Genomic DNA, 54,655 nt, shown 5'->3' on the forward strand with positions numbered 1-54,655 from the left:
CGCGTGAAGGCCCCCTTCCCTCGGCTCAGCCGAGGGAAGGGGGCCTTCACGCGCTTTGGGTCAGCTCCCGATGGGGGTCGCGGGCACGCAGGGGACCGGTTTCGCGTTCGCCGGGTCCAAGGCGTTGAGGACGTGCCCGGCGGCGTTGCGGTCGGCGGCGACCCCGGCGTGCTCGGCGAGGTCGAGCACGCAGCTGTCCTGGAGCACGATGTTCTTCACGTTCGGGCCGGTGCCCATCCCGCTCGTGTACGGGACGACGGCCTCGTCGTAGCGGGTCATGATGTTCGTGTAGGTCACGCCCGGCTGGAAGACGCCGTTGCCCGAGCGCAGGTTCGTGAGGAACTCCGAGCCGCGCAGGAACTGGCGGCACGAGCCGCAGAGCGGGTCGAGGATGCCGTTGAACCCGGGCGCGAGTCCCAAAGCGGCGGCCAGCGCGTACAGATGCGAAGCGCCGAGGAGGGTCGTGCCGTTCCAGAGCGGGGTCAGGCTGACGTACTTGTCCACTTTGGACGCTCCGCCGAGGAACTTCACATAGTAAGAAGGCATCAGCGTGCCCTCGGAATGCCCGAGGATGTCCACCTTGGCCGCGCCGGTCGCGCCGCGCACCTTGTCGATGAACGCCGAAAGCTCCTTCGCGCTCTGCTCCATCGGCAGCAGCCCGCCGGGCTGGTAGATCGGCAGCGGTTTCCCGGGGACCCCGTAGGTGAGGGAGAAGACGCAGTAGCCCTGGTTCTTGAGCAGCGGGGCGAACGTCTGCCAGTTCACCGTCTGGTTGGCGCCGAGGCCGTGGGTGAGCACCACCGGATTCGGATGGGCGTCGCTCGGACGGCAGTCGAAGTCGTTCGCGCCGGTTGGCGGGCCGCCGGGGTTCGCCGCTTGCGCGGGCAGTGCCGCGGCCAGCGTCCACGGGACGGGGAGTTCCTCGTCGGCGTTCGCCGGTGAAGCGCAGATCAGGGCAAGGGCCGCGGCCAGGAAGGTGGCGGCGAGGGACTTCGTCGTCCGCATGTCGGCGTCCTATCTACTCCCGAGTAGGTGTGAAGTGAACCACATCGTCGGGAAATCGGCGAACCGGTCGCGAGAGGGTTTTCCGCATGTGTGTCGGGCGCCCTTGCCGGTTTGGCTACGCTCCCGGGCATGAGCGCCACGAAGTGGGAGTACGCGACCGTCCCCCTGTTGATCCACGCCACCAAGCAGATCCTCGACCAGTGGGGCGAGGACGGCTGGGAGCTCGTCACCGTGCTCCCGAACCCGACCGGCGAGCAGCACGTCGCCTACCTCAAACGAGCGAAGAACTGAGGGCCTGAAGCCATGACCTGGAGCGATCGACTCGCCGAGCTCGGTATCGAACTGCCTGCCGTCGCCGCCCCGCTGGCGGCCTATGTGCCCGCCGTCCGCACCGGTTCGCACGTCTACACGGCCGGGCAGTTGCCCTTCGTGAAGGGTGAGCTCGAAGCGACCGGCAAGGTCGGCGCCGAGGTCAGCCCCGAAGAGGCGAAGCAGTACGCGCGGACGTCGATCCTCAACGCCCTCGCCGCGGTCGACTCGGTCGCCGGTATCGACAACATCGTGCGGGTGGTCAAGGTCGTCGGGTTCGTGGCGTCCGCGGAGGGCTTCACCGGCCAGCCCGCGGTTATCAACGGCGCGTCCGAGCTGCTGGGCGAGATCTTCGGCGAGGCGGGTATCCACGCCCGTTCGGCCGTCGGGGTCGCCGAACTGCCGATCGGGGCGCCGGTCGAGATCGAACTGATCGTGGAGGTGAAGTGATGGACCCGGATATCGAACGGTCCTCGCACGAGCTCCTGCTCCGGCTGGCCGGACGGCTGCCGGACCAGCTCTTGTGGCGGTTCCGTGACTGGCTGGGCGAAGGCGCGATGGGCACCCTCGCGCGGACCCTGCCCAGGTCTTTGCTTAAGCACAGGATCGACCTGGATCAAACGGAGTATCGCCTGCTAGTCGCCGGACTCATCCCTCACGGAGCCGACTGGCATCAGGTGAGTTCCACCCTGGGGGTAGACGACGTCACCGAGACCAGGTACACATTCACGCAGAGTGCGCCCGAATGGGTGAACTCCGTCGACTCTGTGTCCGTATTGATCCACGCGACGTTGCGGGGACGGCCGGATGTGGGTGAAGTGCGGCAAAGCTGGCGACACCTCGGTGTGGTCGGCGAGGGTGGGGCGAAACGAGTCCTCCTGGTCACGGCGACGAACGGTCTGCCGAGGCTGACCGGCGAACTGCAGCGCGTCCTGCGCGTGCTGGGTGACGAGGAGCCCGGCGTCGAGGTTCTCCCGCCGAGCATCGACCTCACCGGCTATCACCGCACCGCGCTCGCCAACTCCGAGCTGGTCTGCGTGGGCGCGGTGGACACCGGAAGTCGGCTGGTCGCCGCTTAACGCTCGCTCCACCAGGCGAGCCGGGAGGGAGCAGAGCAATGGTGGAGGTCCACGACGGCCCGCCCATGGACGGGTTCTCGGTGCCCCTGCGCCTGCACAACCTGTTACTGGCCCTGGCGGGTCGGATCGACGACAGTGCTTTGACCGAAGCGCGTGAGCTGATCGCGCGTGCGCACATCGACGAAGCGGTGGAGCTCACCACCGGCACCCTGATCGCGGGGAAGATCCCGGTGAGTTCCTCCGAACAGCGTGAACTCGCGCTCGTCCTCGAGATGAGCCGGTCGGACGCCACCCTGGCGAACGACCTGCTGGTCGTCGAGGAGGACGAGCCGGTGCTCACCCACCGGTTCACCGGTGAGAACCAGCCCGAATTCGGCCTCGCCGAGGCGCTCGACCGCACCCTTCAGGTGCTGCCGGACGTCCGGTCGGTGCACGCGGTGTGGCGGAACACGCCGGCGGGCAGCGTGCCCGGCGCGCTGCCGCAGCGGGTGGTCCTGGTCGAGATCGGTCCCGAGGGCAACCCGCCCGCGGTCGCGTTCCGCGTGGACACCGCGCTTCGCCGCGCCGGTATCCGTTCGGTCGTCGAGGTCGCGGGCCCCGGCGTCGCGCGGTCCGCGTACCACCAGGCCGCGTCTTCGGCCGCGAGTCCTGTCTGGGTCACCGGGAGTACCCACTCCAGTGACTTTCGGTCCGAGCCGGTGACTCCGCCGCCCGCTCCCGCCCCGGCTCCCGAGCCGGTCAAGGAGCAGCCGAGCAGGCACGGGCTGCGGCCGGTGAGCGGCGGGAGCCACGAACCGGCCGAGCCGATCGCGCCGGTGGTGCCGATCGTGCAGCAGGCGCCCGCGGCGACGACGTCGTCCTCGTCTTCGTCGGAGTCGGCACCGCCGCGCAAGTCCCGGGCGGAGACCCGCGCCGAGCGCACGGCCGACCTGACGCCTGCCGAGGTGGCGCAGCTGCGCCAGGCGCTCAAGGAGGACCCCGAAAAGGGCCGCGAGATCGCCACCGGCAAGCCGAGCATGCACGAGGTCGTCGAGCTGCCCGCTCTCGACCTCGACGACCCCAGCCTGAGCGAGCGCGACCGGGCGCTCCTGCGCGAGCTGCACGCCGAGCTCGCCGAACGGGAGCGCGCCGAAGCCGCGAAGATCCGGCTGAACGGCGCTTCGCGCAGCAGCGGCTGGTCTTCCTAACCGAACGCCACGCGTTTCGTCCTCTGAATGCGGTAGTTGCACGCGCAACGATCGCAACCAGAGGACGAAACGCCGTCTCCCCAAGGGCGCTCAGCGCCCGACGGAGATTTCGTCGAGCGCCCTCTTTGGGCCGGAGGCCCCCGGAAACTCGATGAAAGGGCGCCATCCGCACGCGACTCCGGGTGCCTGCTGCCGGCGCCCTTTCGGCGTGTTTGCGGCAGCGCTCGACAGACAGGCACAGTGTTAGGTTGCGGGTGTGGCTGAAGAACTGACATTCGACATCCCGGTGGGGGCCGGGGTGGGCACCCGCGCCAACGCCGACGGCGAGCCCGTCACGCCCAAGGACGCGGCGACCGTGATCCTCCTCCGCGACGGCGCCGAAGGCGTCGAGGTCTTCCTGCAGCACCGCGTGAAGGGCATGCCGTTCGCGGGCGGCATGACGGTCTTCCCCGGTGGCGGCGTGGATTCGCGCGATGTCGACACCTCCGTGAGCTGGGCGGGCCCGGAGCCCGCCTGGTGGGCGGAACGCTTCGGCTGCGACGAAGCGCTGGCCCGCGCCCTGGTGTGCGCGGCCGTGCGGGAGACGTTCGAGGAGTCGGGCGTGCTGCTCGCGAGCACCGGGGACACGGTCGTCACCGACACGACGCCGTACCACGACGCCCGCGCGAAGCTGGTCTCCCGCGAACTCTCGCTCGCCGCGTTCCTCGAAGCGAACGGCCTGACGCTGCGTGCGGATCTCTTGCGCCCGTGGGCGAACTGGGTCACGCCGCCGCAGGAACCGCGCCGCTACGACACCTGTTTCTTCGTCGCCGTGCTTCCCGAGGGACAGCAGGCGGACGGTGCCACCTCCGAGGCCGTCAGCTCCGGCTGGCAGCGGCCCGAAGAGGCCATCGCCGATGCCAAGGAGGGCCGCCGCATGCTCATGCCACCGACCTGGATCACGCTCGCGGAACTCGGCGAGTTCGACTCGTCGGCCGCGGCGCGCGCCGCCGAGCGCGAGATCTCGAAGATCATGCCGACGCTGGTGCGCGACGGCGACAAGGTCCGCGTCATCCTGGACCCGGCGTGAGCGCCCCCGCGTACGGCGTGCTGCGCCGGATCACGCCGACGGCTTCCGTGCTGCTGGAGAACAATCCTTCGTCGATGACGTTGGAGGGCACCAATTCCTGGGTGCTGCGCGGTCCCGGCGCGGCCGGTTCCGTTGTCGTCGACCCCGGTCACGAGGACATCGAGCATCTGACGCTTCTGGCGGAAACCGGCGACGTCGAGCTGATCGTGCTCACCCACCATCACCCCGACCACGCCGAGGGCGCGCCCTGGTTCGCCGAGCGCGTCGGTGCCCCGGTGCGGGCCTTCGACGAGAAGCTCTGCATCGGCGGGAAGTCCCTTGTGGACGGTGAGGTGATCGAGGCGGGCGGTGTCCGGCTGTCGGTGCTGCACACGCCCGGGCACACCGGCGACTCGATCTGCCTGGTGTCCGACGGCCAGATCCTGACCGGCGACACCATCCTCGGCCGCGGCACCACCGTGCTGCACGACCTCGGCGACTACCTGCGCTCGCTGCGGAAGCTCATCGGGCTGCCCGGCGGCACCGTCGGCCTGCCGGGACACGGCCCGGAACTGCCCGATCTGGCCGCGACCGCGCGCGAATACCTGGCACATCGGGAAGAACGGCTCGACCAGGTGCGTTCGGCACTGGAGACGCTCGGCGCGGACGCCACCCCGCGCCAGGTGGTCGAGGTCGTCTACGCGGACGTCGACAAGGCTTTGTGGGCGCCCGCCGAATGGAGCGTGCGGGCGCAGTTGGACTACCTGAGGTCGGAGGACGGCGAATGAGTGACGTCGAGGTCGAGTTCTACTGGCGCCCCGGATGCGGGTTCTGCGCCGCACTGGAGCGGCCGCTGTCGAAGAGCGGCTTCAAGGTGAAGCGGGTCAACATCTGGGAAGACCCGGACGCCGCCGCTCGCGTGCGTTCGGTGGCGAACGGGAACGAGGTCGTGCCGACGGTCTTCGTGGGTTCGAAGGCGATGGTGAACCCTTCGTTCGGTGAGATCGAGGCCGCCGTGAAGGCCGCTTCCGCCTGACTCCTCGTGAGTGGCGAGGACGGTTCTAACCGTCCTTGCCACTCACGAGACCGGTGTCAGCGCGGGAGCATCGGCATCACGTAGTACGTCAGCTCCACATCGCCCGGCTCCACCGCCCGGATGACGCACGCCCGCATCCCGGGCTGGATGCCGAGCCGCACCCGTTCCCCGGTGAAACCCCGCAGCGCGTCCAGCAGGTAGCGCGCCTGGAACGAGGGCGACGTCCGGCCGCCGGACACCTCCGCCTTCAGCGTTTCCTCGGCCTCCCCGGTGTCCTGCTTGGCGCCGGCCAGCCGCAGATGTGAGTCGCCGACCTCCAGTGTCAGCACCCGGCGATCGTCCGCGTAGACGCCCACGCGGCGCACGGCGGCGGCCAGTGCGTCGGCGGCGACCTCGACCGTTGTGTCCACAGTGGACGACTCGATCAGCTTCTCCGACAGGAAGCCCGCGTCGAGCACGGCGGTGGTGACGGCGACCCCGGCCCAGCTCAGCCCGAACCGGGTCCCGTCGCCGTGCAGGCCGACGGTGCCGCGCGCCTGCTTCGCCGTCTCGGCGAGCAGGCCCGCCGGGACCAGTGCGTCGATCGGCTCGCCTTCGGAGCGCAGCGGCAGGGTCGCCACCGCCATCCGGTAGCGGTCGGACGCCGTCAGCCGCAGCTCGCGGCTGAAGCTCTGCACACGGACTCCGGTGAACATCGGCAGCGCGTCGTCCTTCGCCGCCGTGCCCGCGACCGTGCGCAACGCGGTCGCGAGCGCGTGACCGTCCACTTCGGACACCTTCGGCGGCATGTCCGGGAGATTCAGCTCGCGGCTCAGCAACGGCAGCGCGTAGCGCCCGCCCTCCACCCGCACGGCCAGCCGCGACCCCTCGACGACCAGGCGCACCAAGTCGTCTTCGAGCATGCGCAGCGTCTCCGCGAGCGGCCCGGCGGGGACGAGGACCTCACCATCGGTGTGGACCATGGCTTCGGCTGTCAGGCGAACCGCCCGTTCGCCGTCGTCGCCGCCGACGGTCAGCCCGTCCTTTCCTGCGCGCAGGAGCAGGCCGGAACGGGCCGGCAGCAGCCGGGCGGCGGCGGAAACGGCGGACGAAAGGGGACGGGTGGCGGCGGTCAGGTCCATGCCCGCAAGCTAGCGGGCGGCACCGACAAGTTCTGGCGCTTCGGCGACGGCTCCGGCGGCCTGGGGGCGGAAGGTGCCCCGCAGCAGCCACACCACCGCGGCGAGCGCGAACCCGACCCCGCCGGCGGCGAGGAACGCCGCTTCGTGCCCGGCGTGCTCGACGAGGTAGCCGCTGATCGACTGCCCGAACGCGAGGCCGAGGGTCACCGCGGTGAGCACCCAGCCGAACGCCTCGGCCGCCGTGCCCTTCGGCGCGGCGATCTCGATGGCCGCCGAGTGCGTCGTCGACTGCGGGGTGATGAGCGCGCCCGCGGCGAGCATGGCGAGCGCGAGGCCCCAGAGCGATCCCGGCAGCGCGAGCAGCGCCACCAGCGCGCCGAATCCGGCCAGCAGCACCGGCAGCCGCAAGCCCATCTGGCGCGGCCACGGGCGCAGGCTGTACGCCACCCCGAACGCGACGGAGCTGACCGACCACGCCGAGAGCAGCAGACCGCCGATGGAGGTGTTCCCCGCCTCGGTCGCGGCCGCCGGGACGGCGACCTCGACGAATCCGATCACCGCGCCGAAGCCCAGCGCGGCGATCGCGAGCGTGCGCATCCCTGGGCTGGCCAGCGCGCCGAGCAATTTCCCGCCGGTCGACGGCGACGGCCCCCACGCGCGCACGGTCGGGCTCAGCGCGAACAGCGTCGCGCCCGCGATCATGGTCAGCGAGCCGGTCACGATGCCGGTGCCCGCCCACGGCGCGGCGATCAGCAGCCCCGCGAACCCGGGACCGAGGATGAAGAAGACCTCCATGCTGATCGCCTCGTAGGAGAACGCGGCGTTCCGGGTCGGCCCGGCGGGCAGCAACCGTGTCCACAGCGCTCGCGACGCCGAACCCACCATCGGCTCCGTGATCCCGGTGCCGAAGGCCAGCGGGACCAGCACGAGCGTCGGGGCGTGCGCCTCGATCGCGAACACCAGCCCGGTCATCGCCAGCGCGAAGAGCACCGTGGTGGTCAGCAGTGGCCGGGTCGGCCCGAACCGGTCGATGAGCCTTCCCTGCACGACCGCGCCGACGGAGACGCCAACCAGCGACCCGGCCGACACCAGTCCGGCCGCGGCGAAGGAGCCCGTCTCGCGCTGGACGTAGAGCAGCGCGGAGATGCCGATCATCGCGATCGGCAGGCGGGCGAGCAGCGACGCGATCACCGCCCCGCGGGATCCGGGCGCGGTCAGCGCGGCCCGGTAGTCGGCGAGGGAGGTGCGGTGGCTCTCGGCGGAAGCGGACACAGACTGGGACACGCGTACCAGTATGAACACTTTGGTACGCGAGTACCAGATCCGCGGCGGTAAGTTTGGTCACCACCGGATCCGGGTACTACGGACCTTGAATCGCCCGGGTTCATCACGATCAGGTAACAGTCAGTCGATTCTGGGTCATTCGGGGCAACAAATCGACGCAGATGGCGTCCTTGAGAGTGAAAGAACTTGAGTTCACGGCCGATGGCCGTGGATGGTTGTACGACAAACACACAGCTTCCAGCTCCCTCCGGCGTACGGGTCGGGGCCTTGTTCCGGAGGGCGGGGAGCGCGGATCGTCGGGGGATGGTCCGCGCACAGCGAAGAGCCGGTGCGCCACGTCGGGGGTGGCGCCCGGCTCTTCGTTGTGTCGAGCACTGTGTTTCAGCACGAGTACGTGAAGGCCCCCTTCACTGCGCTAGACGCGGTGAAGGGGGCCTTCACGTACTTGAAATCAACGGGCGCGGCGGGCCAGGCGCTCCGGGTCCAGGATCAGGACGCTCTTGCCCTCGAGCCGCAGCCAGCCGCGGTGCGCGAAGTCGGCGAGAGCCTTGTTGACGGTCTCGCGCGAGGCACCGACGTACTGGGCGATCTCCTCCTGCGTCAGGTCGTGCGTGACCCGCAGCAGACCGGCCTCCTGGCTGCCGAAACGCTGCGCGAGCTGCAGCAGCGCCCGCGCCACCCGGCCGGGGACGTCGGTGAAGATCAGCTCGGCGACCATGTTGTTCGTCCGGCGCAGCCTGCGGGCGACCACACGGAGCAGCTGCTCGGCGATCTCCGGGCGGGTGGAGATCCACTGCCGCAGCGCCGGGCGGTCCATCGTCACCGCGCGGACCTCGGTCACGGTCGTCGCGCTGGACGTCCGGGGGCCGGGGTCGAAAATGGACAGCTCGCCGAACATGTCGGACGGGCCGAAGATGCCCAGCAGGTTCTCGCGGCCGTCGGGTGACTTGCGGCCGATCTTCACCTTGCCGGACTGGATGATGTAAAGCTTGTCGCCGGGTTCACCCTCGTTGAAGATGACATGCCCGCGAGGGAACTCCACGGATTCCAAGGTCTGTGCCAGCGCCTCGGCGGCTGCCGGCTCAACACCCTGGAAAATGCCCGCTCGGGCCAGGGTTTCGTCCACCTCGGGTGCCTCCTCATCGAGATACGACGTCGATCCTCGTTCTGCCGAAGACCGTGTCGTCGATCACTTTTCGCGTCAGTCTAGGTCGTGCGCGCGAGATCGCTCGTCGGCACGCCGAACGCGCGCGCGGGCCGGGAACGATCTCGCTCGAACGTGGAGCCTAACTCCGCACGCGTCGCGCGCGAAGCCTGGCCGCCTTCCCGCCCAGCCTGCGCAGCCGGAAAAGCTCGAGCGCGCGCCCGATGCCGTGCCCGTAAAGGGCCCTGACCTCGTTGGGCTGAGCCTGCTCGAGGAACTCCTCGACCTCGTTCTCCTGCACCGCGACGTGCTTGAGCCTGGTCTCCACGCGTTCCATGAACAGCGCGAAGAACATGATCACCAGTGGCACGAGGATGACGAACCAGACGGTCATGAGCCCTGCCCGGGAAATTCGGAAAAGTTGTGCATTACTCCAGATCCTCGCTCATGGCGTCCTCGATCGAAGCGCCGAGGTGGTGCTCTGGCGTGTCGGCCGTCGACCGGCGGGTGCTCCCACTGGCTCGTCCGATGGCGCCCGTAGGCTATCGGGGTGCCTCCTGCCCTCACCAATGCCCCCCGTGCGGGGGGCAAGGGTGAAAGCCGGCTCGCGTTGGTGAGACGCGCCAGGCGGATGAAGCGTTGCCTCGACGACGAGTTCCCCGACGCGCACTGTGAGCTCGACTTCACCACTCCGCTCGAACTGCTGGTCGCGGTCGTGCTCTCGGCACAGACCACCGACGTCCGCGTGAATCAGGTCACGCCCGCGCTCTTCGCGCGCTACCGGACCGCGGCGGACTACGCCGGCGCCGACCGCGCCGAACTCGAGGAGTACCTCCGCCCGACGGGCTTCTTCCGCGCCAAGGCGAACTCGGTGCTCGGGCTGGGTGCCGCGCTGGTGGAGCGTTACGACGGCGAAGTGCCCGGCAAGCTGGAGGACCTCGTCACGCTGCCGGGGGTCGGCCGCAAGACGGCCAACGTCGTGCTCGGGGACGCCTTCGGGGTCCCCGGGATCACCGTCGACACCCATTTCGGCCGCCTGGTCCGCCGCTGGGGCTGGACCGAGGAGGAGGACCCGGTCAAGGTCGAGCACGCCGTCGGCGAACTGATCCCGCGCAAGGAGTGGACGCTCCTCTCGCATCGGACGATCTTCCACGGCCGTCGCGTCTGCCACGCCCGCAAACCGGCCTGTGGCGCCTGCCCGCTGGCCAAGATGTGCCCCTCCTACGGAACCGGCCCGACGGGCTTCGAGGAGGCCGCGAAGCTGGTCAAGGGCGAAGAGCGCGAGCACATCCTGGATCTGGCGGCCCGCCGGTGACCAGGGTCACCAAACTGGCGCTCGGGGCCGCCGTGCTGGTGGTGGCCCTGATCGTCGCGTTGCTCACGACGCGCGACGGCCAAGCGCCGGCCAAGACGTCGGGGGATCTCACGGCCGCGCGTGCGAAGGCCGCGCTCGCCCCGTGCCCGCCGCCCGGGCCGGGTGAAGTGGCGAAGCTGCGCGGAGTCGACGTCGAGTGCCTCGGCGACGGCTCCAGGGTCGACCTCGCCAAGGTGCTCTCGGGCGGCCCCGTGCTGGTCAACCTGTGGGCGTCGTGGTGCGAGCCGTGCCGTGCGGAGCTTCCGTTGCTCCAGCGGTACGCCGCGTCGCCGGGCGCCGCGCGTGTGCTCCTCGTCCAGGTCGCGAGCTCCGGGGCCGACGGGCTGGCGATGCTGGCCGAACTGGGGGTCCGGCTGCCGTCCGTGTTCGACGGTGACGGACAGTCGGGGCCGGTGCGGACGGCACTGAAGGTCCCTTCCTCCCTGCCCGCGACGTACCTGGTCACGGCGGGCGGTGACGTCCGGCTCATCGAGAACCCACGCGTCTTCCTGAACACTGACCAGGTGCGCGCCGCTGTGGAAGGGACACCATGACCGGCCCCCTCGTGGACCCAGAGGCCGTTCCCGCCTGGTTGCAGCCGCTGGTCAAGATCAGCGGCGAGGTCGACGCGCGCACCTTCAGCCGGTTCAGCGTCCCGCCGGACGCGAGCTACCGGTCCGCGTCCGTCCTGATGCTCTTCGGCGAGGGTCCGCAGGGGCCCGACGTGCTGCTCCAGCGCCGCGCGGACACGCTCGGCTCGCACGCCGGCCAGGTCAGCTTCCCCGGCGGGGGCGCCGAGCCGGAGGACGGCGGACCGGTCGGCACCGCGTTGCGCGAGGCGGAGGAGGAGACCGGTGTCGAACCCGCCGGTGTGCTGCCGGTGGCGGTCTTCCCGGAGCTGTTCGTGCCGGTGTCCGCCTTCGCCGTGACACCGGTGCTCGCCTACTGGCGGACGCCGTCGCCGGTGCACGCCGTCGACCCCGGCGAGACGGCGGCGGTGGCCAGGGTGCCGGTCGCCGAGCTCACCGACCCGGCCAACCGGTTCCAGGTCACGCGCAAGGGCTACGACTGGAAGGGCCCCGCGTTCGACGTCGGGGGGATGTTCGTCTGGGGGTTCACGGGCGGGCTGCTGGCGATGACGCTGGCGCTCGGCGGCTGGGAACGGGACTGGGACCACGGCGACGTCCGTGACCTTGACGTAGCGTTGGCCGAACATCAGGCGCGGGTCGACGGGCGGCAAGTGCCGGAGAAGGAGTAGGCGCCGGTGAACTGGGTCGACATACTGGTGATCCTGCTCGCGCTGCTGGCGGGCGTGTCCGGCGCGTTCCAGGGGGTGATCATCGCCCTCCCCTCGCTGGTCGGGGTGGTGCTCGGCGCGCTCGCGGGGATCAAGATCGCGCCGCTGATCGTGGAACTCTTCCAGCATCCGGCGGCGAAGGTCGCCTTCGCGGTGGCGACCGTGGTGTTCCTGGTCGCGCTCGGCGAGACACTCGGTGTCTGGGCAGGCCGCAAGCTGAGGCAGAAGATCAACCCGGACAAGCTTTCCGGCGTCGACAAGACGCTGGGCGCGGTGGTGCAGGCCGCCGTGGTGTTCGTGGTCGCGTGGCTGATCGCGACCCCGCTCACCGCCGTCTCGGGCGTGCCGGGGCTGGCGAAGTCGATCAACAGCTCGGTCGTGCTCGGCGGCGTCAACGACGTCATGCCCGAAGCGGCGCAAGGCTTCCCGAGCGAACTGCGCAAACTGCTGGACGCCTCCGGCTTCCCGTCCATTGTGGACCCGTTCCAGAAGCCGAACGTCGAGGACACCAGCCCGCCGGACACCGCGCTGCAGGCGAGCGCGATCGTCAAACAGGTGCACCGCAGTGTGGTGAAGATCCGGGGCAACGCGACCTCGTGCTCGCGGGCGCTGGAGGGCAGCGGATTCGTCGTCGCGCCGCAGCGGGTGATGACGAACGCGCACGTGGTCGCGGGCACCGACGAGGTCGCCATCGAGTCGACCTCGGGCAAGTTCCCGGCCAGGGTCGTCTACTTCGATCCCGAGGCCGACGTGGCCGTGCTCGCGGTGCCTCGGCTGCAGGCGCCGGTGCTCCCGTTCACGCCGCGGGTGGCGCGGGCCGGCGACAACGCGATCGTGCTCGGCTACCCGCTCGACGGCCCGTACACGGCGACGCCGGCCAGAGTGCGCGGGCGGATCAACCTGCGCGGACCGGACATCTACGAGTCCAACACCGTGCAGCGTGACGTGTTCACCGTGCGCGGGCAGGTCCGCAGCGGGAACTCGGGCGGGCCGATGATCAACCCCGACGGCGAGGTCATCGGGGTCGTGTTCGGCGCGGCCGTCGAGGACCCGGAGACCGGCTTCACGCTGACTTCGGAGCAGGTGCGGCCGGTGGTGGAGACGGCTCCGGCGCTGAGCGCGAACACGTCGACCGGGCCCTGCGCCAACTAGCCTCGTGAGTGGCAAGGACGGTTAGAACCGTCCCTGCCACTCACGAGGACGAGAGGCCTTCGCGCCACGAAGCGACCGTCTCTTCCACGTCCAGCGGCCGTGCCCGCAGCACCGGTCCGCCCGCCGGGCGCCGGTGCTCGGCGCGGATCCGTTCGTTCAGGTCCTCGACGATCTCCCGCACCCGCGCCTCCCGGCGCACCTTCGCCAGAGTGTCCGGCAGGTCGTCGAGCTCCTTCGCGATCGCCAGCGAAGGCGGCAGCAGCGCCGAAACGTCGTGCCCCTCGGTGCGGACCTTGTTCACCACCCAGGCCAGCGCGGTGTCCTTGCCGTCGGTCTTCGGCAGCGGTTTCCCCGCGCCGGGAAGGTCGTCGAACTCGCCCTTCGCCTCGGCGGCGCTGACCTGCCTGTCCACCCAGGACTCGAACGACACGCCCGTCGGTTTGCGCTCGGTCATGCTTCCAAGATACGGAAGAAGTCCAGCAGCTCGGCCGACGTGCGGTCCGGGGCCTCAAGATGCGGGAAGTGCCCGATGCCGGGCCAGCGTTCGAGACGGGCGTCGGGGGCCCAGCGACGGGACGCCGCCGCGGTGTCGGGCAGCACGCACCGGTCCTCTTCGCCGTGCAGTTGCAGCACGCGGGGAGCGAAGCGGCCTCGCAACGCTTCGCTGAACCGGCGTCCTTCGCCGCGGAACTGCGCGCGGAACGCCCATCGGTAGTACTCGAGCGCGCTGTGCGGCACTCCCGGTACGAGCATCGCCTGCCGGAACGCCCGCACGGTCTCGGCGAACTCGGCCGTCTCCGTCCACTGTGGACCGGACCAGGCGCGGAACAGCTCCTCGACGGCGAGCGCGTCGTCCTTGACCAGCCATTTTTCCGGCGCCATCGGCACCTGGAAGCGGAACAGATGTCCCGAAGCCCGCAGCTGTCCCGGCCGCCGGGCGGCCCGCCGCAACGCCAGCGGATGCGCGCCGCCCAGCACGCTGACCGAGGAGACCAGCCGCGGGTGCAGCGCGCCGACCGTCCACGCGAGCATGCCGCCCCAGGCATGTCCGACGAGATGGGCCTTGCGCGCGCCGAGCGACTTGATCAGGCCGCCGACGTCGCCGGCGAGGGTCCACGCGTCGTAGCCGCGCGGGGGTTTGTCGGAGTCGCCGTAGCCGCGCAGATCCACCGCGACCGCGCGGAAACCGGCGCCGGCGAGCGCGGTCAGCTGGTGGTGCCAGGTCCACCAGAACTCGGCGAACCCGTGCAGCAGCACGACCAGTGGCCCGTCGCCGAGTTCGGCGACATGCAGCCGGATGCCGTTCGCCGAGACGTCACGATGGGTCCACGGGCCGTCGATCCGGACGATCGACGGATCCGGTGTCGCCTGCACCGACTCGAAGATCGTCAGCCGCGGTCCGCGGGCGCGTCGTCATGACGCGGCTTGAACGCGGCGGCGGTGTCCTTGAAGCTGTTGATCGTGCGCTCGGGCGCCTTGATCTTCTTCACCTTGCGGTAGCCGAGGAAGCCCGCGACCGCCGTCGTGGCGAGCATCAGCCCGAACACGATCGCGAACGCCGCCCAGCGCATCAGCCACTCCGACAGCAGCTCGCCGAGGAAGAAAAAGAAGAAGAACGAGCTGTACAGCCCGACGACCAGCGCGACCAGGAAGAAGATGGCGCCCTTGAGGCCCTTCTTCGCCTCCGCGACGACCTCGGATTTGGCCAGCTCGACCTCGGCGCGGATCAGCGTCGAGACATGCTGTGTGGCATCGCCGACGAGTTTCCCGAGGGACTGCTCGCTCGCTACCACGTCGTCATCGCTCGACAGGGGGAGGTAGGGCACGGCCCCCACGCCGTCGGGGCCGGTACGTTCGTGCTTGGGGCTGCTCACACCGGTCATCGTGCCACGTGCCCCGATCACGGGCGCGGCGGACCGGCGAGTGTCGCATTCTCAATCTTCGCGCGCGTGCACACGGCTGCGGTGCAGCAGCATCGCGGCGGCCGAAAGCGAGGCGATGGCCGAGGCGATCAGCACCGCCGCCTTCGCCAGTTCGACGGCTTCCCCGTCGAGCGCGAGATCGGCGATCAGCAGGCTCACGGTGAACCCGACGCCGCCGAGCATCGACAGCGCGCCGATGTCCCGCCAGCCCATGCCCCGCGGTTTCTCGGCGAGCTTGAACTTCACCGCGAGCAGGCTGGCGCCGAAGATCCCGATCAGCTTCCCGCCGACCAGGCCGATCAGCACGGCCAGCGGCAACGCCGTGGTGAACACCGCGCCGAGCGATTCGCCGTCCACCTTGATCCCCGCCGCGAACAGCGCGAACACCGGCACCGCGACCGCGGCCGACCACGGCTGCAACCGGTGTTCGAGCCGGATCGCGGGCGCGTGCTCCTCGCCCTCGTCGGCGCGGACGCGGGTGAGCAGGCCGAGCGCGACGCCGGCGATGGTGGCGTGGATACCCGCCGAATGCACCGCGACCCAGGTGATCAAGGCCAGCGGCACGTAGATCCAAGCGCTGCGGACGCGGCGGTGCTGGAGGTACGCGTACAGCGCGAGAGCGACGACGGCGACGCCCGCGGCGACGAGGTCGAACTTCGCGGTGAACAGGATGGCGATGAGCAGGATCGCGCCGAGGTCGTCGACCACCGCGAGCGAGAGCAGGAAGACCCTGGCGCTGCTCGGCAGGTTCGACGCGGTCAGGGCGAGCACACCCAAGGCGAACGCGATGTCCGTGGCGACCGGGATGGCCCACGCGCGTTCGATCCCCGGCGCGCCCCAGCCGATGGACAGCGCGACCAGCGCGGGCACGATCATGCCGCCGACCGCGGCGACCACCGGCAGGATCGCCTGTTTGAACCGGGAGAGTTCCCCGACCACGAGTTCGCGTTTGAGTTCGAGCCCGGCGACGAAGAAGAACAACGCGAGCAGGCCGTCTTTCGCCCAGTCGCCGATCGTCAGATTCAGATGCAGGAATTCGGGGCCGAGCCGGAAATCGCGGATGGCGCGGTAAATGTCGTCGATGGGCGAATTCGCCCACAGAAGGGCGATCGCGGTGGCGCCGAGCAGGATTATCCCGCCGGTGGTCTCCGTGCGGAGATACCGGGCGAACTCGGCGACGACGGCTTTCGCGGGGCGGTTCGAGCCGGACAAGGCGACCTCCGGTTTCGGCAACGACGAATACTGTTGCCGACCAGGCTTCCCGGCGCACCTTGACCTTATTTTAACGCCTGGAGCTGCGGAAATCTCGCGTTCATGACGGTGACCACAAGATCCATGCGGACGTCGGTGTCCCGTCCACATGGTGGGCTTCTAGCATGTCAACTGAAAACCGACAACGATGTCTTCGATAAGGACGGCATGGTGAGTACCTCTACCGAGGTCCAGCAAGACACGAGGTTCTTCGGGCACCCACGAGGGCTGGCGAACCTCTTCGGCGTCGAGATGTGGGAGCGTTTCTCGTACTACGGGATGCTCGGAATCCTCCCCATCTACCTCTACTACGAAGTCAGTCAGGGCGGCCTCGCGCTGCCGAAGGCCTCCGCGCTCGGCATCGTCGGCGCGTACGGCGGCATGGTCTACCTGTCGGCGGTGATCGGCGCCTGGGTCGCGGACCGCGTGCTCGGCTCCGAACGGACGCTGTTCTACAGCGCGATCCTGATCATGATCGGGCACATCAGCCTCGCCGTGCTGCCGGGGCTGGCGGGTATCGGCGTCGGTCTCGTCTGCGTGGCCGTCGGCAGTGGCGGGCTGAAGTCCAACGCCACGGCCATCGTCGGGACGCTGTACGCGCCGGGTGACGAACGCCGCGACGGCGGTTTCACCATCTTCTACATGGGCGTGAACATCGGCGGTTTCGTCGGGCCGCTGCTCACCGGGCTCGCGCAGAGCGAGATCGGCTTCCACGTCGGCTTCGGGCTCGCCGCCTTCGGGATGGCGCTCGGCCTGATCCAGTACACGATCGGCCGGAAGAACCTCGGCGAGAAGGCGAGCGAGGTCCCCAACCCGCTGCCCGCGTCGCAGCGGCCGCTGGTCTTCGGCGGCACCGCGGTGGGTGTCGCGGCGATCGTGCTGCTCGTGGTGTTCGGCGTGATCAACCCGGCCAACCTCGTCGACGTCGTCGTCTGGGCCGTCGCGGTCATCTCGGTGATCTACTTCGTGGTGATCCTCGGCAGCAAGAAGATCACCTCCGACGAACGCAGCCGGGTGTACTCGTTCATCCCGATGTTCATCGCGAGCGCCGCGTTCTTCTCGCTGTACCAGCAGCAGTTCACCGTGGTCGCGGCCTACACCGACGAGCGGCTGAACCGGACGATCTTCGGCTGGGAGATGCCGGTCGCGTGGGTCAACTCGATCAACCCGGTGTTCATCATCCTGTTCGCGCCGGTGATCGCCGCGATCTGGACGAAACTCGGCTCGCGGCAGCCGTCCTCGCCGATCAAGTTCGTGCTCGGCACGGTCACCATGGGCGTGGCGTTCCTGCTGTTCCTCCCGATGGTCGGCAGCGGCAAGAACGCGAGCCCGCTGCTCGCGCTGGCAGGCATCCTGTTCGTGTTCACCATGGCGGAACTGATGCTCTCGCCGGTCGGCCTCTCGCTGTCGACCAAGCTCGCGCCGGAGGCGTTCCGGACGCAGATGGTGGCGCTGAACTTCCTGTCGATCTCGCTCGGTACGGCGATGTCCGGGAAGCTCGCCGAGTACTACACGGTCGAAGACGAAGCGCCGTACTTCAGCATCGTCGGCGGTGTGGCCATCGTGGTCGGCGTGGCGCTCCTGGTGGCGACGCCGATGATCCGCAAGCTGATGAAGGGCGTTCACTGACGTTCTTCTTCCCGCGCTGACGAGCGACCCTCGGAGGTGCTGAAAGGGCCCTTCACCGCATAGGAAGCGGTGAAGGGCCCTTTCGCCGCATTCGACGTGGTTCATGATCCGACGCTTCGCGTGACCAGACGGACGACACGCGTGATCAGGCGGACGACACGCGTGATCAGACGGACGACACGCGTGGCGTCCGTTGAATCACGGGTGCCGTCCCTCTGATCACGAGAAACGGCACCTAGCCGACGGTGGTGCCGAACAGCACGCCGACGTAGTAGGTCACCAGCATCGTCAGCGCGCCGACGCCGACGTTCCGCGCGATCGCGCGGCCGGCCCGGGCGTCGCCGAGTTTCGCGCTGATGAACCCGGTCAGCGCCAGCCCGACCACCACGGCCGCCGCGCACGCCCAGACGCGCGCCGAGGTCGACGTCCACACGATCGACAGCAACGGCAGCAAAGCGCCGACGGTGAACGCCACCAGCGAGGCCCACGCCGCCTGCCACGGACTGGTCAGATTGTCCGGATCGATGCCGAGTTCGGCCTCGGCGTGCGCCTGCAGCGCGTCCTTCGCGGTCAATTCGCGGGCGACCTCGGCGGCGAGTTCCGGCGAAAGGCCTTTGTCCTCGTAGATCTCCGCGAGTTCCCGTTCTTCGGCTTCCGGCATCTCTTTCAGTTCACGCTTTTCCAGCCGCAACTGTGCGCGTTCGGTGTCGCGCTGCGTGCTCACGGAGACGTATTCGCCGCCCGCCATCGAAAGCGCGCCCGCGACGAGCCCCGCGATTCCCGCGGTGGCGATCGTGGTGGAGTCGGTGGTCGCGCCCGCGACACCGACCACGATGCCCGCCACCGACACGATCCCGTCGTTCGCGCCGAGTACCCCGGCGCGCAACCAGTTCAGTTTGCCGCCCAGATCCGCGTGCGGTTCGTGGGGATGTCCGGTCGATACCGTCTCGGTCACCGTTTCAGTGAAACACGGAAAACGGCGCGATGCGAGCGGAAAGCGTTTCGGTCAATTGAGGCAATCCTTATTCATTATTGCCTTACCTAAGTCGTCGGATAGATTGCCGGACATGGCCGAGGTGGTGATCCTGATCGGGTTGCAGGCGTCCGGGAAGTCGACGTTCTTCCGGCGGACGTTCGCGGGAACGCACGTCCACCTCAGCAAGGACCACTTCCCGAACGCCAAGCGACGGCAAGAACGCCAGCTGCGGATGCTCACCGAGGCGCTCGAAGAAGGCCGTTCGGTGGTCGTGGACAACACCAACCCGTCGCCGGAGGAGTGGACGCCGCTGATCGAGGTCGCGAGACGGCACGGCGCGCGTGTCTCCGGGTACTGGTTCCCGCCGGATCTCGAAGGCTCCCAAGAGCGCAACGCGCGGCGGAGCGCCAAAACCCGGGTGCCCGACGTCGGTCTGTATGCGACTCTCAAGCGGCTACGGCGCCCGAGCGCCGAAGATGGTTTCGACGAGCTGTACACCGTCGGTTTCGACGGCGAAGGCGGTTTCGTCGTGGAGCGGGGGTGAACCATGGACGCGAGTGATTTCGAGGCGCGGCAACGGGAACGCGAGTGGTTCCACGGGCTGACCGTGCCGCCGGGGGCGTGGACGGTGCTCCGCGTCGACGGCCGGGGTTTCTCCAAGTTCACCGAAGCACGCTTCGAGAAACCGTTCGATCCCCGGTTCGCCGACTGCATGGCCGAGGCGGCGAGCGCGTTGATGGCGGAGTTCGCTTCGCCTTACGTCTACACGGAAAGCGACGAGATCTCCCTTGTGCTCCCGCCCGCCGCCGACCTGTTCGGCCGGGGCGTGGAGAAGCTCGTGTCGATCTCCGCCGGGGTCGCGTCGGCCGCGTTCACCCACGCGGCCGGGGTGCCTGCGCACTTCGACGGCCGGGTCTGGCTCGGCACGACGACGGACGACGTCGTCGACCACCTCTCCTGGCGTCAGGCGGACGCGGCCCGCTGTGCGCTCAACGGCTGGTGCTACTGGATCCTGCGCAAGGCGGGGAAATCGGCGAGTGAGGCCGGAGCGGCTCTCGAAGGCGCTGGCGTCTCCGAGAAGAACGAACTGCTCTTCGCGCACGGCGTCAATTTCGCCGAAGTCCCCGCCTGGCAGCGCCGCGGCGTCGGGCTGTACTGGGAGTCCTACGAGCGCACCGGTTTCGACCCGGTACGAGAGGTCGAGGTCTCCGCGACCCGCCGCCGCGTTCGCGTCGACCGCGAGTTGCCGATGAAGGGCGAATACCGCGCCTTCCTAAACGAGCTGCTTCAGCCGATCGGTTCGGGCAGCCGCCGCACCGAATAGGCGAGTTCGATCGTCTCGCCGGTCGCCGGGTCACCCAGTTCCACGCGCCAGGAGCCGGCGAACTGGTCGACGCCGTGCACCATCGGGATGGTGCCGGAGATCAGCACGGTGCCCGGGGCGTAGAGGTCACGCTCGCGCAGCACGTCCAGCCAGTACGACGGCGGCAGCAGTTCCGCGAGTTTCCCTTGCTGAATCAGGGTTTCCCCGGCCCAGGCGGAAAGCGTGAGGTCGTCGAGCCGGTCCTGCACGTCGACGAGCCGCCAAGCCTTGGCGGCGAGGACGTCGGGGCCGGCGTTCTTGCTCCACGCGACGCCGTGCGCTTCGAGCGCGCGGTCGGTGTGGTCGCAGGCGGCGGTCAGGAGGACGTCCTCGGGCTCGGGGCCGGTGATGACGATGGCCCATTCCGCCTCGCCGGAGGTCCGCTCGTGCTGCACCGGGACCTCGTCGGTCTGGCTCGCCAGGTACGGCGCGACCGGGTAGAGCGCCGGGATCACCGAAGGCGCGGGGACGCCGAGTTCGGCCAGTTCGGCCACGTGGGCGGCGACGTCCTCCTGGCTGCGACCGGCGTATCCGGCGTTCAGCAGCGTGTGGACCTCGGTCCGCCGCTCCTGGCCGTCGGGAAGGGTGAAACGCAGCTCAGGCATCTGTCCTCCGAGATTGGGGGTTGCGCATACAGCTTGTATACAAGGAGTATATCCGCAATTCAACCCCTCCCGGCGGGGTTGCGGACCTCCTACGGACGGATGTGGACATGACCTCACCAGCCGGTGACCGGCGTTCGTTGCACAAGGCCTTCGCGGCCAGCCTCTCGGGGACAGCGCTCGAGTGGTACGACTTCGCGGCCTACTCGGTGGCGGCCGCGACGATCTTCGGGCATCTCTTCTTCCCCTCCGAAGACCAGCTCGCGAGCACGATGGCGGCGTTCTCCACCTACGCCGTCGGCTACCTCGCGCGGCCGCTCGGCGGGTTCCTCTTCGGCCGCCTCGGCGACGTGCTCGGCCGCAAGCGCATCCTGGTCATGACGCTCGTGCTCACGGGCGTGGCGACGTTCCTCATCGGTGTCCTGCCGACCTACGAGACCATCGGCGGTTTCGCGGCGGTACTGCTCGTGGCGCTGCGGTTCGCGCAGGGTGTCGGCATCGGCGGCGAATGGGGTGGCGCCGTCCTGCTGTCGAGTGAGTTCGGCGATCCCGGCAAACGGGGCTTCTGGGCCTCGGCCGCGCAGATCGGCCCGCCCGCGGGCAACCTGCTCGCCAACGGTGTCCTCGCCGTGCTGGCCGCGCTGCTCACCGAAGACCAGTTCAACAGCTGGGGCTGGAGGATCGCGTTCCTGCTGTCCGGCGCGCTCGTCGGATTCGGTCTCTGGATCAGGCTCAAGCTGGAGGAGACGCCGGTCTTCAAGCAGATCCAGGAGCGTGGCGAACGCTCGTCGGCGCCGATCTCCGAGGTCTTCCGCACCGAACGCCGCGCGCTCGTCGCGGCCGTCCTGATCCGTGTCTGCCCGGACGTGCTCTACGCGCTGTTCACCGTCTTCGTCCTCACCTACGTCACCACGCACACCGGCCTTTCGCGTGGTGCCGGGCTGGCCGCGGTGATGATCGGTTCCGCGTTCCAGCTGATCCTGATGCCGCTGTTCGGCGCGCTTTCGGACCGGGTCTCCCGGCGCAGGATGTACCTGTTCGCGACGATCGCCGCCGGGATCTGGCCGTTCGTGTTCTTCCCGATGGTCAGCGGCGGCTCGTTCGCGATGCTGGCGATCGGCATCGTGCTCGCGCTGGTCATCCACGCCGCGCTCTACGGCCCGCAGGCCGCGCTCGTCACCGAGCAGTTCTCGCCGCGCCTGCGCTACACCGGCAGCTCGCTGGCGTACACGCTCGCCGGCGTGATCGGCGGGGCGCCCGCGCCGCTGCTGTTCACCGCGCTGCTGGCCGGTTTCGACACCTGGCTGGCGATCGGGGGCTACTTGCTCGTGACCGCGGTGGTGACCATCATCGGTGTCGTGCTCGCCCGTGACCCGGACCGCGAGGAGGCGGCTGCCATGGATCCCGTGCGATGACCTGGACTTCGATGTCCACTGTGGAGGGTCTGCCGCTGATCGGCGGACAGGGCCGGTTCCGCACGCTCGCGACGGCGGAAGGCGGTCTGGCGTACGAGATCCACTATCCGGCGGGCGTCGCTTCTCCCGTGCACCGCCACGATCACGACAGCATCGTGTACCTGGTTTCGGGTTCGCTGCGCGGCACCCTCGACGGCCGGGAAGTGACACTCGAAGCGGGCGGCACGATCGTCCATCCGCGTGGCGTCCCGCACAGCGTCGAGGCCATTGTGGACAGTCAGTGGGTCGAGTTCAAAACGCCGCTGCCCTCGCGGCCGCCGATCGCGGAATGAAGAAACCGGGGCGGACACTGATATCCAGCGTCCGCCCCGGTCGGGAGGAAAGTCTCAGGCGTCCAGCTCGGCCAGCGCCAGCTTCGCCTTCTCCAGCTCGGCTTCGAGCTGGGCCACCTTCGCGGCCTGCAGCTCGCGGGCGGCGTTGATGACCTCGTCGATCGGGCCCGACAGGTCCGCGTGCAGCTCCTTGGCGGCGCGGGACACGGCGGCGGCCGGGATCTCCAGGCCCTTCGTGACCCACTTGCTGCCGTTCTTGAGCTCGGCCTGCCACTCGCCGTCGGCGGTGCCGGTGACCGTGAGGGTCAGCTCGACGGTGCGGGTCTTCTTCGCCGTCGTGGCGACCTTCGGACGGCCACGCTTGGGCTTGGGGGACTCCACCGCGTTTTCGTCGGTGGGGGTCTCCGGGGTTTCCGGAGTCTCGGTCTTCGCCTCGGCCGGGGCTTCGGCCGTCTCCGCCTGCGGCGTCGAGTCGACGGGCGCTTCGGTAGCCGCTTCTTCGGACACGGCGTCAGTGCGTGTCAAGGCATCCACGGTCATCGTCGGTGTCGTCTCCTTGCCCGGGTATGGGGTGGTACCCGGCACATCCTAGAACAGGCGTTCGAGTAGAGCGAACCGGGGTGTGGTAGGCGTGTCGGATGCGATGAACGGGCCGTTCCTCGCGAGGAACGGCCCGTTCATGGCGCTTGAGGTGGGATTACTCCTCGGACTTGCCGGACTTCAGGCCCGAAGAGATCAGGTCCATCACCGACGAGTCGGCCAGCGTGGTCACGTCGCCGACCTGGCGGTTCTCGGCGACGTCGCGCAGCAGGCGGCGCATGATCTTGCCGGACCGCGTCTTCGGCAGCTCCTGCACGACCAGGATCTGCCGCGGCTTCGCGATCGGCCCGATCTCCTTGGCGACGTGGTTGCGCAGTTCCTGGACGGCCGCGTCCCCGCCGTCGACCGCGTTGCCGCGCAGGATGACGAACGCGACGATGCCCTGCCCGGTGGTCGGGTCGGTCGCGCCGACGACGGCGGCCTCGGCGACCGTCGGGTGCGAGACCAGCGCCGACTCGACCTCGGTGGTCGAGATGCGGTGCCCGGACACGTTCATCACGTCGTCGACCCGGCCAAGCAGCCAGACGTCGCCGTCGGCGTCGTACTTCGCGCCGTCTCCGGCGAAGTAGAAGCCCTGGTCGGCGAAGCGGGACCAGTAGGTCTCACGGAAACGCTGCTCGTCGCCCCAGATGCCGCGCAGCATGCCCGGCCACGGCTTGTCGAGCACCAGGTATCCGCCGCCGCCCTTGCCGACCTCGACGCCCTGGTCGTCGACGACCTTCGCCGAGATGCCCGGCAGCGCCCTCTGCGCCGAGCCCGGCTTCGTGGCGGTGACGCCCGGCAGCGGCGAGATCATGATCGCGCCGGTTTCGGTCTGCCACCAGGTGTCGACGATCGGCGCCGAGTTCGCGCCGACGTTCTCGCGATACCAGATCCACGCCTCGGGGTTGATCGGCTCGCCGACACTGCCGAGCACGCGCAGCGACGAGAGGTCGTACTTCTGCGGGATCTCGTTGCCCCACTTCATGAACGTGCGGATCAGCGTGGGCGCGGTGTAGTAGATGGAGACCTTGTGCTGCTGCACGATCTCCCAGTGGCGGCCCTCGTGCGGGGTGTTCGGCGTGCCTTCGTAGACGACCTGCGTCGTCCGGTTCGCCAGCGGCCCGTACACGATGTACGTGTGGCCGGTGATCCAGCCGATGTCGGCGGTGCACCAGTAGACGTCTTCGCCGGCCTTGTGGTCGAAGACGTTGTGGTGCGTGTACGCGGCCTGGGTCAGGTAACCGCCGGAGGTGTGCAGGATGCCCTTCGGCTTCCCGGTGGTGCCGGAGGTGTAGAGGATGAAGAGCGGGTGCTCGGAGTCGAACGCCTGCGGCGCGTGCTCCGCGGACTGGCCGTCGACCAGTTCGTGCCACCAGATGTCGCGGCCTTCGGTGATCGGCACCTCTTCGCCGGTGCGGCGGACGACGATGACCTTCTCGACCGATTCGGCGCCTTCGAGCGCTTCGTCGACGTTGGCCTTCATCGGGGCGGCCTTGCCGCGGCGGTACTGGCCGTCGGTGGTGATGACGACCCGCGCCGCCTGGTCGTCCACCCGAGAACGCAGGGCTGTCGGGGAAAAACCACCGAAGACGACACTGTGCAGGACACCGATGCGGGCACACGCGAGCATCGCGACGATCGCTTCGGGCACCATCGGCATCTGGATGGCGACGCGGTCGCCCGCCTCGAGGCCGAGGGACTCGAGGGCGTTGGCCGCGCGGGAAACCTCGTCCTTCAGCTGTGCGTAGGTGATGTCACGGCTGTCGCCGGGCTCGCCGACCCAGTGGATGGCGACCTGGTCGCCGTGCCCCGAATCGACATGGCGGTCCACGCAGTTGTACGCGACGTTGAGCTTGCCGCCCACGAACCACTTCGCGAACGGCGCATTGGTCCAGTCCAGTACCTGCGACCACTTCGTTTCCCAGTGCAGGCGCTCGGCCTGCTTGGCCCAGAACGCTTCCCGGTCGGCGTCGGCTTCGGCGTAGAAGTCGGCGGTGGCATTCGCTTGCGCGCTGAAAGCCTCACTCGGGGGGAAGGTCCTGCTCTCCGTGAGCAAATTGTCCAGCGCCGGCGACTGCTCGGTCATGGTGCGATGCCTCCTGTGATTCGCGTGTCTTCACGCCCGTTGGCACGCTATCGACGTTACGACGCGAAGTAAAAGGTTGCATCGTGGTTGCGCGCGGCATTCACACGCTTGAGGACAAGGCGGTGCGGACCGCCGGCCATTCTGGTCCGGTCAGCGAGTAGACGACGGTGTCGCGGATGGTTCCGTCCGGCCGGACGCGATGCGCGCGCAGCACTCCTTCCCGTTGCGCGCCGAGACGTTCGATCGCCTTCTGCGACTTGAGGTTGCGGATGTCGGTCTCCCACGAGACGCGGTTCGCGCCGAGGTCGTCGAAAGCGTGGCGCAGCAACAGGAGTTTCGACTCGCGGTTGAGTCCGGTCCGCTGCCATTCGGAACCGATCCAGGTGTAGCCGACGGAAACGATCCTGTGGCGCGCGTTCATCGCGTAGAACGACGTCGTGCCCGCGACCTCGCCGGTGCGCGCGTCGATCTGCGCCCAGGCGCGGCGGCCGGGGTCGGCGAGGATGTCTTCGACCATGGCTTCGGCCGCGGCGAGATCCCGCGGCTGCCGGAGGCTGAGCCACGTCCAGATCGCCGGGTCGGAGCCCGCCGCGAACAGGCCCTTGGCGTGGTCGCGGGTGAGGGGTTCGAGGCGGACGCGCTCGCCGGTCAAGGTCGCATGGTCGTTCCAGTCGGTCACGATCATGACGTTACGACCGGCAATGGCCTTACTGGATAGCCAGTTTCGAAGCATTCGAGAAGGCCACTACGGCGTTGCCTATGCTCGCGGGAACGATCGACGAAGGCGAGGCACCATGGCCGAAGAGCGGGAAGAGCTCACCTGGGAGTTGTTCGGGACGGCCAGCAGGGATCTGGCGCAGGCCGTCGCCGACGACGGCTTCGAGCCGGACCTGATCCTGTCGATCGCGCGCGGCGGGCTGTTCGTCGCGGGAGCGCTCGGCTACGCGCTGGACGTCAAGAACCTGCACGTGATGAACGTCGAGTTCTACACCGGCGTCGACCAGCGGCTCGACCTGCCGGTGATGCTGCCGCCGGTGCCGAACGTCGTCGACCTGACGAAGAAGAAGGTGCTCGTCGCCGACGACGTCGCGGACACCGGCGCGACCCTGAAGCTGGTCCGCGACTTCTGCGCCGACCACGTCGCCGAGGTGCGCTGCGCGGTGGTCTACGAGAAGCCGCGCTCCGAGGTCAAATGCGAGTACGTCTGGAAGCACACGGACCGGTGGATCAACTTCCCGTGGTCGGTGCAGGCGCCCGTGGTGCGGCGCGTGGGCCAGGTGCTGGACGCGTGACGGATCCGCTGAAGCCGCTGCTGGATCTCGAAGGGGTCGCCGAGGCCGCGAAATCGGCGCAGGACGCGGTGTTCGCCGTCCACCGGCTGCCCGCCAACCTGCGCGGCGGCGCGGCGACGGCCGCCGAAGCCTCCGTGCGGTCGGCGCGGGCGTCGGCCGGGATCGAGGGCGCCGCGCCCGAACTGCCGGAATCCGGTGAGGTGACCGACCCGGTGCTGGCGGGCGCGCTGCGGGTCGCGGAAGCGCTGGAGGGCATCCTCCCGACGTGGCGGCGTGCGCCGTTGCAGGCGTTGGCGCGCTTGCACGTTCTCGCCGCGTCGGATCTGGTGACGGATCACGACGCGCTGGGGCGGCCGCGGTCGTCCGGCGACGTCGGGCCGCGGCTGGAGATGCTGGCGCAACTGGTCACCGGCGCGACGTCGGTGCCTGGTCCGGTGCTGACCGCCGTCGTGCACGGGGAACTGTTGGCGCTCAAGCCTTTCGGCTCCGCGGACGGGGTCGTCGCGCGGGCGGCGGCGCGGCTTTCGGCGGTGGCGACCGGGCTGGACCCGAAGGCGTTGACGGTGCCGGAGGTCGCGTACTTCCGGCGGGTGCCGAAGTACCTCGAAGCGGCTTCGTCGTTCGCGGACGGAACTCCGGACGGCGTCCGCGCCTGGCTGCTCTTCTCGTGCGAAGCGTTCGAGGCGGGCGCTCGTGAGGCGAAGTCGATCTCCGACGCCGCCGGCTGATCTTCTGGCCTCGTGAGTGGCAAGGACGGTTCTAACCGTCCTTGCCACTCACGAGGCCCAAAGCATGTGGTGACCGCCCATGGGATCTCGCCCAGGTGTAGTGCGTGACCACATGGCTTAAGCGGGCCGGGCGACCTAACGTCGTCGGCCATGAGTGGTGCGTATCACAGCGATCTGGCGGGTAAGTCCGCGCTGGTCACGGGCGCGGCCGGCGGGATCGGCCTGGCCTGCGCCGAAGCGTTGTCGCAGGCCGGGGCCAAGGTCCACCTCGTCGACATCGACGACGCCGTCGAGAAGGCGGCGGCCGGCGTCGACGGCATCGCGCACGTCGTCGACCTCACCGACGCCCAGGCCGTCGAGACCCTCCCGGCCGAGATCGACATCCTCGTCAACAACGCCGGTTTCCAGCACATCGCGCCGATCCACGAGTTCCCGCCGGAGACGTTCACCCGCGTCCAGTCGCTGATGGTCACCGCGCCGTTCCTGCTCATCCGCCGCGCGCTGCCGAGCATGTACGAACGCGGCTGGGGGCGCGTGATCAACATGTCCAGCGTCCACGGCCTCCGCGCGAGCCCGTTCAAATCCGCGTACGTCACCGCGAAGCACGCGCTCGAAGGGCTCTCCAAGGTCACCGCGCTCGAAGGCGCGGAGCACGGCGTGACCAGCAACTGCGTCAACCCGGGCTACGTCCGGACGCCGCTGGTCACCGGCCAGCTCCAGGCGCAGGCCGAGGAACACGGGCTCGAACGCGACGCCGTCATCGAGCAGGTCCTGCTGCGGCGTTCGGCGATCAAACGGCTCATCGAACCGGCGGACGTCGCCGCGTGCGTGCTCTGGCTGTCCGGCGACCACGCCGCCCATGTCACCGGTACCTCGATCCCCCTCGACGGCGGCTGGACCGCCGCGTGAACCCCCAAGAAAGGACATCCCCGGTGACCACGCAGAACCGCGGCTCGATCGCGAAGGTCGTCAGCGCCAGCCTGATCGGCACGACGATCGAGTGGTACGACTTCTTCCTCTACACCTCCGCCGCGGCGCTGGTGTTCGGCAAATTGTTCTTCCCCTCCAACGATCCGCTGACCGGCACGCTGCTCGCGTTCCTCACCTACGCCGTCGGCTTCCTCGCGCGGCCGGTCGGCGGGCTGGTGTTCGGCCATTTCGGCGACCGCGTCGGCCGCAAGAAGCTGCTGGTGCTGAGCCTGCTGCTGATGGGCGGTTCGACCTGCGCGATGGGCATCCTCCCGACGTACGCCTCCGTCGGTGTCCTGGCGCCGATCCTGCTGACGCTGCTGCGGCTCGTGCAGGGTTTCGCGCTCGGCGGCGAATGGGGCGGCGCGGTGCTGATCGTCTCCGAACACGGCGACGACAAGCGGCGCGGTTTCTGGGCGTCCTGGCCGCAATGCGGTGCTCCCGGCGGCAACCTGCTGGCGACGGCGGTCTTGGCGATCCTCGCCGCGACGCAGTCCGACGAGGCCTTCCTCGGCTGGGGCTGGCGGATCCCGTTCCTGCTTTCCGGCGTCCTCGTGGTGATCGGGCTCTGGATCCGGCTCGCGGTCAGTGAATCGCCGGTGTTCCTCGCGGCGCAGAAGAACAACACGACCACGCACGCGCCGGTCGTCGAGGTGTTCCGCAAGAGCTGGCGCGCGGTGCTGATCACGATCGGTTCCCGCATGGCGGAGAACGTCTCGTACTACGTGATCACCGCGTTCATCCTCGTCTACGTCACCACCGGGCTGAGCCTGCCGAAATCCGCCGGGCTCAACGCGGTGCTCATCGGTTCGGCCGTGCACTTCGTGACGATTCCATTGTGGGGCAAGCTTTCCGACCGGATCGGCCGCCGCCCGGTCTATCTGTTCGGCGCGATCGGCATGGCGGTGTGGAGCTTCGTGTTCTTCGCGATGCTCGACACGAAGAACTCCGCCGTCATCATCCTCGCGGCGACCATCGGCCTGGTGCTGCACGGCGCGATGTACGGCCCGCAGGCCGCGTTCTTCTCCGAGCAGTTCCCGACGCGAGTGCGCTACACCGGCCTTTCGGTCGGCGGTCAGCTTTCTTCGATCGCGGCAGGCGCGGTGGCGCCGCTCATCGCGGTGGCGCTGTTCAAGGAGTTCGGCAGCACGGTCCCGGTCTCGCTCTACGTGGTCGCGATGTGCGCGCTGACCGTGATCGCGCTGCTCGCCGCCCGCGAGACCAAGGGCGAATCCCTGCACTCCGAAGTTCTCACGGAGCGCGGTCACGTGTCAGCATGACCGCTGTGGACGGTTCCGCGCAGTTGCGCCGGCTGCTCGAACTGCTCGCCTCCGGGGCGGGCAGCGAGCAGCTGGCGCACGTCCCCGTCGACCCGAAGGCCACCGAGCTGGCGCTGCGGATCCGGGACACCGTCGCCGAGCACCGGCGGCGCGAGGCAGAGCTGGCCGCGTTGTTCGACACGGCCAGCGACCTCGCGCGGCTGGACGATCCGGACGCCGTCCTCCGGTCGATCGTGCGGCGGGCGCGGGCGCTGCTCGGTGTGGACGTCTCGTATCTCAGTCTCAACGACGAGACCGAGGGCAAGACCTACGTGCGGGTCACCGACGGTTCGGTTTCCGCGCTGTTCCAGGACATCGTGCTCGGGATGGGCGAGGGGCTCGGCGGGCTGGTCGCCCAGACCGCGCGGCCGTACGCGACGGCGGATTACTTCAACGACAAGCGGTTCCGCCACACCTCGTCGATCGACACCGGCGTGCTCGACGAGGGGCTGACCGCGATCCTCGGGGTGCCGCTGGCGATCGGCAGCAAGGTCATCGGGGTCCTGTTCGCCTCGGACCGGACCACACGGGAGTTCTCGCCCGAAGAGGTCGCGCTGCTGTCGTCACTGGCCGACCACGCGGCGATCGCGCTGGACAACGCGCATCTGCTCGACGAGACGCGCCGCGCGGTCGCCGAGCTGAACGCCGCGAACGCGACCATCAGCGCGCACAACGACGCGATGCGCCGAGCCGAGGACGCCCACGACCGGCTGATGGATCTCGTGCTGCGCGGCGGCGATCTGGCCGAGGTCGCCGCCGCGGTCGCGGACGTGCTCGGCGGCGCCATCGCCGTCTACGACGCGGACGGCGCGGTCCTCGCCCGGACCGGCGGCGAGCTGAAACTTTCGCGTGCCGCGGTTTCGGCGTCCAGGGCGAGCGGGCGCGCGGTGTCCACTGAGGACGGTTGGCTGTGTGCGGTACAGGCGGGGCAGGAATTCCTCGGCAGTCTGGTGCTCGGCGGCGGGCCGTCGCTCGGCGAGGCCGACCGGCGGCTGTTCGAGCGGGCGGGCGTGGTCACCGCGGTGCTGCTGATGCAACGGCGTTCCGTCGCGCGCGCCGAGGACGAGGTGCGCGGCGAGCTGCTGTCGGACCTGCTCACCGCGCCCGGCCGCAATCCGGCCGCACTGCTGGCGCGCGGTCGCCGATTGGGAGTCGATTTGTCGACATCGCACGCGGTACTGATCGCGCATTCCGACGACGTCTCCCGGCGACGGCTGGCCGCGGCGGCTTCGCGGCACGCGGACCTGGTCGGGGTGCACGCCGACGAGGTGGTCCTTCTGGTTCGTGGCGCGGATCCCGGCGCGCTGGCGCGTTCCGTTGCCGCCGAACTGGCGTCCACAATGGACTGCCCGGTGACGGTGGGCGCGGCGGGTCCGGCGGCGTCACCGAGGGAGCTGGCCGTGGCGCACGCCGAAGCCGCACGTTGTGTCGCGTCGCTGCTCGCGCTGGGCCGGGCGGGGGAAGGCGCGAGCATGGCCGACCTGGGCTTCGTCGGGCTGCTCCTCGGCGAGCACGCCGATCTCGGCGCGTACGTGACCGCCACGATCGGCCCGGTGCTCGACTACGACGAACGTCGCGGCACGGATCTGATCGGCACGCTCCGCGCGTATTTCGCCTGTGGCGGCAACTTGACGCGGGCGAAGGACCTGCTCCACGTGCACGTCAACACGGTCGTGCAGCGGCTGGACCGCATCGCGTCACTGCTGGGCGAGCACTGGCAGGCGCCCGAGCGCGCGCTGGAACTCCAGCTCGCGCTCAGGCTGCACCGCCTCACCAGTGACCGAAACGGATGACGTCGTCGAAGTCGCGGCGGGCGACCGTGGTCGGTGACGATCCCGGCGACGGGCCGGATTCGGCGCCGTGCCCGAGCGCCACGACGCCGATCGGGTCGTGATCCTCCGGCACGCCGAACTCGCCGTGCAGCCGCTCCACGCTTTCCGGCGCGAGACCGAAGAACACCGCGCCGAGACCTTCGTCGACGGCCGTCTGGAGGATCAGCATCGTCGCCATCCCGGTGTCGACGTCCCAGTACGGCACGCGCCACCACGAATCGTCTCGATCGGCGAAACCCTTGTCCGGCTTGGCATAGCGGTCGAGGTACGCGTTCTTGACCGAAAGCGGCACGATCGCGACCGGGGCCGTGGTCACGGTTTCCGGTGCCCAGCTCGCCCCGAACTCCCAGAATTTCGCGAGTTCTTCGCCGGTGAGGACGAGAAATCCTTGCCCCTGTGAGAATCCGGCCGAGGGGCCTTTGAGCGCGTTGCGCAGGATGCGCTGAAGGCTCGCCTCGGCGACGGGCTCGTCGGTGAACTTCCGGACCATGCGACGGCGTCGTACGACGTCCTGGAATTCCATGCGATCAGCTTAGTGCGCAGGTCGTCGCCAGGTCACCGCCCGCACGCGGGATCGTCGCCGAAGCGGGCGGGCGGGCGCCGTCGAGCCAGCCTTCGAGAGCGCTGAAAGCAGTGCGGAAACACGGGCCGATCGGGCGCAGCCTGTCCGGATACGCGTCGTACAGGCCGTCGACGTGGTTGCCGTCGACGATCCGGTAATAGCGCTGCAGGCCGGCGCGGCCCTGGTCGGCGATCATCCACTGGTAGACGTCGGAATCGCGGGTGATCGGCAGGAGCGTGTCGAGGGTTCCGTGCAGGGTGATCAGCGGTTTGCCGATCCGGCCGGTCAGCGAGATCCGTTCGACCGCGCGGTGCACCGACGGCGGGCGAGCGGCGTAGTCGTAATCGGTCCCGGCGAACGACGGGTCGAATTCGGCCTGATAGATCCGCTGGGTCAAGCCCCAGTAGACGTCGTTGTGGTACTTCCAAAGGAATTTCGAGCCAGGTGCGAAACCGGCGTCGAGAATTTCCTGGTGGGCTTGCGCGGAACCGGCGGCGTACGCGGGATAGGCCTTGATCGCGGGCGGCAGGAAGGTGAACAGGTTCGGGCCGTCTTCGTGCCAAAGCGTGCCCTCCCAGTCGATTCCGCCGTCGTAGAGCCACGGCCGGTTCTCGAGCTGCCAGCGGACGAGGTAGCCGCCGTTCGACATCCCGGCCGCGAGGGTGCGGCCCGGCAGGCGCCCGTAGCGGTGCGCGACGGCCGCCTTCGCCGCGATGGTCAGCTGCGTGACCCGCGAGTTCCACTCGGCGAGCGTGTCACCCGGACGACGTCCGTCGGTGTGGAAGTCAGCACCGGTGTTGCCCTTGTCGGTGGCGGCGAACGCGTAGCCGGCGGCGAGGACCTGGTCGCCGATCGCGCGATCGTTCGCGTACTGCCGCCGGACTCCCGGTGACCCCGAGACCACGAGGCCGCCGTTCCAGCGATCGGGCAGCCGCAGCACGAACTGCGCGTCGTGGTTCCAGCCGTGTGTGGTGTTGGACGTCGACGAGTCCGGGAAGTAGCCGTCGATCTGGATGCCGGGAACGCCCTTGGGGGCTGGGAAACCGGCGGAGGTGAGCCCGGCCCAGTCGGACTGGACCGTATGCCCGGTGGCCAGGGTGCCGGTGGTGGTCAGATCGTCCAAACAGGACAGTCGTTGGGCCGCGGCGCCGGGAACGCGCACGTTCCCGCAACCGCTCGCCGCCTGGGCAGGGGTGGCCAGGACCAGCATCATCGCGAGGACCAGAAAGAGCCGCATCGGCCGACGATAAGCGGGGTTCTCGGGTGAGGGTACCCGGCGCGACCACACAAAACGGGCCGTCGCTGTGGTGTTCTTCCACGTGGGAAGTGCGCATCGGCGGTTTTAGCCTGAAGTGATGCGAAAACTCCTCATCGGCGCGGTGGTTTCGACATTGGTCCTTCTTTCTTCGGCTCCGGCGCAGGCGGCGACGATCCGTCCGGTGACCGGGTTCGGGAGCAATCCCGGTGCTCTGCAGATGTTCGAATACGTTCCTGACGCGCTGCCGTCCGGACGGCCGGCGGTGGTCGTGCTGCACGGCTGCACGCAGGACGCCGCCGGATACGCGCGTGGCTCCGGCTGGGTCGGGCTGGCGGACAAGCTGCGGTTCAAACTCGTTCTGCCGCAACAAGTCTCGGCGAACAACTTCAGTAAATGCTTCAACTGGTTCCAGGCCGCCGACATCAAGCGCGGGTCCGGAGAAGCCGAATCCATCGCGCAGATGGCGCGGTATTCGGCCGGGAGCCGGACGTACGTGACCGGCTTGTCGGCCGGTGGTGCGATGACTTCCGTGATGCTGGCGGCGTATCCGGAACTCTTCGCGGGCGGAGGTGTCGTCGCGGGGCTGCCCTATGGTTGCGCGACTTCGATGATCGACGCGTACTCCTGCATGAACCCCGGCAAGGATCTGACCCCGAAGCAATGGGGCGACAAGGTGCGGGCCGCGGGCACCGGGCCGCGTTCGCCGGTCAGCGTCTGGCACGGGACGGCGGACTACACCGTCGCCCCGATGAACATGCGTGAGCTCTCCGAGCAGTGGACCGACGTCGGCGCGGCCGTCGACACGCACGCCGTCACCGGGATGGGGCACGGTCAGCCGATCGCGCCCGGATCCGGCTGCGGGCAGGCGGGGCCGTATCTGCTCGACGTCGGCGTCTGCGCCGCGGCGGAACTCGCGGCGAAGTGGCGGCTAGGCGAGGACGGCGTCCAGTAGCCCGGGGAAGCGGGCGTGGACGTCCTCGGTGCGTAGCTCGACCCAGCGGGTCCGGCCCTCGACGAACGTCGTCGTGAGGCCGGCCTCGCGCAACACCTTCCAGTGGTGGGAGAGCGTCGGCGCGCTGATCTCGACGTCGTACTCGGTGATGGCGCAGCTTCGCGGCGAAGGGTTGCTTCGCAGGGCGCGGATCAGCTCCAGTCGCACGGGATCCGCGAGCGCCTGGAGCACCGGCACGATCTCGATCTCGTCGATCGACGGCTGCGGCAGCGTGCTGCTCACTTCACTCCAAACTATTTGACAGTCATCGAATAGTCCCTTCACTATACCTCCCATGACGATTCGACGATCATCAAATGATCGGCTCGCTCTGGGGGCTCTGCTGGTACTCGCCGTCGGGACGTTCACCGTCGGCACCGACGGATTCGTCCTGAACGGGCTGCTGCCCACCATCGCCGCCGACCTGCGCGTTTCCGAAGCGGTCGCGGGCCAGCTGACCACTGTCTTCGCGGTGACCTACGCGGTTTCCTCGCCGCTCATCGCGGCTTTCACCGGACGGCTCGACCGGCGTTGGGTGCTCGGCGCGGGGATGGTGCTGTTCACGATCGGCATGGCCGGTCAGGCGCTCGGCGAATCCTTCGCCGTGGTCGCCGTCGCACGCGTGCTGGCCGCCCTCGGTGCCGCCGCCTTCCAGTCCAACGCCTATGTCCTCGCCGGTGCCCTGGCGTCGGACGAGCGCCGCGGCCGCGCGCTGGCCACGGTCTCCAACGGGATGAGCGTGTCGATGGTGCTCGGCGTGCCGATCGGGGTGCTGGCCGGGAACTGGTTCGGCTGGCGCGCGGTGATGTGGGGGATCGGCGCGGTGGCGCTGGTCGTGATGCTGCTCGTGCCGCTGCTGCCCGGGGTCCGGATGCCGACGGTGTCTTTGCGCGACCGGCTCGCCGTCGTCGCGCGGCCGCCGATCGCGCGCGTGCTCGGCGTGAGCGTCCTCGGCACCGCCGCGGGCTTCGCGGCCTTCGTGTACCTGCCGGTGCTGGTGGCTCCAGTGGCGGCGGGCGCGACGATCTCGTGGCTGCTCGTCGGTTTCGGGATCGGGCAGATCGTGGGCAATGCCTTCGCGGGCCGGGCGACGGATTCGCTGGGGCCTTCGCGCGTCCGGTCGATCTCGCTGATCGGCACGGTCGCGACGTTCGCGCTGCTGGACGTCGCCGTGCTGAGCTTGCCCAGCTCGCTCGTACTCGCGCTGGCTTCGGGCGTCTTCGGCGGCATGCTGATGGTGCCGCAGCAGCACCGGCTGTTCTCGCTGGCGCCTGACGCGCCGACGGTCGCCATGGGGCTCAACGGTTCCGCGATCTACGGCGGCGGGGCCCTCGGTGCCGCGCTGGGTGGGGTCGTGCTGTCGTCGGCGGGTGTTTGGTGGGTCGGTCCCGTTGCCGCCTTCGTCGCTCTGCTGGGCTTCGCGCTTTCGGTCCCTTCGCGGGCGAAGGTGCCCGCTTGACCGAACGGGGGAGCAAGGGACCTTTGCTACCACTCCGCTGAGGCCAACTGTCCACACGGGACACTAAGCGACGTACGCATGTCGCTTTGGGCGCTTTGCGCGGGCGTCGTGAGTGGCAATGGTCGTTCTAACCCTCTTTGCCACTCACGACCCCCGACTGGAACTGCGCATACTGGCACTAATCGGGCATTTCTCTGGGACTCGGCCGGCCCTGGTCGCAGCAGAGTGGTAGCAAAGGTCCCTTGCTCCCTTTTCGCAGGTCAGAGGCCTACTCGACCGACCAGCGCTCCTCGATACGCGCAAAGCGCCACACCAGAAGCGCGAAGAGCCACGTAAGCACGAAGAGCGCGACGACCGCGTAGCCCACGTAGTCGAGGCTCAGCGACCCGATCGCCGCCAGGGGGCCAGAAGTGATGCCGAACCGTTCGGTGATGATCGAGACGACCTCGATCGTCCCGATGAGCAAGGCGACCGCGACGGAAAGCGCCGTCACGATGAGGTTGTAGTAGATCTTCCGCACCGGCTTCGCGAGCGCCCAGCCGTACGCGTAGTTCATGAAGCAGCCGTCGGCGGTGTCGAACAGCGTCATCCCGGCGGCGAACAGGATCGGCAGCACCAGGATCGCGTACCAAGGCAGCGAGAACGCCGCCGCGCCGCCGGCGAGCACCAGCAGGCTGATCTCGGTCGCGGTGTCGAAGCCGAGACCGAACAGCACGCCGATCGGGTAGATGTGCCAAGGCTTGCGCACCGCTTTGGTGGCGCCGCGGAGCAGGCGGTTCATGAAGCCGCGGTTGTCGAGTTGCCGCTCCAGCGCCGCTTCGTCGAACTCGCCCCGCCGCATCCGCCGGAACACCTTCACGATGCCGACCAGCACCACCAGGTTCATGATCCCGATGAGGTACAGGAACACCGCCGAAACCGACGTCCCGATCAGCCCGGTCGCCTGGTGCAGCGCCGACGAGTCGTCCTCGACGGCCCCGGCGAGCGCGCGGACGCCGAGCGACAACAGCAGGCACAGGACGAAGACGATCGTCGAGTGCCCGAGGGAGAACCAGAAACCGACCGAAAGCGGCCGTTGCCCGTCGGCCATCAGCTTGCGGGTGGTGTTGTCGATCGCGGCGATGTGGTCCGCGTCGAAAGCGTGCCGCATGCCGAGCACGAACGCCGTGACACCGAGGCCGGCCCCGAACACGCCCGTGGCGCCGAGCTCGTATTGGCGCGGCGCCACGAAAAGCGTCAGGACCCCCCAGCCGATGACGTTGAGCAGCAGGATGAATCCGGCCATCCCGGCGACGGACACCCGTTCGCGTCGCGTGAGCGCGAAGCGTCGGGATGAACGGGTCTGTCCGCCGGTGTTCAGCTCGCGCGCACCCTCAGGGAGTCGAGAGCCTTTCGTACGTGGCCATCGCTGGCCGCCAGCGCCTTCGCCGCACTCGCGACGTCTTCGCCGGACAGCAGATGGACCAGCGCGACCTTGAGGTCGCCGTCGGCCTCGGTGAGCGCGTCGGAACAGTCCGCCATGCTCATCCCGGTGGCCTCGCGCAGGATCCGGATGGTCCGCCCGCGCAGCTTCGCGTTGGTCGCCCGCATGCTCACCATCAGGTTCGAATACGTGCGGCCGAGCTTGATCATCGTCGCGGTGGAGAACGCCGTGAGGATGATCTTCTGCGCCGTGCCCGCCTTCATCCGCGTCGATCCGGCGATCGCCTCGGGGCCGGTGTCCACCGCGATGAGGACGTCGACCCCCGGCGGCGTCACCGCTGCCGGATTGCCCGAAACCAGCGCGGTACGGGCACCGAGACGGCTGGCCGCGGCCAGTGCGCCGAGGACGTAGGGCGTCCGGCCGGAAGCCGTCAGCCCGAGCACGAAGTCGCCGGGTGCGACGGACTCGGCCACCTCGGCGGCTCCGGCCTTCGCGTCGTCCTCGGCGTCTTCGACGGCTTGGCGCAGAGCGCGCGCGCCGCCCGCGTGATGCGCGATGAACCAATCGGCGGGCACGTTGAACGTCGGCACGAGCTCCGCCGCGTCCAACGTCGCCAGCCTGCCGGAAGTACCGGCCCCGAAGTAGTGCACGCGGTGTCCCGACCGCAGCGCTTCCACGGCGAAGTCGACCGCCCGCGCCACCTGCGGCAGCACCGCGGCGACGGCTTCGGGGACCCGGCGGTCCTCGGCGTTGATCGCGCCGAGGATGCCCATGGTCGACATCAGGTCGATGTCGGTCGTCCGTGGATTGCGCTGTTCGGTTGGCGAGTCGACGTGCACCACCTGGCGTGGGACGGTCATCATGCGCCTCACTTTTTCGCTCATTTGCCGGTTTCCCGCGGCCGCCGCCTGCCGTCGGGCCGGACGCCCAGACGGTGCGAGCCGACCGCGTCCCTGGTCGCGTCGAGCGCGTTGACCGACGCGTCCATGTGCCGCTGCGCGACACCGATGAACAGGCAGTCGATGACGGTCAGCTGCGCGATGCGACTGGCGGTCGCACCCGAGCGGAACGTCGTCTCCCGCGCGGCCGTGGTCAGTACGTGGTCGGCGACCTCGGTGATCGGTGAACGCGGGAAGTTCGTCACGGCGACGGTGATCGCGCCGTGCTCACGGGCCACCCGCAGCGCCTCGACGGTGTCCGTGGTCGCGCCCGTGTGGGAGATGCCGATCGCGACGTCGCCGGGGCTCAGCACGGCGGCCGAGGTGAGCATGATGTGCGTGTCCGACCAGGCGAAGCTGACCCGTCCGATGCGGTGCAGCTTCTGCTGCAGATCCGCGGCGACGAACGCGCTCGCACCCACGCCGTAGACGTCGACACGGCCCGCGCCGGCCACGATGTCGATCACGCGCTGTAGCGACGGGACGTCCAGCTGGTCGGCCGTCTCCTCCACGGCGCGTGCGTCCGCGAAGCTGACCTTGCCGATCACGGCGGCCAGGTCGTCCTCCGGCCCGATCTCGCCGCCGAGGTTGCGGGTCGACCGCGCCTCGGACCGGGCGGTGTCGGCCGCCAGGGCGATCCTGAGCTGCGGGTATCCGCCCACGCCGACCGCCTTGCAGAACCGCGTGACGGTGGTTTCGCTGGTGTTCGCCGCGAGCGCGACCTCGGTGATGCTGCGCCGCGCGACCTGCGCGGGGTCGTCGAGGACGACCTTCGCGACGCGCTGCTCGGCCCGGGCGAGCCCGGGCAGGAGCGAGCGAATCCGGACGAGCGGGCTCGCGTCAGCGTCCCGTGTCGGCTGCGCCGGCACGGCCTCGGACGGTGCGGCCGCGATTACGGAATCGGTATCGCCCACCGTGGGAAAGTTACTAACCGTTGGCATCTGCGACAAGGCTACCCACACCCTTCGGGAAGATCGCAACCTATCCGTGTCTGCGGATTCGATTTGCGATTAATCGTTGACCAGAAAGTCGCTAACCAGGTCGAGGCCGTTAACGAGGTCGAGCTAACGACTTGGCAACTTAGTGTCGCGACGCAAGGGGCTGTGTCCCGGTCAACGGGGCGGTCCGGTCAGCACATCGGAGCCGATTGGCTACCTAGTGCTCAACTTCCAGCCGGTAGCGACGAAAGTAGGGGGATTATGCTCACTGTCCAGCAGTATGCGGCCGCGTTCAGTGACTTTCACACCGTCCAAGGAAATTCCCCGTCCGGTGTAACGGGCATCGGTCGTGTAACGCCAGCGGAGGGTGATTTGTGAGCTTTGCGACACCTCGGCGGCGGCCCGCCACCAAGCACGATGCCCGTGCCCGCCGAGCCCGGTCTGGTCACCCGCGGGGGCGCCGGGTCCGCTCGCACGCAGGGTAATCGATTTCCATGTTGCTCCGCCGTCGGTACTTGTTTCCAAGAACAGCGAATCCGAGGGCCCTTCGGTGTCCACGAAGGTGTCGAACGAGACCTTCAGCGGCCCTCCGCGCGTCTGTAACGGGGGAGTCGTGAGCGTGGCCGTGGAGACGTCGCCGGCGCCGCTGAACCACGCGTCGCGGCCGCGCGCCGGGCGGACGGCCATCGCCTTCGCGAGCGAGCTCGCCCACGTCTCCCTGGCGAGGTTGATCGAGCCCCAGCTCCGCGTCGGGTGCACGCGGTTGGTGAGCAGGATGGCGAAGGACCGCGAGAGCGGATCGATCACCAGCGAGGTCCCGGTGAACCCGGTGTGCCCGGCCGTCGACGGGGCCGACAGCGCGCCCATGTACCAAGGCTGGTCGAGTTCGAAGCCGAGTCCGTGCGCGTTGTCCGGGAACTTGTGGTTGTAGTTCGTCAGCATCGCCCGCACGGTCTCCTCGCGCAGGATCCGGTGCCCGCGGTACGCGCCGCCGTTGAGGATCGTCTGCGCCAGCACCGCCATGTCGGCGGCCGTGGAGAACACGCCCGCGTGCCCTGCGACGCCGCCCAGGGACCAGGCGTTCTCGTCGTGCACTTCGCCGCGTACGAGCCCCCGAGGCGGCTTCGTGGCGTACTCGGTCGCCGCGACCCTGGCGAGTTTCGACGCGGGCGGGTTGTACCCGGTGTCGGCCAGCCCCAGCGGCGCGGCGATGCGGTCCTGGACCACCTTGTCCAGCGGCGCCCCGGCCACCTCCTCGACCAGGAAACCGAGCGTCAGCAGATTGATGTCGGAGTAGAGGTACGTGCTGCCCGGCGCGTTCTTCAACGGGCTGTCGAGGACGGCCTTCCGGCGGGACGGGATGTCCGGATAGCCCTCCCACAGCGACGGGAGCGGTGTCGCGGCGAAGCCCGAGACGTGGGTGAGCAGCTGCTGGACGGTGACGGCTTCCTTGCCGTTCACCCCGAACTCCGGCAGGTATCGCACCACCGGCGCCGAGATGTCCAGCTTGCCCGTCTCGGCCAGCTGCATCACCGCGATGGAGGTGAACAGCTTCGAGATCGAGGCCATGTCGAAGATGGTGTCCGCGCGCATCGGCACCTGCTGCTCTGGCGGCAGTTCCGTGCCCTTGGCGTCGGCGTAGCGGACAGCGCCGCCGACGGCCTGGCGCTCGACGATCACGCCGTCGTGCGCGAGCAGGCCGACCGCTCCGGAGAAATGCGGATGCCCGGTGACGTCCGGTTTCGTCCAGCTTTCGATGAACCGCTCGGCCGCCTTGATCGGCTCCGGGTCGAGGCCGACGTCGGAGGGCGCGCCGTCGCGCAGCACGGTGGACGCGGGCGCGAATCCGCCGCGCGGCTTGTCGAACCGGCCGGCCGCGCCGTCTCCCTGTTGTCCGGTACCCGGAATCGCCTGTGCTCCCGCCGTCGACAGAGTGGTCGCCGCGACCAGTACGGAGACGGCCGCGATCAGGATCTTCCTAACACGCAAGGTCGTTCCTCTCAGCGGTAGATGAGATGGCGGCGGCGTTTCCGGTCGAACTCGGCCAGTTCGGCCTGCCAGGACCCGACGATCTCGTCCACTCCCGCGCCCCTGTCGATCATCGTGCGCAGCCTGTCGGAGCCGGAGAGCTTGTCGAGGAAATTGTCGGGACGCCACTTGAACTTGTCCGGATGCACCTGTTTCGCGGTGACGAACATGGTGACCGCGGTGCGGATGGCGTCGAACGACCGCGGATCGGTGATCGTCACCTGCACGCCACCGCACGGCTCGTTCACGAACTTGCCGAACGTCGGCACGAAGTAGGCCTCACGGAACTTCACCCCGGGAAGCCGCTGCTCGCCGAGCTTCTCCCGCCAGCGCCAGTCGAGGCCCGGCGCGCCGATGATCTCGAACGGCCTGGTGGTGCCCCGGCCTTCGGAGAAGACGGTGCCCTCGAACATCCCGGTGCCGGGATAGACGAGCGCGGTGTCCGGCGTCGGCATATTCGGGCTCGGCGGGACCCAGGTCAGCCCGGTGCGGGCGAAGAGCTGATCGCGCCGCCAGTCCCGCACTTCGACGATTTCGAGCTTGCCCGGCGTGACGCCCTCGGCGGGCAGGAACTCGGCCGCGAAGAACCGCGCGAGCTCGCCGACGGTCATACCGTGCTGCTGCACGATCGGCTTCCGGCCGACCCCCGAGGCGAACGCCGGGTTCAGCATCGGCCCGGCGGCCTTGCCGCCCAACGGATTCGGCCGGTCCAGCACGACGACCGCCGCGCCGACCTTCGCCGCCGCGACCATCGCCGTGTACAGCGACCAGATGTAGGTGTAGAACCGGGCGCCGACGTCGGCGATGTCGAAGACGACGGTGTCGACGCCGGCCTTCGTGAACATCCCGGCGAGCTTCGTCGCGTCGGCGCCGTACGCGTCGTACACCGGCACGCCGGTGCGCGGATCGGTGTAATCGCCCTCGGAGCCGCCTGCCTGCGCGCTGCCGCGGAACCCGTGCTCCGGCCCGAACGCGGCGAGCGGCCGGACCCCGGCGGCGACCATCGAGTCGACGATGTGGTCGCCGCTCGCCAGGACACCCGTCGGATTCGACAGCACGCCGAGCTTGCGGCCGGACAGCGGCGCCCAGCCCCTGGCGGCGAGCACGTCCGCTCCGGTGCGGGTGAGCGGGGGACCTTTGCTACCACTTTCCGGCTGGGCCCCCGCGACCGAGGACCCGGCCGTCAGCGCGGGGACCGCGAGCGCGCCGGTGGCGAGGAAGTGGCGGCGGTTGAGGTTCACCAGGTCAGCCCGTGGCCGAAGGGGTACTTCACCGTGCCCACGTCCTTGCCCGCGGGGACGTCCACCGGCAGCTTGCCCTGCGGCGTCACCTTCCCGAGGATCACCTTCGCCAGCGCTTCGAGCGAAGGCGTGATGTAGCCGTACGTGGCGAGCCACGTCTTGATCGGGTTCTCGTAGCCGGCGTCGTAGGGAATCTGGGCGGCGACCGCGACGACAGGCTTTCCGGTGTCGGCCAGCGCCTGCAACAGCTTGCCCTGCAACGGATACGTGCCCACGTTGTTGGTCAGCACGACGACGAGGTCGACGTTCTTCGCCGCCGCGACGGCCTGCGAGATCTGCGCGTCTGTCGGCGTCTGCCCGGTCTGGAGCGCGGTCGCCTGCGTGCCGTGCGCGGTGAGCTTCGCGGCCAGCGACGCCGTCGTGCTCACGCCCCAGCCGGTCACGAGCGTCTTCGCGGGCTGCTGTTTGAGCGGCAGGACCCCGCCGTCGTTGCGGATCGCGGTGACCGACCGGTCGGCGATGCCCTGCGCGGTCGCGAGGTTGGCCGGGATGCCGACCTTCGACATCACCTTCGCCGGGTCGACGAACGGCGAGGTCAGGATGCCCCGGTTCAGCTTGAGCTTCAGCACCCGCAGGACGCTCTCGTCGATGCGCCGCTCGGTCAGCTCGCCCTTGCGGACGGCGTCGAGCACGGAGTTGATCGCGAGTTCGAGGTTCACCGGCATGAGCAGCTGGTCGATGCCCGCCTTGAGGGCCAGCACCGGGATCTCCGCGTCGGTGTGCATCTCGCGCACCGCGTCCATCGAGAGGGAGTCGGTGACGACGACTCCGCGGTAACCGAGCTCCTCGCGCAGCTTGCCGGTGAGGATCGGCTTCGACAGCGTGGCCGGCTCGCCCGACGGGTCGAGGCTGGGGAACTGGATGTGCGCGCTCATGATCGAGTCGATGCCCGCCTTGATGGCGGCCTTGAACGGCGGTACGTCGGTCTCGCGCCAGCTGGCCTCGCTCCGGTCGATCCGGGGCAGCTCGTGGTGACTGTCGGTGGCCGCGTCGCCGTGGCCGGGGAAGTGCTTCGCGGCGGCGGACACCGTCTCGGAGCGCCGTCCGGAGTTCTGGAAGCCCCTGACCTGGGCTTCGACGAACTGGCTCGCCAGTTCCGGGCGGCCGGAGAAGGAACGGACGCCGATCACCGGGTTCGCCGGGTTCGAGTTCACGTCGGCGTCGGGGGCGAAGTCCTGGTTGATGCCGACGGCCCGCAGCTCGTGCCCGAGGATCCGGGCGGCCTCCTGCGCGGCCTTGGTGTCACGACCGGCCGAGATCGCCATCGCGTTCGGCAGCTCCGTGGCGGGGGCACCCATCCGGGTGACCGTGCCGCCTTCCTGGTCGGTCGCGATCTGCAACGGGATGCGGGCGCCGCTGCGGAGGGCGGCCCGCTGGAGGCCGTTCGACAGCTTGGCGACCTGCACCGGGTCGTCGAAGTTGTCGCGGCTGTCGTTGTTGAAGTAGATGACGCCGCCCAGGTGGTACTTCTCGATCACCTGCGCGGGGGTGTCCACGCCGAAGTCGGCCTTGTTCTTGGCGTTGACCTCGTCGGCGGACTTCCCGTTCACCCAGGTGACGAAGAGCTGCCCGACCTTCTGCTCCAGGGTCAACCCGCGCAGCGTCCGCTGCGCCTCCGCGTCGGCCGTCACCGACTGCGCGGTCGCCGGAACACCTGCGACACCCAGGGCGAGCAGGCCCGCGAGGGGCAGGGCGAACGCATGGATCCTCCGATGACGGGCGTGCGCGATTCGGGTCGTCACCTCAAGCCTCCCAGATTCGTGCCTGACTCTCAGATGGAAAGAAGTCCACCTGGAAGCACTGATATCCGGAAGCTACCCACGAGCACTTTGCTTGTCCATCGGCCACCCGCACGAACGGTCCGTTCATACACAAAGGGACGCGAAGGGGCCTGTCACGCTTGAAAACGTGGGCAAAACACTGGCGGCGCCCGTCGGCAAGAAGCCGGCGGGCGCCGCCAGTCAGTGCGGACCACTCGGGCGACCAAGCGTGCAACTCTGGTCGTACCTTCATGGACTCGGCGTCCGGCGTCCCGGTACGCAGTCCCTAGACGACGAGCCTCCCGCGGCGCGCTGCGCGTGGGTACCCGGTGTCCGCACACGGAGATTCGCCGGGGTGGAACAGGCTTCTCTTCTACCTGTTCCCTGGCCGACCGAACGTCCGCACCTACTTTCTACGCCGTGAGCCGGGTCACTTCAAGTGCGCAGACGGGTGCACCGGTACAGAGGCTCGATCTAGTGACACGGGCACCCTCCGCGACGGACAATTCGCGGCCCTGACTGCGAAAACCGGCTGGGTACCGCCGTGTGGGTGTGCGCTCAGCGAGTGCGTTTGCGGCGGTTGTAGCCGTACCATGTCGCCCCCGCCGCGAAGGCGCCGAGCGCCACCAGGCCGGCGGACCGCGCCGGGATCCGGGTCCGAAGCGACATCGGGTGCTCGAAGGCGAGGATCTCCCAACCCTGTTCCATCGCGTGCTTGCGCAGGACGCGGTCGGGGTTGACCGCGTGCGGCCGTCCGACGACCTCGAGGAGCGGGATGTCGGTGCTCGAGTCGGTGTACGCGTGGCACTGGGTGAGGTCGTAGCCGTACGTCGCCGCGAGCTGTTTCGCGGCGACGGCCTTGTTCTCGCCGTAGCAGTAGAAATCGACTTCGCCCGAGTAACGGCCGTCCACGATCTGCATCCGCGTGGCCACGCTCCGCGTCGCGCCGAGCATTTCGGCGACCGGCGCGACGACCTCCTCGCCGGTCGCCGACAGGACCACGACGTCGTGCCCGTCGGCGCGATGGGACGAGATCAGTTCCGCCGCCTCCGCGTACACGAGCGGGTCGACGACGTCGTGCAGTGTTTCGCGGACGATCGCGGACACCTGCGCGACATCCCATCCGGTGCACAGCGCGGAAACCTCGGCTCGCATCCGCTCGGTCTTCGCCGCGTCCGCGCCCGCGAGGGAGAAGACGAGCTGGGCGTACGCACTGCGAAGGGCGGCTCGGCGGTTGATCAGGCCTTCGCGCAAAAGCGGCTTGCTGAAGGCCAACGCGCTCGATGACGCGATGATCGTCTTGTCGAGATCGAAGAACGCCGCGACCTGGCTCGGCGTCGTGCTGGGTCGGTCCACTCGCCAAGGATAGGAGAGCCGGACGGCGTGGCGCCCGTTGGTCGACCACGATCGGGATACGGCGGTGGAAAATTCACGACCGCGTACCTGTTCCGGCGCGTCGTGCCGTTATCGAATTGTGGGTACCGGCGCCGCCCGCAACGGGCCGGTATCGGAGTTACAGTGAGATTGTCCGGTGTCGCACCGGGCCCAGGTTCAGTCCGACCCCCCGGGGCTGAACCCCAGGCGGCCCTCGTCCCTCCCCCCTGGCGAGGGCCGCCTCCTATTTCCCATTCGTGCCAATGGTTCAGACCTTGCCGGGCGCGAAAACCTCGCCGGGCGCAAGGGTTAACCGGCCGTAGTTCGTTAACTTTCCTTTCTTTCAAGGGTTTCTTATGGCCATTGGGGCTCCGCGTGCCATACCGGAAGGGACCGACGGAAAACTCGGGAAACCGGTTTCCCGAGGCGGAGTTGTCCACAACACCCCGGTTGTCCACAGGCGGGACGGAATGGCGTTGTGCGCGGTGGGGAAGCGGGGCGACGGTGGAGTCGTCACCCGAGTCCGACCGAATCACTGGGGGAATCATGACCGCGGAACATCCGCTCGTCGTCGCCGGAGACGACGTCCTGCTCGACGAGATCCTGCGCGTGGCGGCGGCCGCGGGGTGCGAGGTCGAACGAGCACCCGATCTCGACGCCGCCCGCGGGCGATGGGCCCGCGCGCCGCTCGTGGTGCTCGACGAGGAGGCCGCGAGCGCGCCGAACCGGCTGCTGCGGCGGAACAAGGTCCTGCTCGTCTGCAAGGGCGCGCCGACGCCGGTGACGTGGGAACGGGCCGTCAACACCGGTTCGGAGAAGGTCCTTTCGCTGCCGGACGAGGAAAGCGACCTCATCGGCGAGTTCGCCGACGTCGTCGACGGGCCGCCACGGGACGACGGAGTCGTCATCGGGATCATCGGCGGGCGAGGCGGGGCCGGGGCTTCCGTGCTTTCGGCCGCCGTCGCGTACCGGGCGGAGAAGTCCGGCACCGGCGGGCTGCTCGTCGATTGCGATCCGCTCGGCGGCGGGGTCGACGTCCTCCTCGCCGCCGAACGCGATCGCGGGCCGCGCTGGCCGGAGCTCGAACTCGGCGGCAGGGTGTCCATGGCCGCGTTGAGCGAAGCCCTGCCGCGCAAGAAGTACGGGACCGGCTCATTGTCCTTTGTGTCCTATGGCAGGGAAGGACGCGGGCCCGGGCCCGATGCGATCGAGGGCGTGCTGTGCGCCGGTCGCCGCGCCGGGCGGACGGTCGTCTGCGATCTGCCGAGGTATTTCGGCGCCGAGACGTCCACCGTGATCGGGCTGGCCGATCTGGTCGTGGTCGTCGTCCCCGCCGAACTCCGCGCCTGCGCGGCGGCGAAACAGGTCCTCGCGAGGATCGAGCCCCACGCGAACCGGATCGGTGTCGCGGTACGCGGGCCGTCGCCCGCCGGGCTGATCCCGCAGGAGATCGCCGATGCCGTTGGCGTTCCGCTCATCACCTCGATGGGCCGCGAGCGCTCCCTCGCGGCGGCGCTCGACCGCGGCGAGTTCGTCCTGAGGCATCGAGGGCATCTGGCCACCGCCGCCGCCGAAGTCCTCGCCGCCGCGCGCGGGCAGCTGACCGGTGCCTCGCGATGACCGACGATCTGGTCGAGCGGGTACGGAGGCGGCTGGCCGGATCGGCCGCCCCGGCGGATCCGGTGAGCGTCGCGCGGGCGGTCCGCGCCGAAGCCGGTGGCGCGCTCGGTCAGGAGGCCGTCCTCGGCGCGGTCCGGCTGGCCCGTGACGAGTTCGTCGGAGCGGGCCCGCTGGCGCCGCTGCTCGAAAAGCCCGGTGTGACGGACGTTCTCGTCACGGCACCCGACGAGGTCTGGACCGATACCGGTGACGGCATCCGCCTGACGGACATTCGTTTCGCCGACGAGGAAGCCGTCCGCAGGCTGGCTCAGCGGCTCGCTCTCGCGGGCGGCCGGCGCCTGGACGACGCTCAACCGTTCGCCGACTGCTGGCTGCCTGGGGTGGGTCCGCAAGGCCGGGTCCGGATGCACGCCGTCCTCCCGCCGATCGCGCCGGCAGGCACCGCCCTCTCGCTCCGCGTGCTCCGGCCCGCCACCCATGATCTGGCCGAACTCCGGCTGCGCGGGGTATTCGGCACCAGCGGGGCGGAGCTGCTCGGCTCGATCATCCGGCGTCGGCTCGCGTTCCTGGTCTCCGGCGGGACAGGGGCGGGCAAGACGACCCTGCTCTCCGCGTTGCTCGGCGCGGTGCCCCCGGCCGAACGCATCGTCTGCGTCGAGGACGCCGGAGAACTGCAACCGGATCATCCGCAGTTCGTCAGCCTGCTCACCCGCCCGGCCAACGTCGAGGGCGCGGGCGAGGTCGGGCTGAGCGAGCTGGTGCGGCAGGCGTTGCGCATGCGCCCGGACCGGCTGGTGGTCGGCGAGGTGCGCGGTGGCGAGGTCATCGCGTTGCTCAACGCCATGAACACCGGGCACGAGGGCGGGGGCTGCACCGTGCACGCCAATTCACCGGAGGACGTCCCCGCGCGGCTGGAGGCGCTCGCTGCGCTCGGCGGGTTGAAACGGGACGCGCTGCACAGCCAGCTGACGTCGGCGATACGGGTGGTCCTGCACATGCGCCGCCTGCCGAGCGGGATCCGGCGGCTGGACGAGGTCGGTGTCCTCCGGTCCTTTCGAGGCGAGGCCAAGGTCGTCCCGGTCTGGAGCAAGGGCTCCTGGATCGGCGACGAGACGCCGTTCGAGGAGATGGCGGCATGAACCCCTGGTTCCTTCTCTCCTGGGGCGCGGGTCTCGCCTGCTGGCCGAAGCCGATGGCGCGTACTCCGATCGCTTGGCGGCTGCCTCGCGCGGTCCGGGCGGGCTGGTGGCCGCTTCCCGCGTTGCTCGCTTTGTCCTTCCTCGGAATCGGCTGGGCGGTGGCGACGCTGGTGCTCACCTTGACCGTCCGCCAGGAGTACCGGTGGCGGGCACGGGAGAAAACGGCGCTGGCCGAAGCGGAACTCACCGGCTCCGTCTTGCGGACGATGATCGGCGAACTCCGGGCGGGTGCCCATCCGGTCGCCGCGGCCGACGCCACCGCGGAGGCGGTGCCCGCGGCGTCGGATCGATTGCGCGGACTCGTCGCGGCCGCCCGATTCGGTGGCGACACCGCGGTCGATCCGGACGCGCCACCGGCGCTGGCGAACGCGTGGGCACTCGCGAACCGGTTCGGGCTTCCGATGGCCGAGGTACTCGATGCCGCGCGACGGGACGCCGAGGCGGAGGTCGGCTTCCGTCGTCGTCTCAAGGCGAAGATGGCGGGCCCCAGGGCGAGCGCCGCCGTGCTCGCGGTCCTCCCGCTGTTCTGCCTGGCTCTCGGCGAGGCGATGGGGGCCGGGCCGGTCCACGTCCTCACCGGAACGGGCACGGGTCAACTGGCGCTCGTCATGGGCAGCGGGCTGATCTGGGCGGGCACGGCCTGGTGCCGGGCACTCACCGGGCGGGTGGCGCCATGCTGACCGGAGCGGCGCTGATCCTGCTGGGCGGTGCGGTCTTCAGTTGGCCGCGCGTCCCTCTGGCCACGGAACGGCCGGGGTGGCTCCGGTCGCGGAGGAGAACGTCCCGCGACAAAGGCGTCTCCGAACTCCTCCGGTCCGCGGCCACCCTCGATCTGCTAGCCGCCTGCCTGGACGGCGGGCTGCCGGTCCCCGTCGCGCTCGAAGCCGTCGTACCGACCGCGTCACCGAAGACCGCGGCGGCGCTGCGCTCGGTGGCGTCACACCTCGCCGTGGGCATCGGACCGGCGGAAGCCTGGGCCCCGGTCCGCGACCGGCCCGGCCTGACCGAGCTGTCCGTCGCCGCCGTCCGCACGGCGAGGGCGGGCACCGCGCTCGCCACCCACGCGAAAGACCTCGCGCGAAGACTGCGCGAGTCGCTCTCCGCCGAAGCCGAGGAACGAGCCGAACGGGCCGGCGTACTGCTGGCGGCACCGATCGGCCTGTGCTTTCTCCCCGCGTTCCTCTGCCTCGGCGTCCTGCCCGTCGTGCTCGGCCTCGCCGGTCGTCTCGACTTCCTCTAACTGAAAGGCGCTCCCCATGTACAAGCTCCCCACCTTCCGTGAAGACGACGGCATGACGACGGTGGAGTACGCCATCGGCACCCTCGCCGCCGCCGGGTTGGCGGCCGTCCTCTACCTGGTCGTCTCCAGCGACGCCGTCGTCGCCGGGCTCACCGCGCTCATCGAGCGGGCCCTGTCGGTGAAGTTCTGATGGCCGACCGTGGCTCCGTCACGGTGGAGGCCGCGCTCGGCATCGGCGCGCTGACCTTCCTCTCGGCCCTGTTGTTCGCCGGGATCGGCGTCGCTTCCGATCAGCTCCGCTGCACCGACGCGGCCCGCGAGGCGGCCAGGCTCCTCGCCCGTGGGCAACCCGCCCGCGCAGAACAGGCGGTCCGGGAGATCGCGCCGTCCGGCGCTCGGCTGGACGTCGTCCGCGAAGGCGACTCGATCACCGTCGGCGTCGAGGCCGAACCGGTGGCCGGGCTCCTGCCGGGTATCCGGCTGCACTCCCGTGCCTTCGCCGTCGCCGAGCCTTGGAGCGGGCCGTGACCGAGGGCCCGTCGGCCGAAGGGCCCCGCTGTCGCGGTGTCGCCCTGCCGGCGTCGATCGCGGCCGCGGGTCCACCTGCGGACACCGAGGACGATCGTGGTGTCGCGACCGTGTGGACCGCCTCGATCGTCGCGGTCCTGGTCTGCGCGGCGGCGTTCGTCTTCTGGATCGGTGCCGCCGTCACGACCCGGCACCGCGCCGAGGCCGCCGCCGATCTGGCCGCGCTCGCGGCCGCCTCGCACGCCACGGAGGGGCCCGGCGCGGCCTGCGAACGGGCCCGGGAGGTCGCCGTCCGGATGTCGGTCACGCTGCTCACCTGCCGGTGGGAACGCGGCGATGCCCTGGTCGAGGTGCGATCGGAGCCGTCGGGACGGCCGGCGGTCACCGGACGGGCGGAGGCACGGGCCCGGGCGGGGCCGGTCGGCCGGTCACCGTGACGCGCGTCGCACGATGAACGGTCGTCCAGTGGTGACCGGCCGGTAGTACGCGTGAGTAACCACTCGGCGCGAGCAGCGGTCGTTGCCGCACGGCGAGCGGTCGAAGCCATGATCAGCTCGCCGCCGAACGGTCGCCCGCCGCTCACCGTGAGCGCCGTCACGCTGGGTGGAAGCCCAGGTCGGCTGCGACGAACGGCCTCGGACCGGTCGTGCACGCCCGTTAATCGGACGTCCGGCGTTCGGTCCGTCCGGTCGGGCTACCGCGCGTTCATCGCTAAGTAACCGCCGGTTGTCGCGTGAGGTCTTCTCTCGATGTGCAACTTGCCGTTTATTGAGATGTGCGCCACCTCGAGAAGGTCGCCGGGTAGCGCGGAGCAGAACCGACACAGGACAGAGTTGACCTGAGGCAGGGACGGGAATGTTGGACGCGAATTGGCCGGACAGCTGGCGGGGCGCCTTCCGCATCGAGATGCGGGCGGAGGCGATCGGCCTCGCGTGGCGTGGCTGGCCGGTGCTCCCGGGTGCGGAGCCCGCCGCGATCACCGCGGAAGGCGACGACCTCACCTGGCGCCGTCCCGTCCCGGCGCAGGACAACTGGCGTGAACTGGTCGAGACCCACCCGCACGAGGTCGCCACCTGGTTCGGCGACGACACGCACAGCCTGCTCGTGGCCACCGGCACCGTGCTCGACGCCATCGAGGTCGACGACGAGCTCGGCAAGGCCGCCGCCCGCCTGCTGCGCGCCACCGGACACCCCGCCCCGATCGTCGCGATGCCGAACGGCCGCTGGCTGTTCCTGACCACCGTCGCCACGAGCATCCCGCGGGAACTGGCCGACCAGGCCACGATCCAGTGGCACGGCGCGAACGGTTACATCCCGCTGCCCCCGTCGCCGTTCCAGCACGGTGTCGTGCACTGGCGGGTCAAGCCCGAGGTCTGGGGCTGGCAGCTGCCCGAGGCCACCGAGGTGCACGACGTGCTCGTCCGTGCGCTGGCCGGTGACCGGACCGTCGCCCCCGTGGCGACTCTGAGCACCGCCGCCTGATCACCCCACAATTTCAGACCACCGAGTGGCCGGACACGGACCCGTGCTGACGCAAAGCCCCGAGCACGGTGTCCAGAACGGCCACCGCCCCCGCCTTGTCCAGCGGATCGTTGCCGTTCCCGCACTTCGGCGACTGGACGCAGGACGGGCAGCCGGCCGGGCACTCGCAGGAAACGATCGCCTCCCGCGTTGCGGCCAGCCAAGGGACAATCGCGGCAAATCCGCGGTCGGCGAATCCCGCACCCCCGGGATGGCCATCGTGCACGAACACCGTCGCCTCCCCGGTGTCTTCGTGCCACGCGGTCGACACCCCGCCAATGTCCCAGCGGTCGCACGTAGCGAACAGCGGTAGCAGGCCGATCGCCGCGTGCTCGGCGGCATGCAGGGCACCGGGGACGCGCGCCGGATCCAACTCGGCGCTCGTCCCCGGTGCTCCGCCAAGTTCCTTGGTCCCCACCCTGGAGCCTCCGGTCCCCACCGGCTCCAGAACTTCGGTCCCCGCCCGATGGCCCCCGGTCCCCGCCACGCCATCGGACACACCGAGCAGCTCCGCCGAGATCGTGTACCAGACGGCGCGGGTGTGCAGGCTCTGCTCCGGCAGATCCAGCGGCGTCTGGTCCAGCACCTCACCGGACGGGCGCCGCCGCAAGTAGCCGACCACTTGCGAACTGACCGACACCTCGCCGAGGTTCACCGTGACCCCGCCGTGCACGCTGCTCTCCTCGGTGCGCAGCACACTGATGTCGACGATCTCGCGCGGTGACGTGGTCCAGTCCGGATCCTCCGCGTGCACCAGCGCGAGCCCGGTCTCCAGATCCAGTTCGTCGACCACATAGGACGAACCCTGGTGCAGGTACACCGCGCCGGGATGCACCGCGTAGCAGGCGGAACCCGGGTCGACGGTGCCGAGCATACGGCCCGAATCGGCTTCCACCACGGCGATCTGCTCGCCGCCGGAACCGCGGATGCCGACCTCGGCGTGCGGCCGGTCGCGCGACGTCCAGTACCAGCCGCTCGTCCGGCGCCGGACGATCTTCTCCGCGACCAGATCGGCGAGCACGGCACGCGCCGAGTCGCCGCCGAAGGCCGCGACCTCCGGCTCGGTCAACGGGAGTTCGGCGATGGCGCACGCCAGCTGCGGCCCGAGGACGTACGGATTCGACGGGTCGAGGACGGCGGCTTCCACCGGCCGGTCCAGGATCGCGGCCGGATGATGCACGAGATAGGTGTCCAGCGGATCGTCCCTGGCCACGAACACCACCAGCGCCGCGTCTCCCGCGCGCCCGGCCCGGCCGGCCTGCTGCCAGAACGACGCGAGCGTGCCCGGGTATCCGGCCAGCACCACCGCGTCCAGTCCCGCGATGTCGACGCCGAGTTCGAGCGCGTTCGTCGTGGCGACGCCGAGCAGCCGCCCGGACAGCAACGCCGCTTCGAGGGCGCGCCGCTCCTCCGGCAGGTAGCCCGAGCGGTACGCGGCCACGGATTCCGCCAGCGAACCGTCCACTTCGGACAGAATCCGCCTGGCGCCGAGCGCGGTCAGCTCCGCGCCTCGCCGCGACCGGACGAACGCCAGTGAACGAGCGCCTTCGATGACCAGCTCGGCGAGGATGCGGGAAGCCTCGGCCCCGGCCGAGCGCCGCACGGGTGCCCCGTTCTCGCCCGAGAGTTCCGACAGCAGCGGCGGTTCCCACAACGCGACCGTGCGGGCGCCGCGGGGTGAACCGTCCTCGGTGACCGGGACACAGTCCTGCCCGGTGAGCTTCGACGCGAACGCCGCCGGGTCCGCCGTCGTCGCGGACGCGAGGACGAAGACCGGCGAAGCGCCGTAGTACGCCGCGACCCTCCGCAGCCTTCGCAGCAGCAGCGCCACGTGGGAACCGAAGACCCCGCGATAGCTGTGGCACTCGTCGACGACGACGAACGCGAGCCGCCGGAAGAACCGTGACCAGCGCGCGTGCGACGAGAGGATCCCGCGGTGCAGCATGTCCGGGTTCGTGAACACCCAGTTCGCGTGCGCGCGGACCCAATCCCGCTCCTCCAGCGGGGTGTCGCCGTCGAACGACGCCGCCCGCGCCTTCTTGATGTCCAAAGAGGACACCGCGCGCAACTGGTCGGCGCCGAGCGCCTTCGTCGGCGACAGGTACAGCGCCGAAGCCCGCTCGTCCTCGACCAGCGCCGAAAGCACCGGCAGCTGGTATGCGAGCGACTTGCCCGACGCCGTGCCGGTGGAGATCACGACGTGCTCGCCCGCACGGGCCAGCGACGCGGCTTCCACCTGATGCCGCCACGGCGCCTTGACGCCGTTCGCCCTCAGCGCCTCGACGACCGGGGCCGCCGCCCACTCCGGCCAGTCCACCGAATCCGCCGCGCGGGCGGGCAGCTCGGCCACATGGGTGACCGGGTACAGCGAAGCCGGGATCCCCGCCGTCGCGCGGTCGAGAAGCCGCCGCCCTTTGCCGGGTCGCACCGTGCCGTCCACCTTCCGAGCTTCGCACAGCGCACCGACAGAAACGGGCCGCCGCCGAACGGATCGGGCACTGGAAGCGGCCGCCGATGATCGATACAGTGACCAGCCTCACAAGGTAACGGAACGTGCGGTGGCGGGGACGCCTTGCCGTCCGCCATCCCACTACCAATACACTCCCGCAATCCACACCGACTGTGGCGAGCGTCATGTGAGACGTGCCTTGCAGTACGACTAGCGTGACGTTCGGTTCAGTTCCCCATGCCAGCGTCGGCACGCCGGTTCCATCGGCGGATCGTCGTTGGCCAACGGCGACGTCTCCAGGAGGACGAATGTCCCGGCAGTTCCTCGCGGAGGGCGAACTCACGCTCTCCGGAGGTGGTTACACCATCGTCGGTGTAATCGCCGTGGTCGCCCTTGCCGCACTGGTCATCGGCTACGTTCTGCTCAAGGAGGTGCTGGCCGCCGGCCAGGGCACCTCCAAGATGCAGGACATCGCGAAGGCAGTGCAGGAAGGCGCGGCTGCCTATCTGAAACGGCAGCGCAACACCCTCGCGATCTTCGGTGCGATCGTGTTCGTACTGCTCTTCGCCTTGCCGGCCGATGACTGGAACGAGAAGATCGGCAGGTCGATCTTCTTCCTGGTCGGCGCGGCGTTCTCCTTCGCGATCGGCTATCTCGGCATGTGGCTGGCGACGCAGGCGAACCTGCGCGTCGCGGCCGCTTCGCGGGAGGAAGGCGGTCGCGAAAAGGCGATGCGCGTGGCCTTCCGCACC

Annotated in this window: 57 protein-coding genes (1 of these 57 cut by a window edge); 32 read left to right on the plus strand and 25 right to left on the minus strand. The window is 69.5% G+C overall.

Features of this window, described 5'->3' with window-relative positions; all coding sequences use genetic code 11:
* Window positions 1-60 precede the first annotated feature (60 nt).
* Window positions 61-1,005 (minus strand): esterase/lipase family protein, encoded by a 945-nt coding sequence (locus ACFWIW_RS28280; protein WP_378371279.1) that lies wholly within the window; start codon window positions 1,003-1,005, stop codon window positions 61-63.
* 129 nt (window positions 1,006-1,134) lie between these two features.
* On the opposite strand from ACFWIW_RS28280, the gene ACFWIW_RS28285 reads away from it, so the two are divergent.
* The 7 genes from ACFWIW_RS28285 to ACFWIW_RS28315 all read left to right on the plus strand — a co-directional run bounded on the left by ACFWIW_RS28285 (window position 1,135) and on the right by ACFWIW_RS28315 (window position 5,664).
* Window positions 1,135-1,296 carry a DUF4177 domain-containing protein gene (locus ACFWIW_RS28285; RefSeq protein ID WP_005166970.1) on the plus strand — a complete coding sequence of 54 codons (162 nt, stop codon included), beginning with the start codon at window positions 1,135-1,137 and terminating at the stop codon, window positions 1,294-1,296.
* A gap of 12 nt (window positions 1,297-1,308) precedes the next feature.
* On the plus strand, window positions 1,309-1,764 hold the full coding sequence (locus ACFWIW_RS28290) for a RidA family protein (RefSeq protein WP_378371280.1): 456 nt from the start codon (window positions 1,309-1,311) through the stop codon (window positions 1,762-1,764).
* Entirely contained in the window at window positions 1,764-2,393 is a 630-nt protein-coding gene (locus ACFWIW_RS28295) for a hypothetical protein (protein WP_016337887.1), read from the plus strand. The genes ACFWIW_RS28290 and ACFWIW_RS28295 overlap by 1 nt, the downstream gene beginning before the upstream one ends.
* Before the next feature lie 38 nt (window positions 2,394-2,431).
* Window positions 2,432-3,580: a hypothetical protein gene (locus ACFWIW_RS28300; RefSeq protein WP_240596893.1), complete on the plus strand. Its 1,149-nt coding sequence runs from the start codon at window positions 2,432-2,434 to the stop codon at window positions 3,578-3,580.
* A gap of 256 nt (window positions 3,581-3,836) precedes the next feature.
* On the plus strand, window positions 3,837-4,649 hold the full coding sequence (locus tag ACFWIW_RS28305; protein WP_378371281.1) for an NUDIX hydrolase: 813 nt from the start codon (window positions 3,837-3,839) through the stop codon (window positions 4,647-4,649).
* On the plus strand, window positions 4,646-5,416 hold the full coding sequence (locus tag ACFWIW_RS28310; RefSeq protein ID WP_378371282.1) for an MBL fold metallo-hydrolase: 771 nt from the start codon (window positions 4,646-4,648) through the stop codon (window positions 5,414-5,416). Before ACFWIW_RS28305 ends, ACFWIW_RS28310 begins: the two co-directional genes overlap by 4 nt.
* Entirely contained in the window at window positions 5,413-5,664 is a 252-nt protein-coding gene (locus tag ACFWIW_RS28315; RefSeq protein WP_034314716.1) for a glutaredoxin domain-containing protein, read from the plus strand. Before ACFWIW_RS28310 ends, ACFWIW_RS28315 begins: the two co-directional genes overlap by 4 nt.
* A 56-nt stretch (window positions 5,665-5,720) precedes the next feature.
* Here the strand turns inward: ACFWIW_RS28315 and dnaN are convergent, their stop codons facing one another.
* The 4 genes from dnaN to ACFWIW_RS28335 form a co-directional block, all read right to left on the minus strand.
* Window positions 5,721-6,785 (minus strand): DNA polymerase III subunit beta, encoded by a 1,065-nt coding sequence (dnaN, locus tag ACFWIW_RS28320; protein ID WP_378371283.1) that lies wholly within the window; start codon window positions 6,783-6,785, stop codon window positions 5,721-5,723.
* A gap of 9 nt (window positions 6,786-6,794) precedes the next feature.
* A complete protein-coding gene (locus tag ACFWIW_RS28325) occupies window positions 6,795-8,057 on the minus strand; it encodes an MFS transporter (protein ID WP_378371347.1) in 1,263 nt (420 codons plus the stop codon).
* A 463-nt stretch (window positions 8,058-8,520) separates the two neighbouring features.
* Window positions 8,521-9,195, minus strand: coding sequence for a Crp/Fnr family transcriptional regulator (locus ACFWIW_RS28330; RefSeq protein ID WP_003081747.1), 675 nt, complete (start codon window positions 9,193-9,195; stop codon window positions 8,521-8,523).
* Between the two features lie 160 nt (window positions 9,196-9,355).
* Window positions 9,356-9,607: a hypothetical protein gene (locus ACFWIW_RS28335; RefSeq protein WP_005166943.1), complete on the minus strand. Its 252-nt coding sequence runs from the start codon at window positions 9,605-9,607 to the stop codon at window positions 9,356-9,358.
* 237 nt (window positions 9,608-9,844) lie between these two features.
* Here ACFWIW_RS28335 and nth point away from each other — a divergent pair, with 237 nt between their 5' ends.
* Genes nth through ACFWIW_RS28355 form a run of 4 tightly spaced genes read left to right on the plus strand, consistent with a single transcriptional unit; the run spans window position 9,845 to window position 13,016 of the window.
* A complete protein-coding gene (gene nth / locus ACFWIW_RS28340; protein WP_378371284.1) occupies window positions 9,845-10,528 on the plus strand; it encodes an endonuclease III in 684 nt (227 codons plus the stop codon).
* Window positions 10,525-11,121: a TlpA family protein disulfide reductase gene (locus tag ACFWIW_RS28345; protein WP_378371285.1), complete on the plus strand. Its 597-nt coding sequence runs from the start codon at window positions 10,525-10,527 to the stop codon at window positions 11,119-11,121. Before nth ends, ACFWIW_RS28345 begins: the two co-directional genes overlap by 4 nt.
* Entirely contained in the window at window positions 11,118-11,825 is a 708-nt protein-coding gene (locus ACFWIW_RS28350) for an NUDIX hydrolase (RefSeq protein WP_378371286.1), read from the plus strand. Before ACFWIW_RS28345 ends, ACFWIW_RS28350 begins: the two co-directional genes overlap by 4 nt.
* Window positions 11,826-11,831: 6 nt before the next feature.
* Window positions 11,832-13,016 carry a MarP family serine protease gene (locus ACFWIW_RS28355; protein WP_378371287.1) on the plus strand — a complete coding sequence of 395 codons (1,185 nt, stop codon included), beginning with the start codon at window positions 11,832-11,834 and terminating at the stop codon, window positions 13,014-13,016.
* Between the two features lie 40 nt (window positions 13,017-13,056).
* On the opposite strand, the gene ACFWIW_RS28360 is transcribed toward ACFWIW_RS28355, so the two are convergent.
* Genes ACFWIW_RS28360 through nhaA form a run of 4 tightly spaced genes read right to left on the minus strand, consistent with a single transcriptional unit; the run spans window position 13,057 to window position 16,150 of the window.
* Entirely contained in the window at window positions 13,057-13,470 is a 414-nt protein-coding gene (locus ACFWIW_RS28360; RefSeq protein WP_378371288.1) for a DUF1992 domain-containing protein, read from the minus strand.
* Entirely contained in the window at window positions 13,467-14,390 is a 924-nt protein-coding gene (locus ACFWIW_RS28365; RefSeq protein ID WP_378371289.1) for an alpha/beta fold hydrolase, read from the minus strand. Before ACFWIW_RS28365 ends, ACFWIW_RS28360 begins: the two co-directional genes overlap by 4 nt.
* A gap of 14 nt (window positions 14,391-14,404) precedes the next feature.
* Complete coding sequence (locus tag ACFWIW_RS28370; RefSeq protein ID WP_125733162.1) at window positions 14,405-14,899, minus strand: phage holin family protein; 495 nt, start codon at window positions 14,897-14,899, stop codon at window positions 14,405-14,407.
* Window positions 14,900-14,950: 51 nt separating this feature from the next.
* The gene (gene nhaA / locus ACFWIW_RS28375) at window positions 14,951-16,150 is read right to left on the minus strand and encodes a Na+/H+ antiporter NhaA (protein ID WP_378371348.1); all 1,200 of its coding nucleotides are present in this window, start codon (window positions 16,148-16,150) and stop codon (window positions 14,951-14,953) included.
* A gap of 207 nt (window positions 16,151-16,357) precedes the next feature.
* On the opposite strand from nhaA, the gene ACFWIW_RS28380 reads away from it, so the two are divergent.
* Window positions 16,358-17,818 carry a peptide MFS transporter gene (locus ACFWIW_RS28380; RefSeq protein WP_378371290.1) on the plus strand — a complete coding sequence of 487 codons (1,461 nt, stop codon included), beginning with the start codon at window positions 16,358-16,360 and terminating at the stop codon, window positions 17,816-17,818.
* Between the two features lie 235 nt (window positions 17,819-18,053).
* On the opposite strand, the gene ACFWIW_RS28385 is transcribed toward ACFWIW_RS28380, so the two are convergent.
* Complete coding sequence (locus tag ACFWIW_RS28385) at window positions 18,054-18,773, minus strand: VIT family protein (protein WP_378371291.1); 720 nt, start codon at window positions 18,771-18,773, stop codon at window positions 18,054-18,056.
* Window positions 18,774-18,885: 112 nt separating this feature from the next.
* On the opposite strand from ACFWIW_RS28385, the gene ACFWIW_RS28390 reads away from it, so the two are divergent.
* Together ACFWIW_RS28390 and ACFWIW_RS28395 are read left to right on the plus strand one after the other, a co-directional pair.
* On the plus strand, window positions 18,886-19,338 hold the full coding sequence (locus tag ACFWIW_RS28390) for an AAA family ATPase (protein ID WP_378371292.1): 453 nt from the start codon (window positions 18,886-18,888) through the stop codon (window positions 19,336-19,338).
* 3 nt (window positions 19,339-19,341) lie between these two features.
* Window positions 19,342-20,118 (plus strand): tRNA(His) guanylyltransferase Thg1 family protein, encoded by a 777-nt coding sequence (locus ACFWIW_RS28395; protein ID WP_378371293.1) that lies wholly within the window; start codon window positions 19,342-19,344, stop codon window positions 20,116-20,118.
* Here the strand turns inward: ACFWIW_RS28395 and ACFWIW_RS28400 are convergent.
* Window positions 20,082-20,762: a DUF2848 domain-containing protein gene (locus ACFWIW_RS28400; RefSeq protein WP_378371294.1), complete on the minus strand. Its 681-nt coding sequence runs from the start codon at window positions 20,760-20,762 to the stop codon at window positions 20,082-20,084. The two genes, ACFWIW_RS28395 and ACFWIW_RS28400, sit on opposite strands and share 37 nt — an antisense overlap.
* 107 nt (window positions 20,763-20,869) lie before the next feature.
* Between ACFWIW_RS28400 and ACFWIW_RS28405 the strand changes: the two genes are divergently transcribed.
* Window positions 20,870-22,174, plus strand: a complete 1,305-nt coding sequence (locus ACFWIW_RS28405) for an MFS transporter (RefSeq protein ID WP_378371295.1) — start codon at window positions 20,870-20,872, stop codon at window positions 22,172-22,174.
* Window positions 22,171-22,506 (plus strand): cupin domain-containing protein, encoded by a 336-nt coding sequence (locus ACFWIW_RS28410; protein WP_378371296.1) that lies wholly within the window; start codon window positions 22,171-22,173, stop codon window positions 22,504-22,506. Before ACFWIW_RS28405 ends, ACFWIW_RS28410 begins: the two co-directional genes overlap by 4 nt.
* Window positions 22,507-22,560: 54 nt before the next feature.
* On the opposite strand, the gene ACFWIW_RS28415 is transcribed toward ACFWIW_RS28410, so the two are convergent.
* The 3 genes from ACFWIW_RS28415 to ACFWIW_RS28425 all read right to left on the minus strand — a co-directional run bounded on the left by ACFWIW_RS28415 (window position 22,561) and on the right by ACFWIW_RS28425 (window position 25,853).
* Window positions 22,561-23,046, minus strand: a complete 486-nt coding sequence (locus ACFWIW_RS28415) for a DUF6319 family protein (protein ID WP_034314760.1) — start codon at window positions 23,044-23,046, stop codon at window positions 22,561-22,563.
* Between the two features lie 157 nt (window positions 23,047-23,203).
* On the minus strand, window positions 23,204-25,174 hold the full coding sequence (acs, locus tag ACFWIW_RS28420; protein ID WP_378371297.1) for an acetate--CoA ligase: 1,971 nt from the start codon (window positions 25,172-25,174) through the stop codon (window positions 23,204-23,206).
* Between the two features lie 100 nt (window positions 25,175-25,274).
* A complete protein-coding gene (locus ACFWIW_RS28425; RefSeq protein ID WP_378371298.1) occupies window positions 25,275-25,853 on the minus strand; it encodes a GNAT family N-acetyltransferase in 579 nt (192 codons plus the stop codon).
* Window positions 25,854-25,968: 115 nt separating this feature from the next.
* Between ACFWIW_RS28425 and ACFWIW_RS28430 the strand changes: the two genes are divergently transcribed.
* The 5 genes from ACFWIW_RS28430 (at window position 25,969) to ACFWIW_RS28450 (ending at window position 31,275) form a co-directional block, all read left to right on the plus strand.
* Window positions 25,969-26,466 carry a phosphoribosyltransferase gene (locus ACFWIW_RS28430; protein ID WP_072029625.1) on the plus strand — a complete coding sequence of 166 codons (498 nt, stop codon included), beginning with the start codon at window positions 25,969-25,971 and terminating at the stop codon, window positions 26,464-26,466.
* Entirely contained in the window at window positions 26,463-27,194 is a 732-nt protein-coding gene (locus tag ACFWIW_RS28435; protein ID WP_378371299.1) for an oxidoreductase, read from the plus strand. Before ACFWIW_RS28430 ends, ACFWIW_RS28435 begins: the two co-directional genes overlap by 4 nt.
* Window positions 27,195-27,344: 150 nt before the next feature.
* Window positions 27,345-28,103 carry a 3-hydroxybutyrate dehydrogenase gene (locus tag ACFWIW_RS28440; protein WP_378371300.1) on the plus strand — a complete coding sequence of 253 codons (759 nt, stop codon included), beginning with the start codon at window positions 27,345-27,347 and terminating at the stop codon, window positions 28,101-28,103.
* Window positions 28,104-28,126: 23 nt separating this feature from the next.
* Window positions 28,127-29,443 carry an MFS transporter gene (locus ACFWIW_RS28445; protein ID WP_378371301.1) on the plus strand — a complete coding sequence of 439 codons (1,317 nt, stop codon included), beginning with the start codon at window positions 28,127-28,129 and terminating at the stop codon, window positions 29,441-29,443.
* Entirely contained in the window at window positions 29,440-31,275 is a 1,836-nt protein-coding gene (locus ACFWIW_RS28450; protein ID WP_378371302.1) for a helix-turn-helix domain-containing protein, read from the plus strand. The genes ACFWIW_RS28445 and ACFWIW_RS28450 overlap by 4 nt, the downstream gene beginning before the upstream one ends.
* Here ACFWIW_RS28450 and ACFWIW_RS28455 read toward each other — a convergent pair.
* A complete protein-coding gene (locus ACFWIW_RS28455) occupies window positions 31,253-31,837 on the minus strand; it encodes a nitroreductase family protein (protein ID WP_378371303.1) in 585 nt (194 codons plus the stop codon). The genes ACFWIW_RS28450 and ACFWIW_RS28455 overlap by 23 nt on opposite strands.
* Before the next feature lie 4 nt (window positions 31,838-31,841).
* Window positions 31,842-33,113 (minus strand): tannase/feruloyl esterase family alpha/beta hydrolase, encoded by a 1,272-nt coding sequence (locus ACFWIW_RS28460; RefSeq protein ID WP_378371304.1) that lies wholly within the window; start codon window positions 33,111-33,113, stop codon window positions 31,842-31,844.
* Between the two features lie 118 nt (window positions 33,114-33,231).
* Here ACFWIW_RS28460 and ACFWIW_RS28465 point away from each other — a divergent pair, with 118 nt between their 5' ends.
* The gene (locus ACFWIW_RS28465; protein ID WP_378371305.1) at window positions 33,232-34,086 is read left to right on the plus strand and encodes an alpha/beta hydrolase family esterase; all 855 of its coding nucleotides are present in this window, start codon (window positions 33,232-33,234) and stop codon (window positions 34,084-34,086) included.
* Here ACFWIW_RS28465 and ACFWIW_RS28470 read toward each other — a convergent pair.
* Entirely contained in the window at window positions 34,063-34,368 is a 306-nt protein-coding gene (locus tag ACFWIW_RS28470) for an ArsR/SmtB family transcription factor (RefSeq protein WP_378371306.1), read from the minus strand. The genes ACFWIW_RS28465 and ACFWIW_RS28470 overlap by 24 nt on opposite strands.
* Before the next feature lie 52 nt (window positions 34,369-34,420).
* On the opposite strand from ACFWIW_RS28470, the gene ACFWIW_RS28475 reads away from it, so the two are divergent.
* Window positions 34,421-35,584 (plus strand): MFS transporter, encoded by a 1,164-nt coding sequence (locus ACFWIW_RS28475; RefSeq protein ID WP_378371307.1) that lies wholly within the window; start codon window positions 34,421-34,423, stop codon window positions 35,582-35,584.
* Window positions 35,585-35,852: 268 nt separating this feature from the next.
* On the opposite strand, the gene ACFWIW_RS28480 is transcribed toward ACFWIW_RS28475, so the two are convergent.
* The 7 genes from ACFWIW_RS28480 to ACFWIW_RS28510 form a co-directional block, all read right to left on the minus strand.
* Entirely contained in the window at window positions 35,853-36,884 is a 1,032-nt protein-coding gene (locus ACFWIW_RS28480; RefSeq protein WP_378371308.1) for a HoxN/HupN/NixA family nickel/cobalt transporter, read from the minus strand.
* Window positions 36,885-36,940: 56 nt separating this feature from the next.
* The gene (locus ACFWIW_RS28485; RefSeq protein ID WP_378371309.1) at window positions 36,941-37,870 is read right to left on the minus strand and encodes an N-acetylmuramic acid 6-phosphate etherase; all 930 of its coding nucleotides are present in this window, start codon (window positions 37,868-37,870) and stop codon (window positions 36,941-36,943) included.
* A gap of 17 nt (window positions 37,871-37,887) precedes the next feature.
* The gene (locus tag ACFWIW_RS28490) at window positions 37,888-38,886 is read right to left on the minus strand and encodes a MurR/RpiR family transcriptional regulator (protein WP_225949385.1); all 999 of its coding nucleotides are present in this window, start codon (window positions 38,884-38,886) and stop codon (window positions 37,888-37,890) included.
* A 210-nt stretch (window positions 38,887-39,096) separates the two neighbouring features.
* A complete protein-coding gene (locus ACFWIW_RS28495; protein WP_378371310.1) occupies window positions 39,097-40,872 on the minus strand; it encodes a serine hydrolase in 1,776 nt (591 codons plus the stop codon).
* An 11-nt stretch (window positions 40,873-40,883) separates the two neighbouring features.
* On the minus strand, window positions 40,884-42,152 hold the full coding sequence (locus ACFWIW_RS28500; RefSeq protein WP_378371311.1) for an exo-beta-N-acetylmuramidase NamZ domain-containing protein: 1,269 nt from the start codon (window positions 42,150-42,152) through the stop codon (window positions 40,884-40,886).
* Window positions 42,149-43,954 carry a glycoside hydrolase family 3 protein gene (locus ACFWIW_RS28505; protein WP_378371312.1) on the minus strand — a complete coding sequence of 602 codons (1,806 nt, stop codon included), beginning with the start codon at window positions 43,952-43,954 and terminating at the stop codon, window positions 42,149-42,151. The genes ACFWIW_RS28500 and ACFWIW_RS28505 overlap by 4 nt, the downstream gene beginning before the upstream one ends.
* Window positions 43,955-44,530: 576 nt before the next feature.
* Window positions 44,531-45,328: an HAD family hydrolase gene (locus tag ACFWIW_RS28510; protein WP_378371313.1), complete on the minus strand. Its 798-nt coding sequence runs from the start codon at window positions 45,326-45,328 to the stop codon at window positions 44,531-44,533.
* A 564-nt stretch (window positions 45,329-45,892) separates the two neighbouring features.
* On the opposite strand from ACFWIW_RS28510, the gene ssd reads away from it, so the two are divergent.
* The 8 genes from ssd (at window position 45,893) to ACFWIW_RS28550 (ending at window position 51,415) form a co-directional block, all read left to right on the plus strand.
* Window positions 45,893-46,966 (plus strand): septum site-determining protein Ssd, encoded by a 1,074-nt coding sequence (gene ssd, locus ACFWIW_RS28515; RefSeq protein WP_378371314.1) that lies wholly within the window; start codon window positions 45,893-45,895, stop codon window positions 46,964-46,966.
* Window positions 46,963-48,105, plus strand: coding sequence for a TadA family conjugal transfer-associated ATPase (locus ACFWIW_RS28520; protein WP_378371315.1), 1,143 nt, complete (start codon window positions 46,963-46,965; stop codon window positions 48,103-48,105). Before ssd ends, ACFWIW_RS28520 begins: the two co-directional genes overlap by 4 nt.
* The gene (locus ACFWIW_RS28525; RefSeq protein ID WP_378371316.1) at window positions 48,102-48,845 is read left to right on the plus strand and encodes a type II secretion system F family protein; all 744 of its coding nucleotides are present in this window, start codon (window positions 48,102-48,104) and stop codon (window positions 48,843-48,845) included. Before ACFWIW_RS28520 ends, ACFWIW_RS28525 begins: the two co-directional genes overlap by 4 nt.
* The gene (locus ACFWIW_RS28530) at window positions 48,839-49,405 is read left to right on the plus strand and encodes a type II secretion system F family protein (protein ID WP_378371317.1); all 567 of its coding nucleotides are present in this window, start codon (window positions 48,839-48,841) and stop codon (window positions 49,403-49,405) included. The genes ACFWIW_RS28525 and ACFWIW_RS28530 overlap by 7 nt, the downstream gene beginning before the upstream one ends.
* A gap of 16 nt (window positions 49,406-49,421) precedes the next feature.
* Window positions 49,422-49,595 (plus strand): DUF4244 domain-containing protein, encoded by a 174-nt coding sequence (locus ACFWIW_RS28535; protein WP_378371318.1) that lies wholly within the window; start codon window positions 49,422-49,424, stop codon window positions 49,593-49,595.
* Window positions 49,595-49,933, plus strand: coding sequence for a TadE family type IV pilus minor pilin (locus ACFWIW_RS28540; RefSeq protein ID WP_378371319.1), 339 nt, complete (start codon window positions 49,595-49,597; stop codon window positions 49,931-49,933). The genes ACFWIW_RS28535 and ACFWIW_RS28540 overlap by 1 nt, the downstream gene beginning before the upstream one ends.
* Entirely contained in the window at window positions 49,930-50,370 is a 441-nt protein-coding gene (locus ACFWIW_RS28545; protein ID WP_378371320.1) for an Rv3654c family TadE-like protein, read from the plus strand. Before ACFWIW_RS28540 ends, ACFWIW_RS28545 begins: the two co-directional genes overlap by 4 nt.
* 418 nt (window positions 50,371-50,788) lie before the next feature.
* Window positions 50,789-51,415: a bifunctional DNA primase/polymerase gene (locus tag ACFWIW_RS28550; protein WP_378371321.1), complete on the plus strand. Its 627-nt coding sequence runs from the start codon at window positions 50,789-50,791 to the stop codon at window positions 51,413-51,415.
* Between the two features lie 13 nt (window positions 51,416-51,428).
* Here ACFWIW_RS28550 and ACFWIW_RS28555 read toward each other — a convergent pair whose 3' ends face one another.
* Entirely contained in the window at window positions 51,429-53,894 is a 2,466-nt protein-coding gene (locus ACFWIW_RS28555) for a DEAD/DEAH box helicase (protein WP_378371322.1), read from the minus strand.
* A gap of 317 nt (window positions 53,895-54,211) precedes the next feature.
* On the opposite strand from ACFWIW_RS28555, the gene ACFWIW_RS28560 reads away from it, so the two are divergent.
* Window positions 54,212-54,655 carry the 5' portion of a sodium-translocating pyrophosphatase gene (locus ACFWIW_RS28560; RefSeq protein ID WP_378371323.1) on the plus strand. The gene runs 1,851 nt beyond the window's last position, so the window shows 444 of its 2,295 coding nt (coding positions 1-444); it begins with the start codon at window positions 54,212-54,214; its stop codon lies off the right edge, out of view.

Source organism: Amycolatopsis sp. NPDC058340 (genome assembly GCF_042723975.1).
Taxonomy (GTDB): Bacteria; Actinomycetota; Actinomycetes; order Mycobacteriales; family Pseudonocardiaceae; genus Amycolatopsis.

What these genes read in the sequence shown, in the direction of transcription:
- ACFWIW_RS28530 (WP_378371317.1), top strand. Translation starts at nt 48,839, where the DNA reads ATGCTGACCGGAGCGGCGCTGATCCTGCTGGGCGGTGCGGTCTTCAGT.
- ACFWIW_RS28485 (WP_378371309.1), bottom strand. Translation starts at nt 37,870, where the DNA reads ATGATGACCGTCCCACGCCAGGTGGTGCACGTCGACTCGCCAACCGAA.
- ACFWIW_RS28350 (WP_378371286.1), top strand. Translation starts at nt 11,118, where the DNA reads ATGACCGGCCCCCTCGTGGACCCAGAGGCCGTTCCCGCCTGGTTGCAG.
- ACFWIW_RS28285 (WP_005166970.1), top strand. Translation starts at nt 1,135, where the DNA reads ATGAGCGCCACGAAGTGGGAGTACGCGACCGTCCCCCTGTTGATCCAC.
- ACFWIW_RS28295 (WP_016337887.1), top strand. Translation starts at nt 1,764, where the DNA reads ATGGACCCGGATATCGAACGGTCCTCGCACGAGCTCCTGCTCCGGCTG.
- ACFWIW_RS28300 (WP_240596893.1), top strand. Translation starts at nt 2,432, where the DNA reads ATGGTGGAGGTCCACGACGGCCCGCCCATGGACGGGTTCTCGGTGCCC.
- ACFWIW_RS28290 (WP_378371280.1), top strand. Translation starts at nt 1,309, where the DNA reads ATGACCTGGAGCGATCGACTCGCCGAGCTCGGTATCGAACTGCCTGCC.
- ACFWIW_RS28440 (WP_378371300.1), top strand. Translation starts at nt 27,345, where the DNA reads ATGAGTGGTGCGTATCACAGCGATCTGGCGGGTAAGTCCGCGCTGGTC.
- ACFWIW_RS28475 (WP_378371307.1), top strand. Translation starts at nt 34,421, where the DNA reads ATGACGATTCGACGATCATCAAATGATCGGCTCGCTCTGGGGGCTCTG.
- ACFWIW_RS28550 (WP_378371321.1), top strand. Translation starts at nt 50,789, where the DNA reads ATGTTGGACGCGAATTGGCCGGACAGCTGGCGGGGCGCCTTCCGCATC.
- ACFWIW_RS28415 (WP_034314760.1), bottom strand. Translation starts at nt 23,046, where the DNA reads ATGACCGTGGATGCCTTGACACGCACTGACGCCGTGTCCGAAGAAGCG.
- ACFWIW_RS28360 (WP_378371288.1), bottom strand. Translation starts at nt 13,470, where the DNA reads ATGACCGAGCGCAAACCGACGGGCGTGTCGTTCGAGTCCTGGGTGGAC.
- ACFWIW_RS28430 (WP_072029625.1), top strand. Translation starts at nt 25,969, where the DNA reads ATGGCCGAAGAGCGGGAAGAGCTCACCTGGGAGTTGTTCGGGACGGCC.
- ACFWIW_RS28535 (WP_378371318.1), top strand. Translation starts at nt 49,422, where the DNA reads ATGTACAAGCTCCCCACCTTCCGTGAAGACGACGGCATGACGACGGTG.
- ACFWIW_RS28410 (WP_378371296.1), top strand. Translation starts at nt 22,171, where the DNA reads ATGACCTGGACTTCGATGTCCACTGTGGAGGGTCTGCCGCTGATCGGC.
- ACFWIW_RS28460 (WP_378371304.1), bottom strand. Translation starts at nt 33,113, where the DNA reads ATGCGGCTCTTTCTGGTCCTCGCGATGATGCTGGTCCTGGCCACCCCT.
- dnaN (WP_378371283.1), bottom strand. Translation starts at nt 6,785, where the DNA reads ATGGACCTGACCGCCGCCACCCGTCCCCTTTCGTCCGCCGTTTCCGCC.
- ACFWIW_RS28370 (WP_125733162.1), bottom strand. Translation starts at nt 14,899, where the DNA reads ATGACCGGTGTGAGCAGCCCCAAGCACGAACGTACCGGCCCCGACGGC.
- ACFWIW_RS28465 (WP_378371305.1), top strand. Translation starts at nt 33,232, where the DNA reads ATGCGAAAACTCCTCATCGGCGCGGTGGTTTCGACATTGGTCCTTCTT.
- ACFWIW_RS28380 (WP_378371290.1), top strand. Translation starts at nt 16,358, where the DNA reads ATGGTGAGTACCTCTACCGAGGTCCAGCAAGACACGAGGTTCTTCGGG.
- ssd (WP_378371314.1), top strand. Translation starts at nt 45,893, where the DNA reads ATGACCGCGGAACATCCGCTCGTCGTCGCCGGAGACGACGTCCTGCTC.
- ACFWIW_RS28390 (WP_378371292.1), top strand. Translation starts at nt 18,886, where the DNA reads ATGGCCGAGGTGGTGATCCTGATCGGGTTGCAGGCGTCCGGGAAGTCG.
- ACFWIW_RS28280 (WP_378371279.1), bottom strand. Translation starts at nt 1,005, where the DNA reads ATGCGGACGACGAAGTCCCTCGCCGCCACCTTCCTGGCCGCGGCCCTT.
- ACFWIW_RS28400 (WP_378371294.1), bottom strand. Translation starts at nt 20,762, where the DNA reads ATGCCTGAGCTGCGTTTCACCCTTCCCGACGGCCAGGAGCGGCGGACC.
- ACFWIW_RS28405 (WP_378371295.1), top strand. Translation starts at nt 20,870, where the DNA reads ATGACCTCACCAGCCGGTGACCGGCGTTCGTTGCACAAGGCCTTCGCG.
- acs (WP_378371297.1), bottom strand. Translation starts at nt 25,174, where the DNA reads ATGACCGAGCAGTCGCCGGCGCTGGACAATTTGCTCACGGAGAGCAGG.
- ACFWIW_RS28450 (WP_378371302.1), top strand. Translation starts at nt 29,440, where the DNA reads ATGACCGCTGTGGACGGTTCCGCGCAGTTGCGCCGGCTGCTCGAACTG.
- ACFWIW_RS28540 (WP_378371319.1), top strand. Translation starts at nt 49,595, where the DNA reads ATGGCCGACCGTGGCTCCGTCACGGTGGAGGCCGCGCTCGGCATCGGC.
- ACFWIW_RS28490 (WP_225949385.1), bottom strand. Translation starts at nt 38,886, where the DNA reads ATGCCAACGGTTAGTAACTTTCCCACGGTGGGCGATACCGATTCCGTA.
- ACFWIW_RS28315 (WP_034314716.1), top strand. Translation starts at nt 5,413, where the DNA reads ATGAGTGACGTCGAGGTCGAGTTCTACTGGCGCCCCGGATGCGGGTTC.
- nth (WP_378371284.1), top strand. Translation starts at nt 9,845, where the DNA reads ATGAAGCGTTGCCTCGACGACGAGTTCCCCGACGCGCACTGTGAGCTC.
- ACFWIW_RS28455 (WP_378371303.1), bottom strand. Translation starts at nt 31,837, where the DNA reads ATGGAATTCCAGGACGTCGTACGACGCCGTCGCATGGTCCGGAAGTTC.
- ACFWIW_RS28395 (WP_378371293.1), top strand. Translation starts at nt 19,342, where the DNA reads ATGGACGCGAGTGATTTCGAGGCGCGGCAACGGGAACGCGAGTGGTTC.
- ACFWIW_RS28525 (WP_378371316.1), top strand. Translation starts at nt 48,102, where the DNA reads ATGAACCCCTGGTTCCTTCTCTCCTGGGGCGCGGGTCTCGCCTGCTGG.
- ACFWIW_RS28520 (WP_378371315.1), top strand. Translation starts at nt 46,963, where the DNA reads ATGACCGACGATCTGGTCGAGCGGGTACGGAGGCGGCTGGCCGGATCG.
- ACFWIW_RS28335 (WP_005166943.1), bottom strand. Translation starts at nt 9,607, where the DNA reads ATGACCGTCTGGTTCGTCATCCTCGTGCCACTGGTGATCATGTTCTTC.